63 protein-coding genes and 1 pseudogene (1 of these 64 only partly in view) are annotated in these 55,590 nt (G+C 60.1%); 46 read left to right on the top strand and 18 right to left on the bottom strand.

Translation table 11 applies throughout. The annotated features are described in order from the left end of the window. The 3 genes in view from IC609_RS14775 to IC609_RS14765 are tightly spaced (at most 5 nt apart) and all read right to left on the bottom strand, a layout consistent with a single transcriptional unit that may run on beyond the window. Positions 1-193, bottom strand: partial view of a CBASS cGAMP synthase gene (locus tag IC609_RS14775; protein WP_191820299.1) — the start only. It extends 950 nt beyond the left edge of the window; 193 of the gene's 1,143 nt are visible here — the first part of the coding sequence; its start codon is at positions 191-193; its stop codon lies beyond the left edge, outside the window. Continuing rightward, the gene (locus IC609_RS14770; RefSeq protein WP_191820298.1) at positions 187-1,188 is read right to left on the bottom strand and encodes a CBASS cGAMP-activated phospholipase; all 1,002 of its coding nucleotides are present in this window, start codon (positions 1,186-1,188) and stop codon (positions 187-189) included. Before IC609_RS14770 ends, IC609_RS14775 begins: the two co-directional genes overlap by 7 nt. Positions 1,189-1,193: 5 nt before the next feature. After that, positions 1,194-1,418 carry a DUF2188 domain-containing protein gene (locus IC609_RS14765; RefSeq protein ID WP_191820297.1) on the bottom strand — a complete coding sequence of 75 codons (225 nt, stop codon included), beginning with the start codon at positions 1,416-1,418 and terminating at the stop codon, positions 1,194-1,196. 272 nt (positions 1,419-1,690) lie between these two features. On the opposite strand from IC609_RS14765, the gene IC609_RS14760 reads away from it, so the two are divergent. The 3 genes from IC609_RS14760 to IC609_RS14750 all read left to right on the top strand — a co-directional run bounded on the left by IC609_RS14760 (position 1,691) and on the right by IC609_RS14750 (position 4,418). Then, positions 1,691-2,071, top strand: coding sequence for a helix-turn-helix domain-containing protein (locus tag IC609_RS14760; protein ID WP_191820296.1), 381 nt, complete (start codon positions 1,691-1,693; stop codon positions 2,069-2,071). Positions 2,072-2,073: 2 nt separating this feature from the next. Next, complete coding sequence (locus IC609_RS14755; protein ID WP_191820295.1) at positions 2,074-2,943, top strand: ImmA/IrrE family metallo-endopeptidase; 870 nt, start codon at positions 2,074-2,076, stop codon at positions 2,941-2,943. A 68-nt stretch (positions 2,944-3,011) separates the two neighbouring features. Further along, a complete protein-coding gene (locus tag IC609_RS14750) occupies positions 3,012-4,418 on the top strand; it encodes a cyclic GMP-AMP synthase DncV-like nucleotidyltransferase (protein WP_191820294.1) in 1,407 nt (468 codons plus the stop codon). A gap of 141 nt (positions 4,419-4,559) precedes the next feature. On the opposite strand, the gene IC609_RS14745 is transcribed toward IC609_RS14750, so the two are convergent. The 5 genes from IC609_RS14745 to IC609_RS14725 form a co-directional block, all read right to left on the bottom strand. After that, complete coding sequence (locus IC609_RS14745) at positions 4,560-5,240, bottom strand: hypothetical protein (protein ID WP_191820293.1); 681 nt, start codon at positions 5,238-5,240, stop codon at positions 4,560-4,562. Further along, entirely contained in the window at positions 5,237-5,704 is a 468-nt protein-coding gene (locus tag IC609_RS14740; RefSeq protein WP_191820292.1) for a hypothetical protein, read from the bottom strand. The genes IC609_RS14745 and IC609_RS14740 overlap by 4 nt, the downstream gene beginning before the upstream one ends. 219 nt (positions 5,705-5,923) lie before the next feature. Then, positions 5,924-6,370 (bottom strand): hypothetical protein, encoded by a 447-nt coding sequence (locus IC609_RS14735; protein WP_191820291.1) that lies wholly within the window; start codon positions 6,368-6,370, stop codon positions 5,924-5,926. Then, positions 6,367-7,728 carry a recombinase family protein gene (locus tag IC609_RS14730; protein ID WP_191820290.1) on the bottom strand — a complete coding sequence of 454 codons (1,362 nt, stop codon included), beginning with the start codon at positions 7,726-7,728 and terminating at the stop codon, positions 6,367-6,369. The genes IC609_RS14735 and IC609_RS14730 overlap by 4 nt, the downstream gene beginning before the upstream one ends. Further along, the gene (locus IC609_RS14725) at positions 7,725-8,195 is read right to left on the bottom strand and encodes a DUF2924 domain-containing protein (protein ID WP_225224229.1); all 471 of its coding nucleotides are present in this window, start codon (positions 8,193-8,195) and stop codon (positions 7,725-7,727) included. Before IC609_RS14725 ends, IC609_RS14730 begins: the two co-directional genes overlap by 4 nt. Positions 8,196-8,712: 517 nt before the next feature. On the opposite strand from IC609_RS14725, the gene IC609_RS14720 reads away from it, so the two are divergent. Both IC609_RS14720 and IC609_RS14715 read left to right on the top strand, forming a co-directional pair. Next, positions 8,713-9,954 (top strand): hypothetical protein, encoded by a 1,242-nt coding sequence (locus tag IC609_RS14720; protein ID WP_191820289.1) that lies wholly within the window; start codon positions 8,713-8,715, stop codon positions 9,952-9,954. A 7-nt stretch (positions 9,955-9,961) separates the two neighbouring features. Continuing rightward, entirely contained in the window at positions 9,962-10,918 is a 957-nt protein-coding gene (locus tag IC609_RS14715; protein WP_191820288.1) for a hypothetical protein, read from the top strand. A 60-nt stretch (positions 10,919-10,978) separates the two neighbouring features. Here the strand turns inward: IC609_RS14715 and IC609_RS16145 are convergent, their stop codons facing one another. From IC609_RS16145 to IC609_RS14695, 4 genes are all read right to left on the bottom strand, one after another. Continuing rightward, entirely contained in the window at positions 10,979-11,911 is a 933-nt protein-coding gene (locus IC609_RS16145; protein WP_225224228.1) for a hypothetical protein, read from the bottom strand. A gap of 121 nt (positions 11,912-12,032) precedes the next feature. Next, a complete protein-coding gene (locus IC609_RS14705; protein WP_191820287.1) occupies positions 12,033-12,602 on the bottom strand; it encodes a hypothetical protein in 570 nt (189 codons plus the stop codon). 103 nt (positions 12,603-12,705) lie between these two features. Next, positions 12,706-13,719 (bottom strand): nucleotidyl transferase AbiEii/AbiGii toxin family protein, encoded by a 1,014-nt coding sequence (locus tag IC609_RS14700; protein ID WP_191820286.1) that lies wholly within the window; start codon positions 13,717-13,719, stop codon positions 12,706-12,708. Then, positions 13,712-14,305, bottom strand: a complete 594-nt coding sequence (locus IC609_RS14695) for a DUF6088 family protein (protein WP_191820285.1) — start codon at positions 14,303-14,305, stop codon at positions 13,712-13,714. Before IC609_RS14695 ends, IC609_RS14700 begins: the two co-directional genes overlap by 8 nt. A 202-nt stretch (positions 14,306-14,507) precedes the next feature. Between IC609_RS14695 and IC609_RS14690 the strand changes: the two genes are divergently transcribed. From IC609_RS14690 to IC609_RS14650, 9 genes and pseudogenes are all read left to right on the top strand, one after another. Further along, on the top strand, positions 14,508-14,792 hold the full coding sequence (locus IC609_RS14690) for a helix-turn-helix transcriptional regulator (protein WP_225224227.1): 285 nt from the start codon (positions 14,508-14,510) through the stop codon (positions 14,790-14,792). Next, on the top strand, positions 14,789-15,274 hold the full coding sequence (locus tag IC609_RS14685) for a hypothetical protein (protein WP_191820284.1): 486 nt from the start codon (positions 14,789-14,791) through the stop codon (positions 15,272-15,274). Before IC609_RS14690 ends, IC609_RS14685 begins: the two co-directional genes overlap by 4 nt. Before the next feature lie 56 nt (positions 15,275-15,330). Next, positions 15,331-16,047 (top strand): hypothetical protein, encoded by a 717-nt coding sequence (locus tag IC609_RS14680; protein WP_225224226.1) that lies wholly within the window; start codon positions 15,331-15,333, stop codon positions 16,045-16,047. A gap of 24 nt (positions 16,048-16,071) precedes the next feature. Next, positions 16,072-16,482: a DUF6511 domain-containing protein gene (locus IC609_RS14675; protein WP_191820283.1), complete on the top strand. Its 411-nt coding sequence runs from the start codon at positions 16,072-16,074 to the stop codon at positions 16,480-16,482. A 113-nt stretch (positions 16,483-16,595) separates the two neighbouring features. Next, positions 16,596-16,886 carry a hypothetical protein gene (locus tag IC609_RS14670; RefSeq protein WP_191820282.1) on the top strand — a complete coding sequence of 97 codons (291 nt, stop codon included), beginning with the start codon at positions 16,596-16,598 and terminating at the stop codon, positions 16,884-16,886. Continuing rightward, positions 16,879-19,197: pseudogene (locus tag IC609_RS14665) on the top strand (phage/plasmid primase, P4 family). Before IC609_RS14670 ends, IC609_RS14665 begins: the two are co-directional and overlap by 8 nt. A 221-nt stretch (positions 19,198-19,418) precedes the next feature. Next, positions 19,419-19,649 (top strand): hypothetical protein, encoded by a 231-nt coding sequence (locus IC609_RS14660; protein WP_191820281.1) that lies wholly within the window; start codon positions 19,419-19,421, stop codon positions 19,647-19,649. Next, positions 19,642-20,037 (top strand): DUF6362 family protein, encoded by a 396-nt coding sequence (locus tag IC609_RS14655; RefSeq protein ID WP_191820280.1) that lies wholly within the window; start codon positions 19,642-19,644, stop codon positions 20,035-20,037. Before IC609_RS14660 ends, IC609_RS14655 begins: the two co-directional genes overlap by 8 nt. 446 nt (positions 20,038-20,483) lie before the next feature. Continuing rightward, positions 20,484-21,764 carry a site-specific DNA-methyltransferase gene (locus tag IC609_RS14650; RefSeq protein ID WP_191820279.1) on the top strand — a complete coding sequence of 427 codons (1,281 nt, stop codon included), beginning with the start codon at positions 20,484-20,486 and terminating at the stop codon, positions 21,762-21,764. 2 nt (positions 21,765-21,766) lie between these two features. Here IC609_RS14650 and IC609_RS14645 read toward each other — a convergent pair whose 3' ends face one another. The 5 genes from IC609_RS14645 to IC609_RS14625 all read right to left on the bottom strand — a co-directional run bounded on the left by IC609_RS14645 (position 21,767) and on the right by IC609_RS14625 (position 23,474). Next, complete coding sequence (locus IC609_RS14645) at positions 21,767-21,973, bottom strand: hypothetical protein (RefSeq protein WP_191820278.1); 207 nt, start codon at positions 21,971-21,973, stop codon at positions 21,767-21,769. A gap of 10 nt (positions 21,974-21,983) precedes the next feature. Then, positions 21,984-22,349, bottom strand: coding sequence for a hypothetical protein (locus IC609_RS14640; RefSeq protein WP_191820277.1), 366 nt, complete (start codon positions 22,347-22,349; stop codon positions 21,984-21,986). Between the two features lie 99 nt (positions 22,350-22,448). Continuing rightward, positions 22,449-22,808, bottom strand: a complete 360-nt coding sequence (locus IC609_RS14635) for a hypothetical protein (RefSeq protein WP_108311755.1) — start codon at positions 22,806-22,808, stop codon at positions 22,449-22,451. Positions 22,809-22,815: 7 nt separating this feature from the next. Then, the gene (locus IC609_RS14630; RefSeq protein WP_191820276.1) at positions 22,816-23,259 is read right to left on the bottom strand and encodes a DUF3489 domain-containing protein; all 444 of its coding nucleotides are present in this window, start codon (positions 23,257-23,259) and stop codon (positions 22,816-22,818) included. Continuing rightward, on the bottom strand, positions 23,256-23,474 hold the full coding sequence (locus tag IC609_RS14625) for a DUF6900 domain-containing protein (RefSeq protein ID WP_191820275.1): 219 nt from the start codon (positions 23,472-23,474) through the stop codon (positions 23,256-23,258). The genes IC609_RS14630 and IC609_RS14625 overlap by 4 nt, the downstream gene beginning before the upstream one ends. Before the next feature lie 163 nt (positions 23,475-23,637). Between IC609_RS14625 and IC609_RS16140 the strand changes: the two genes are divergently transcribed. The 26 genes from IC609_RS16140 (at position 23,638) to IC609_RS14495 (ending at position 45,864) form a co-directional block, all read left to right on the top strand. Then, a complete protein-coding gene (locus IC609_RS16140) occupies positions 23,638-23,961 on the top strand; it encodes an HNH endonuclease (RefSeq protein ID WP_333473715.1) in 324 nt (107 codons plus the stop codon). Between the two features lie 161 nt (positions 23,962-24,122). After that, entirely contained in the window at positions 24,123-24,584 is a 462-nt protein-coding gene (locus IC609_RS14615; RefSeq protein WP_108311751.1) for a phage terminase small subunit P27 family, read from the top strand. Between the two features lie 15 nt (positions 24,585-24,599). After that, positions 24,600-26,306 carry a terminase large subunit gene (locus IC609_RS14610; RefSeq protein WP_191820273.1) on the top strand — a complete coding sequence of 569 codons (1,707 nt, stop codon included), beginning with the start codon at positions 24,600-24,602 and terminating at the stop codon, positions 26,304-26,306. A 32-nt stretch (positions 26,307-26,338) separates the two neighbouring features. Continuing rightward, entirely contained in the window at positions 26,339-27,817 is a 1,479-nt protein-coding gene (locus IC609_RS14605; RefSeq protein WP_191820272.1) for a phage portal protein, read from the top strand. Then, entirely contained in the window at positions 27,814-28,755 is a 942-nt protein-coding gene (sppA, locus tag IC609_RS14600) for a signal peptide peptidase SppA (protein WP_191820271.1), read from the top strand. The genes IC609_RS14605 and sppA overlap by 4 nt, the downstream gene beginning before the upstream one ends. Before the next feature lie 65 nt (positions 28,756-28,820). Beyond that, complete coding sequence (locus IC609_RS14595) at positions 28,821-29,129, top strand: type II toxin-antitoxin system TacA family antitoxin (RefSeq protein ID WP_191820270.1); 309 nt, start codon at positions 28,821-28,823, stop codon at positions 29,127-29,129. Further along, entirely contained in the window at positions 29,129-29,635 is a 507-nt protein-coding gene (locus IC609_RS14590) for a GNAT family N-acetyltransferase (protein WP_225224223.1), read from the top strand. The genes IC609_RS14595 and IC609_RS14590 overlap by 1 nt, the downstream gene beginning before the upstream one ends. A gap of 141 nt (positions 29,636-29,776) precedes the next feature. Then, on the top strand, positions 29,777-31,126 hold the full coding sequence (locus IC609_RS14585) for a phage major capsid protein (RefSeq protein WP_191820268.1): 1,350 nt from the start codon (positions 29,777-29,779) through the stop codon (positions 31,124-31,126). A gap of 29 nt (positions 31,127-31,155) precedes the next feature. Continuing rightward, positions 31,156-31,602 (top strand): hypothetical protein, encoded by a 447-nt coding sequence (locus IC609_RS14580; protein ID WP_191820267.1) that lies wholly within the window; start codon positions 31,156-31,158, stop codon positions 31,600-31,602. 21 nt (positions 31,603-31,623) lie between these two features. Then, entirely contained in the window at positions 31,624-32,247 is a 624-nt protein-coding gene (locus IC609_RS14575; protein WP_191820266.1) for a head-tail connector protein, read from the top strand. Continuing rightward, positions 32,244-32,588: a phage head closure protein gene (locus IC609_RS14570; RefSeq protein ID WP_191820265.1), complete on the top strand. Its 345-nt coding sequence runs from the start codon at positions 32,244-32,246 to the stop codon at positions 32,586-32,588. The genes IC609_RS14575 and IC609_RS14570 overlap by 4 nt, the downstream gene beginning before the upstream one ends. Positions 32,589-32,612: 24 nt before the next feature. After that, the gene (locus tag IC609_RS14565) at positions 32,613-33,116 is read left to right on the top strand and encodes an HK97-gp10 family putative phage morphogenesis protein (protein WP_191820264.1); all 504 of its coding nucleotides are present in this window, start codon (positions 32,613-32,615) and stop codon (positions 33,114-33,116) included. Further along, positions 33,113-33,514, top strand: coding sequence for a tail completion protein gp17 (gp17, locus tag IC609_RS14560; protein WP_191820263.1), 402 nt, complete (start codon positions 33,113-33,115; stop codon positions 33,512-33,514). The genes IC609_RS14565 and gp17 overlap by 4 nt, the downstream gene beginning before the upstream one ends. A 65-nt stretch (positions 33,515-33,579) precedes the next feature. Further along, positions 33,580-34,794, top strand: coding sequence for a phage tail tube protein (locus tag IC609_RS14555; protein WP_191820262.1), 1,215 nt, complete (start codon positions 33,580-33,582; stop codon positions 34,792-34,794). A 41-nt stretch (positions 34,795-34,835) separates the two neighbouring features. Next, positions 34,836-35,240 (top strand): hypothetical protein, encoded by a 405-nt coding sequence (locus IC609_RS14550; protein ID WP_191820261.1) that lies wholly within the window; start codon positions 34,836-34,838, stop codon positions 35,238-35,240. Next, positions 35,237-35,566: a phage tail assembly chaperone gene (locus IC609_RS14545; RefSeq protein WP_456298536.1), complete on the top strand. Its 330-nt coding sequence runs from the start codon at positions 35,237-35,239 to the stop codon at positions 35,564-35,566. The genes IC609_RS14550 and IC609_RS14545 overlap by 4 nt, the downstream gene beginning before the upstream one ends. A gap of 12 nt (positions 35,567-35,578) precedes the next feature. Further along, the gene (locus tag IC609_RS14540) at positions 35,579-39,049 is read left to right on the top strand and encodes a hypothetical protein (protein ID WP_191820259.1); all 3,471 of its coding nucleotides are present in this window, start codon (positions 35,579-35,581) and stop codon (positions 39,047-39,049) included. Beyond that, positions 39,049-40,620 (top strand): hypothetical protein, encoded by a 1,572-nt coding sequence (locus IC609_RS14535; RefSeq protein WP_191820258.1) that lies wholly within the window; start codon positions 39,049-39,051, stop codon positions 40,618-40,620. Before IC609_RS14540 ends, IC609_RS14535 begins: the two co-directional genes overlap by 1 nt. Positions 40,621-40,623: 3 nt before the next feature. Continuing rightward, positions 40,624-41,487, top strand: coding sequence for a hypothetical protein (locus IC609_RS14530; protein ID WP_191820257.1), 864 nt, complete (start codon positions 40,624-40,626; stop codon positions 41,485-41,487). Positions 41,488-41,498: 11 nt separating this feature from the next. Continuing rightward, positions 41,499-42,242, top strand: coding sequence for a hypothetical protein (locus tag IC609_RS14525; protein ID WP_191820256.1), 744 nt, complete (start codon positions 41,499-41,501; stop codon positions 42,240-42,242). Between the two features lie 12 nt (positions 42,243-42,254). Then, complete coding sequence (locus tag IC609_RS14520) at positions 42,255-42,566, top strand: hypothetical protein (RefSeq protein WP_191820255.1); 312 nt, start codon at positions 42,255-42,257, stop codon at positions 42,564-42,566. Between the two features lie 3 nt (positions 42,567-42,569). Next, a complete protein-coding gene (locus IC609_RS14515; protein ID WP_191820254.1) occupies positions 42,570-44,189 on the top strand; it encodes a hypothetical protein in 1,620 nt (539 codons plus the stop codon). A gap of 12 nt (positions 44,190-44,201) precedes the next feature. Beyond that, positions 44,202-44,390, top strand: a complete 189-nt coding sequence (locus IC609_RS14510; protein ID WP_191820253.1) for a hypothetical protein — start codon at positions 44,202-44,204, stop codon at positions 44,388-44,390. A 135-nt stretch (positions 44,391-44,525) separates the two neighbouring features. Further along, positions 44,526-44,909 carry a hypothetical protein gene (locus IC609_RS14505; RefSeq protein WP_191820252.1) on the top strand — a complete coding sequence of 128 codons (384 nt, stop codon included), beginning with the start codon at positions 44,526-44,528 and terminating at the stop codon, positions 44,907-44,909. Further along, positions 44,906-45,370, top strand: a complete 465-nt coding sequence (locus IC609_RS14500; RefSeq protein WP_191820251.1) for a glycoside hydrolase family 73 protein — start codon at positions 44,906-44,908, stop codon at positions 45,368-45,370. The genes IC609_RS14505 and IC609_RS14500 overlap by 4 nt, the downstream gene beginning before the upstream one ends. Next, on the top strand, positions 45,367-45,864 hold the full coding sequence (locus IC609_RS14495) for a hypothetical protein (RefSeq protein WP_191820250.1): 498 nt from the start codon (positions 45,367-45,369) through the stop codon (positions 45,862-45,864). The genes IC609_RS14500 and IC609_RS14495 overlap by 4 nt, the downstream gene beginning before the upstream one ends. 135 nt (positions 45,865-45,999) lie before the next feature. Here the strand turns inward: IC609_RS14495 and IC609_RS14490 are convergent, their stop codons facing one another. Then, positions 46,000-46,317: a helix-turn-helix domain-containing protein gene (locus IC609_RS14490; protein WP_191820249.1), complete on the bottom strand. Its 318-nt coding sequence runs from the start codon at positions 46,315-46,317 to the stop codon at positions 46,000-46,002. Positions 46,318-46,550: 233 nt separating this feature from the next. On the opposite strand from IC609_RS14490, the gene IC609_RS14485 reads away from it, so the two are divergent. From IC609_RS14485 to IC609_RS14460, 6 genes are all read left to right on the top strand, one after another. Then, positions 46,551-46,934 carry a hypothetical protein gene (locus IC609_RS14485; RefSeq protein ID WP_191820248.1) on the top strand — a complete coding sequence of 128 codons (384 nt, stop codon included), beginning with the start codon at positions 46,551-46,553 and terminating at the stop codon, positions 46,932-46,934. Positions 46,935-46,977: 43 nt separating this feature from the next. Then, positions 46,978-48,201, top strand: coding sequence for a TolC family protein (locus tag IC609_RS14480; protein WP_191820247.1), 1,224 nt, complete (start codon positions 46,978-46,980; stop codon positions 48,199-48,201). 33 nt (positions 48,202-48,234) lie between these two features. After that, positions 48,235-50,403 (top strand): ATP-binding cassette domain-containing protein, encoded by a 2,169-nt coding sequence (locus IC609_RS14475; protein ID WP_191820246.1) that lies wholly within the window; start codon positions 48,235-48,237, stop codon positions 50,401-50,403. Beyond that, a complete protein-coding gene (locus tag IC609_RS14470; protein ID WP_191820245.1) occupies positions 50,400-51,566 on the top strand; it encodes an HlyD family efflux transporter periplasmic adaptor subunit in 1,167 nt (388 codons plus the stop codon). The genes IC609_RS14475 and IC609_RS14470 overlap by 4 nt, the downstream gene beginning before the upstream one ends. A 170-nt stretch (positions 51,567-51,736) precedes the next feature. Further along, a complete protein-coding gene (locus IC609_RS14465; RefSeq protein WP_191820244.1) occupies positions 51,737-52,030 on the top strand; it encodes a GIY-YIG nuclease family protein in 294 nt (97 codons plus the stop codon). 230 nt (positions 52,031-52,260) lie between these two features. Continuing rightward, the coding region (locus tag IC609_RS14460; RefSeq protein WP_225224222.1) for a beta strand repeat-containing protein at positions 52,261-55,590 on the top strand (3,330 nt) is incomplete at its 3' end.

Raw genomic sequence — 55,590 nt, 5'->3', positions numbered from 1 at the left:
AACGCGGTTGCGGAACGTCTTCCGTGTACCCGCGTTCGTGTAACACACGTGGAATGCCGGTACGCAGGCAGTTCCTGACATTACTTCGGGCGCTGGCAATCCAGGCTCGTTGCTCAGGCGTCAGATCCAGCTCGTTATGCATGCAGGATTCGCCATCGACAGTGGTAAAAAAAAGTGGGCTAAGGTTCAGCATGCGGCCTCCGGTACATTCTTGTTGGGGCCGTGATAAAAGGTGGGGGCGCCAGCCTGGTGCGCTCGAAAAGGTTGGAATTGAGGGTCGCCAAGCGCGCGCTGCGCTGCGTGGCTGCCGCGGTCCTTCAGCGTATTCGTGGCTCCGATCGAAACTCGGTCCAAGGCCTTTACATCCTTGCTTTGATCGGGCGTGGCTTTGTCGTCGATCTGGAAGTAGTTGCTCCCCAAGGATTGCCGCAGCATGTAGTCAACCGACGATTCCTGAGCGGAGATCACGAGGTCGAACAGCCCTCCGCGCCACTTGCCGAAGCCGCGGTCGAGGCTTGCGCCGCCGCGGACCGTTGCACCGATCGTCATTGTGCCGATCGACAGCACCCGGACCAGTGCATTCTGTTTCGGTGCAAGAAACGTGTTGACTTCGTGCAGCCCGAACAGTCCGGGCGCGTTGCCAACCAGCCCTCCATCCACAAATACACCACGGTCGTTGCGCGCCAACGGAAAGTAAACGGGGGCGGCGGCGGTAGCCAGCGCCACATCGACGATCTTCAGGCGGTGATCTAACTCAAAGGTCGGATGGTGGGGAGTCTTGAAGAACTGCCCACGCCCCGTCGAATAGTTGACGGTCGGCACGAGAACACGGTGCTTCAAGTTGCCGATCGTGGCGTCTTGGAAGCGCTCGGTCAGTACATCCCTCAACCCAACCGAGTCGTGCTTGGCTGTCAACCAGAAGCCCAAGAGGCGCCTCGGAAGACTACGGCAACCGAAGATGCGAGAGCCCTCTCGTTCGAACAAGGCTTTGAGTTCAATGGCGGGTATTTCAGAGGCCAGCCCCAAGGCCAGCATCCCGCCTGCAGAAGTGCCGCAGATCAGGTCGAAGTGCGAAGCAATGGAGCGGCCCAGCACGGCTTCAAGCTCAGCAAGAACTGTCGCTGTGTACAAACTGCGATAGCCGCCCCCAGACAGGGCAAGTACATGGTAGGTGGGCACGCCCGTCATGGCACTTAGCCCTTCGGTGGGAAAGAGTCGCTGCCGTGACTGTCCTTGTCACGGATGCGACCGTCCGGACGGTGGATGACCAGTTCAGACTGTTGGTTGCGCGCTATTTCCCTCGCTGCGTCAATGGCCTGTTGTTGCGTGTCGTGCACGGAGGTTGCCCGCTGATTGCCGGCGCCCTTGACGGCCCAACCGTCCTGGTGAGGAACTACGTGCTGATTTTTGCCTGTCATAGCGAATTTCCTAATGTTGAACCATCGAGACCTCGGCCAGCTGGCCGTGTTGCCAATGACTACCGGTTGAAGCAAAATTCGTTGCTCTTGCAGACAACGGGTGCGTCAAGCCAAATCAACTTGCTACATTCGTAAAATTCATTTTTGTTGTCTGGCTGGACAACAATGTATCAGACTTGGTGCTAGACTGCAAATAGTGGGCTTGGCGCCACAACGCAACTACTGCGGATCGGACGCACAGCGGTGTCCGCCGCAGCCACAAGGAATGACGGATGTCACAAACAGGCCTGGGCGTCGCCCTCAAGACGCTGCGTGAACGCAGAACCCTCTCGTTGCGCGAAATCGGTCAACTATCCTCAGTAGACCATGCGTATGTCCACCGGCTGGAGTCCGGAGAGAAAGCAAACCCCTCATCTGATTTAGTCGAGAAGCTGCTGAAGGTTCTCAAACCAGGTGAAAGAGATGCTGCGCTGGTGATGTGGCTTGTTAACCATGCGGAGGTCGATCCCCGCCTTGTTGAATTCGTTCTGAACGAACCTTCCATCAGCATTGACATTTTTTCGGCTGCAGCGGGTGTGAGGCATCGTGGAACCACAAGGCCCGATCCCGCGATACTGATTGCCCGGATACAGCGAGCATTCGAGGACGACTGAACATGGATGAAGCGGATGTCATGCGGAAAGCTCGGGCCTTTGTTGCGAAGGTTGATGTCTCCTGCATCCGAGAAGACCTGACGGCCTATGTGGTAGCGGCCAACGCTAAGGTCAAGAAAGAGGAGCTTGATGAGGGGGAGTCCGGCTACACGATAACCAAGCCGAATGGCAAGCATGTGATCATAGTGAATTCGCTGGAGACGGAAGAACGCCAACGCTTCACCATTTGTCACGAAATCGCGCATATTGTCCTAGGGCTGGAATCGAGCCACGAAGAGGTGCCTTCCTGGTCCTATGCGAAACGGCATCCAAACGAAATCGCGTGCGATACCTTCGCCGCTGAATTGCTGATGCCATATCAGCAATGGCTGTCGCTTGTACCCAAGGAGGAACCTTCTCTGGAGCTGATCCAGTGCATGGCGGCGCTTTTCAGCACATCATTTCCTGCCGCAGCGTCGCGATTCGCCTCCCTCAGCGACATCCCTTGCGCCTTTGTCACCATGGAGCGCGGTGCAGTACGCTACGCGGCACGCTCCACCAGCTTGCGGCAGGCGGGCGCTTGGATCTCTCCCAGATCTGCCATCCCCGTCGGCTCTGTGGCTCACCGTCTCCGTTCTTCAGGCAGCAGTGCTGTTGATACGGATGAGGTTGCGCAAGACATCTGGTTCGACAACTGGAAAAAGGGCCTAGACCTGCGGGAACTCTCCAGACACTACCTATGCACAGATACCACGACTTCTCTGCTGTGGTTCGACAGCGAGGATTTACCCGCGGTCGAAGTGAATCGCTTTGGTGTACGCGTCGAGGACGATGGTGGCTTGGCTGAGCTTACTGGGCAACTGCCTTGGCCTGGGCGGAGCCGGCGTCGTTAGCAAAGCATGGCCAACGGCGACGACTCTCGGGCACATCAACCACAACCCACGCTATTCAAGGACGACTGATGGGCGAAGCTTCGAAGCTGTTCAATGGAAACACCGACCAGACTCTCATCGGACGCGTCACCCCGACGACGGAGCAACGAGAATTCCTGCGGCAGCAATGGAACGACCTCGCTGACCACTTGAAGCAGGCGCTTGCCAAGCACGGCTACACCATTTCCACGTGGCTTCAGGGATCTTACAAGTACGCCACGCTCATCAAGCCGGTTCACCTCGGTGAAGAATATGACGTTGACGTCGGCTTGTACTTCGAGTGGGACGACGATCAAGACGTAGAACCAACGCCCAAGCAGCTCAGGGACTGGGTTCAAGTCGAGCTTCTTGAGTACGAGAAGGTGTGCGAAGAGTTGAAGAAGGTGGAAGTGCCGCCTAAGGAGCGCTGCTCCCGCGCCTCATACATTCGACAGTTCCACATTGACACTCCGGTTTATCACCTCAACACAGATTCTGATGTCCGGCGTTTGGCTTGTATATCGGGGAAGTGGGAGCACAGCGACCCGAAGAACCTCTACAAGTGGTTCAAAGAAGCGGTCAGCAGCGACGACCGTGACCAGCTTCGACGGCTTGTTCGGTATCTCAAGGCCTGGGCTGCCGTCTCATTTGACGAAGCCCCTGACTCCCGGCCATCTTCCATCTTACTGACAGTCGTCGCCACTGAGGCCTATCAGGAACTGTGGGCACAGCGCTTTATAGGTTTGGCTGATGACGATGCACTCGTAGCAGTAATCAAGAAGATCCACGACCGATTTTTCGATGAGCGCAAGGTCGAGAATCCGATTGACAAGAACGAAGACCTTAATCGAATGTCGTCGGAAGCATGGGATGGATTCCTGCCCCGGCTAGCCGCGCTGCAAGACATTGCCGAGCGCGCTGGCGGCGCTGAAGACGAGGCGTCGGCTGCACTTATTTGGTCGGAGGCATTCTCGTTTCTCATGCCCCTGCCTGAAACCGACCAAGTAGAGATGGTCGACGAAAACTCCGGTCGAGCAGTCATGCAGTTGCCGGAGGTTGAGGTCAAGGTGTTCACCTGGAATCCTCGTCGCCTTGTGGCAACGCATCGCAACGAGGTGCCCGGTGTGGCAAAGGACAGCGCGCTCTCATTCACTATCGTCAACCCGCACGTGGTGCCGGAGTTCGCTATGGTCGAGTGGACTGTCCGCAATGAGGGCTCAGAGGCCGACCAGCAAAGCGACTTGGGACACCGACAGGTTGGAATGCGTCTGCTTATCGCTGAGGAGCACACCGCCTACGTGGGGAGGCACTTCATGGACTGCGTCGTTCGCCTTAACGGGCAGGTTTACGCAGTTCGACGCGTGCCGGTCACCGTCCGCGACGTTCGGCATGTGGAACGTAACCCGCCGAGACCACCCTATACAAAACTTCAAAGCCTTTTTCGCCGGCGCCGGTGACACCTCGAGTTCGCACAGTTAAGGGTGTCGTTGGTACGGTGTGACCTGCCTTGCCTTACCAAAGAATTGAGCCTGCTGCACATCATCAGCCCCAATGACTCGAGTCACAACCCTGGAGGGGTGTTCAAACCAGTCTAACCGTTACACGGAAGCCGACATTGACTCGAGGCGCGCTTTGTATCTCAGGGCATCCGTAAACGAGCGAATGTCGTCGCAATCTCGTGTCAACAATGTGAGGTGTATACGTCCAGTGGACGGCGAATTTGTCCAGTAGTCACCTAAGAGTTCCTTGTCTTCGCCCCCGAGCACTAAATCCCCGTAGCCGAGGGTAGCCTTGTTCTCTGCGTTAGCCCTTCTGGTCATCTGATAAGCGTAACGCAGGCTTGCATCTCCGGTCACCGGATGCGCATGGAGCGTTTCGAGGATGGATTCACCTGGTAAAGCTGATGTGTACGACTTGATGGACAAGGTCAGGTAAGTCTGCCTGATGACGAAGGCGATAGGAATAGGAGAAAGTGGAGGATCTCCTGGGTTCTTGACATAGTCCGAGTGAAGCTCCCCCCACCATAGTCCGTGAACCATCCGACGGCCTAAGAGCTTCGAAAGCCATGGGTGTTTCCACTTAATCTTGCGCACTACCAGGATGACAAGCGTCGGTGCCGCCAAGGCGGCAGAAATCGCCTGCCCAAGCACCGAAATGGGAGAGTGTTGATACGTCGCCCACCGAGTCGCCACGACTAAGGCAGCGGCAATTGCCCCTAAGACCGCAGAGAGCTTCGCAAGCCGAGCTAGATCAGACGAAGTGATGCTCAAAGGAATCATCGCAACTGCTCTTCGAAGATCTTGATGCCGCACTCATAGACGACACCAGTCCCGTCCTTTGCCATAAGAGCCGCAGCCTCAATGCCATGGGCTCTAGATGCCAGTTGTGCCGACATGTGTCGTGCACCGGCGGTTAGCTGTAGGCCTGATTGATCAGGAGGAATTGCAGGAGCGATAAAACGGCACACATGTGTAAGTGCAAAGCCCTGAGCGGCGACGAGATGAAATCCGTCGTGAAGCAACGATGACGCACGGGACGCCTTTGCTAGGAAGGCCCCGATAGCGTTCACTCCAAAGATGGGCAGCGAGTGAATCGAGTCCTGAGGAACACTCAACGCCAGATGCGGCAGGCTTGAGAGGTCGCTATAGCAGATGAAACCTACCCCGGAGAAGTCGGCCGCGGCCTCCTCGGCGACGCGACGTAGGAGTTCGATGCAAAACGAGGAGTGTTTCAGTCCGGGCATAGTAGTTTCATGCGATTCTAGCTGCCAAGTTATTGGCGAGGTCTACCAGTTGATGCCGATAGATTGTCTCAACGCGGACTTCCTAGACCCTCCGATTTACTGAATTGCAGATGGAGGTGTACTGCTCCTTTGGAGCCGTTTCTACTGGTGCATTCGATTTGCACGTGAATTTGAAGGTGCAGGGTGTGGCCCGGATCCCCGGTCCACCAGATCACCGACTCATTGGCTGTCGGCGATGGCTTGAAACTTTCCGTGTTGCTCACTCCACAGGGCCGGAATGGTGTGTTTGGTGAACCAGTGCAGGTTCAGCCCCTTGGGCTGGGTGCCTTGAAGGATGCTGTCGATGATTTTGGGATCCAGCAGCGTCAAGCGCATGCATTCATTGACGGTGGCCTGATCCAGGCCCTCCTGCCTGGCAATTTCGACGCCACTGCGCACGATGCCCTCGTCGATGAGTCGCTGCCAGTAAAAGGCGCGTGTGAGCCCTTCAACCAGTTTGGTGTCCGGTAGTTGAGCGTGGTCTTTGATCACCTGGGCGACGTTTTCTGGGGGCTCAACAACGCTGTGCCCACCGCGTTTGACGAACTTCAGTGGTATGAAGGTGCTGAACTCCACTTGATTTGAGGTGCTGGCCACGCTGTTGCCCACCGACTGTGCGTTATTCATGCGATCTCCAATTCACGCAGGTCATATTCCAGCTTTTCATATCCGGCCAGGTTCTTTGGCGGCAGGCCGATCAGTGCGCCCCAGGCCTCAAATCGCCAGTCCAGATGCAGGCCTTCTGGGGCGACGGTGATGCGTTTGATCAGCGTGCGCACGATGTCCTGTTTGGCTTGCGTGGCCAACTGGTCCCATATGCCCGCCGTGTTTTTGAAGAACAGCACCATGGCCTCAGGTTCGGTCAACTTGGGGTTGAGGCTGCACACCTGCTCCCAGCATTTGTGGACCATCTGACCGGAACGCAGTACCTCGAGCACCTTCTCCATCACGGATTTCTCGATGCCCGCCGCAGGCAGATTGGTAAATTCCACGGTGCCAGCTCCCATTTTTTGGTTTTTGTTGACCACGTAGTAGCGGTACAGCTTGCCGCTGGTCTTGCGGGTGGCCATCGGCAGGTAGAGGTCCCCATCGGCCGTAAACATCATCCCGCGCAGCAAGAAGCCGTGCCTGCATTTCTGACCGAAGGTGTCGCGAGCCCGGTCCCGGCTGTTCTGGGCCATGATCTCTTGCACGCGGTCCCATTGCGACTGATCAATCAAGGCCTCGTGCTGGCCTGGATAAAAGTCGCCCTTGTGCCCAATATCGCCGATGTACAGTCGGTTGTGCAGGATGGTGTAGAGAGCCTGCTTGCTCAGTGGCTTGCCGTTCTTGCTCGTGACGCCTTGCTCTACGAGCTGCTTGACCATGAGGGTGGTCGAACGTGTTGCAACAAACGAGTCAAAGATTTGCCGCACCACCTCAGCCTCCTCTGGCACCACCACCAACTTTCGGTTGTCCACGCAGTAGCCCATCGGCACTTGACCGCCCATCCACATGCCTTTGCGCTTGGAGGCGGCGAATTTGTCGCGAATGCGCTCACCAGTCACCTCGCGCTCGAATTGAGCGAAAGACAGCAGGACGTTGAGCATCAGGCGTCCCATGGACGTGGCTGAATTGATCTGTTGGGTGACGGAACTGAAGCTGGCCTTGTACCGATCAAAGAGCTGAATCATCTTGGCAAAGTCAGCGAGTGACCGCGAAAGCCGGTCAATCTTGTAGACCACCACGATGTCGATCTTGCCGTCCTGGATGTCTTGCAAGAGACGCTTGAGCCCTGGGCGATCCATATTGCCGCCGGTGAAGCCCGGGTCTTCGTAGTTATCTTCGACTTGCTCCCAGCCCTCGGCGCGCTGACTGGCGATGAATGCCGCGCCAGCTTCACGCTGGGCATCGATGGAGTTGAAGGTTTGATCCAGCCGTTCGTCCGAAGAGACGCGGCAATACACCGCGCAGCGCTTGAGAGTGACTTGTTGCGTCTCGCTCATGTCTTCTTGCCTTTCAAGCCAAAGAAGGCCGGTCCGGACCATTGCGTGCCGGTGATCAACTTGGCAATGGCCGACAAACTCTTGTACCGCTGACCGTCGAATTCATAGCCACCCGTGGGGAGCACCGTGACCTTGTATTGGTGGCCATCAAATTCACGCATGAGTGTGGTGCCCGGGAGCAATGTCCGGGTGGATGGGGCAGCGGTTTCGATCTTCGAGAACCGGGCACCGTAGTCGGCCAGCATGTCGCGGGTACTGCTGGGCAGGGCGCCATAGGCCTGCTCTTGCAGCTTGTAGATCAAGCGTGACTCGATGTGTGTGCGGTTAGGCCGGGCCGGGCGGTGCATAAAGAATTGATCCCACAGAGCCCAGAGCTCGGGCATTTTCATGGTCGGGAGCGCGTGAAGCTTTTCGGAGATTTGGTTGGCGCGCAGGATGTCGCGCATCGGCGGGGCGGTGTTTTTCAAGACTGTGATTCCAGGTGTGTAGACGGGTTTGCATTGACGCTCTGGAAGGCATGGAAGTCGAGGAACTTGTCTCGATCAGTCGCATATACCCAACTGCTGTTCGCCTGTGTAAGGGCTTGGTGTTGATCTACGACCGCTTGTGCGAACAGGTGAGCGATTTGCGAGAGGGAGAGGTACCCACTTTTCTCGGCCGGATTGCCTTGGACTGGGGTTTGGAAGTGGTTCATCGAGGGGCTTTGATTGATCAAATCTGACCTCGGAAATCGTAGCCAAAACACCCAAATTCGAGTCTTTGTTTTAGAGGCCCATCAACGCGCTTGAGAGCACAAAGCCGCATGAATACTGGCTTTTTCTGAAACCTCCCAGCAACCATGCGGCCTGGAGCGACGGTTTTGACAGATTTCCGAAAAGCTGTATATTTATCCAGCAATCCGGCGAAAACCACCAAAAGCCCCAGGTCGAAGGATCAGGGGTTCAGACGCCTCATTGCCCAACGAAAAACAACAAGGAGATATTCGTGAGCCGAAACCAAACCTACGCCGACATATTGCTGAGCCTGCCTGTCGACGACACCCTCAAAACCTTCATCGAGCGCCACGCCTTGCCCATGCCCGAGGGCTGGGCATGGAGCGACACGGTCCAGACCTCAAGACGCTTGATCGGGCTGATTCAGGCGCATCCCGTGGTGGCCATGCGTGACCGCATCGTGGCGGGACTGCATGCCAGTACCCAGCTGGCCCACCCGCTGGGCAAACAGGCCATGTTCCAGGCCGCCCATGATCGACCGGCCGAATTGGTGGGCCTCATTGCCTGCAAGAGTGATCTGCACCGGGCCTTCTGGCTGTACGTCCACTACCCGGTGCTGTTCGAGGCCGCAGCGGAAATCGAATACCTGGACCACCATGGCCAGCAAGCCCAGCAGCATGACCTGGGCCTCAAGCGGACCATCAAGCGTGACGAGGTGTCGATCGCCGCATTCGGTGACGCCATCAAAGGCTTCTACCAGCGGGAGCTGGGGTGCGGGGAGGTGTGCGTGGTCAATGTGCTGGACCGGGCACGCGGCACGCAGCTGATCTCCATCCATGCCAAGGACCTGGCCACGGCCAAGCTGGAGTTCGAGGGCAGCCAGTTGCAGCGACGCGTGGGCAGTCCGAACATCCACATGGTGCTCGAGTACGCCCAGGCCACCGGTGTGGCCCGCACCATCATCCGTGGCGGAGCCAAGTACCACTCCATGCTGTGCGAGGCGTTTGCCAGGCACCTGCTGGGTGTGGATGCCGATGCGCAGCGGATCCAGGCGCCGCGACTGAACCTGTCCACACTTCGGTTGGGTCTGAACATCCCGCAGGCCATCGATGACGGATTCGTTGGCCTGCAGGTCAAGAGCGTGATCGTGGTCAGCGAATGCCGTCAACTCAAAATGGAATGCACGGCCAGTGCGGCCAGCGATCAGCGCTGCGTGACGGAGCTGTTACAGGACTATTTCGGCGCAGAAAACCCACTCGCACGCGGCTGGACCATCCAGGCAGCGGTGCTCAACTTTTATCTGGCGCCGATGCAGGGCAAGAGCCGCTGTCAGGTGGTCAGTGTGGAGATCACCAGCAAGGGGCGACTGAACCTGCACAAGTTCGATGAGAAGCTGCGTGCGCAGTTGGAGGGTTACCTGGTTCAGCTGGGCATCCTGAAGGCGCAGCAGGTGCTCAAACCCGACCGGGAGCAGGAACAGCCTGAAGTCATGGCCAGCAGCTTGTTCGAATGAGGTGTGAATGGAGTTGACACCCAATCAGCAGGCCATCAGCCTGGCCGCTTTGATGTTTCTGCGGGGCAGTGCATCCTTCGAAAGCAGCCTGCACGATGAAGAAAAAGTTGCACTGCAGCTGCTCAAGCAAGCGAAGGCGGTTGTGCCTGGTGTAGCCAACAGCCGGGATGCCGAATGCGCTTTCTGCGGCCTGTACCGTGGGCCGATTTTCAGGAGTGATGAAGGACTCATGGTGCAGTGCCCGGACTGTGGGCCGTTTGCGCTGGATCCGGCCAGTCAGCGCAGTTGGCGGCTGGACGACGAATGGTTGATCCGCAAGCTGCGCGGCGCACTGGACATTTCGCCGCACGCCACGACCACTCAGATCGTCGATGGTGTGTGGGACATTGGGCGGCACAAGAAGCGGCCGGTGGTGTTGGCACGCCGTATTGACCTGGTGGAGCGCCATGGGCTGCGGATTTTTCATGGACCTGAGACACGCAGTCAAAGTTGGGTGATCACGCCCCGGCCTTTAGTGCGCTCATCACTGGAGCCGCTGGCCGGAACGGCTACTTGGTGGCAACTGGAAGACCGGTTTGCCCTCCATGGCTTGGCATTGCGGCTGCTCGATCCAGACCAAGGTGAGAACGCGGACGTCTTGCAGGACAACATCCCAGGCGTGGCTGTCCATGGCCCATTCAGTGACGATTTCGCCTGGGTGCATCTGGAGGGATGGCCACATGGCCCCATTCATTTGACGGAGGCCCAGGCGCGTCTGTTCTCGGCACTCTGGAAGCATCGTAATCAGGCACAGTCTGCGGAGTTCCTCATGCGGGAGGCTGGGTTAGGCAGCGAGCGTCCGATAGATGTTTTCAAGCTGAAGAGATCTAATCGTGGTATCCCTCAGTATGAAGGGCCGTTATATGCTTACGAAAAACTAGTTGTTCGCCAGCGAAGGTACGGACAGTATCGCTTGGCACTATGAATGGCTGCATGCGATTGTTGACGATCGATAGACAACTAGCCTGGCACTCAGGACTAGAAATCATTTTCCTGGATTCCTTGTAGCGGAGAGAGTGGTCGATTTTCTAGTTAGATCGTAAGGTTCCTCTTCTGTAGTTTCGTCCGTGGCTTCAACTTCTGACTCTGAATAATGAAGATGCCTTGTGATTAAGGTGTCAGGGTTAAGTATCCAAAGGCTTGGATTCTCATATCCAAGAATTTTTCGGCCACATACATAAACCCCATCGCCGTTTTCTTGATGATTGATCTTCCAGTCGACTGCCAAGTATTTTGAACTGAGATGCTCGTATATCTTCAGTATTTGAGGGGCGCCACCAATGGATGCCTCTTTGTGGGTTTTCTTATTGCCATCGACCTTTCGCAACATGTCGCGAATAACTTCAAACGGTTCCCAATCTAACTTGAATTTTTCCACTTGGTGTGGCGCACGTCCACGCACTTTCAACATTGTGGATAAATCCTCACGGGCCTGTTCAACGTACTCTGTGTCACCCGCGAATATCCAAGGATTGCCCTTCCACTCCTTGGCAGGATTGGCTTCAAAGCTATTCATTCCCTTTTGGAAATGAATCCGCCAGATCATGAATTTCTTTCTGATCCATGAGTACCCACCGAAAAGAAATTCGGCAGATGGAATTCCTTCTTCTCCGCTGGCAGTGTGTACCGCTTCTCGAAGGCTCTCGAATACCTTAAGAACGTGACTCTTTAGCTCAACGATATCTTGAGCACGGCTTGAGGATCGCTCATATGTCGATATTGCTGAGATGACCTGGTGCATTAATGGATAAGCCCAGGATGTATCGCCAGCAAAGCATATAAATGCATCTGAACGCGGAAGCATGTGAACCTTCTGGCCGCAGTCCATCTTCTTTCCGCCATTTAGGCGGCTGTCAGATACCACGACAAGCTCTTTGCAGTCCTTGAGGGTTCTTACCCACGCAGCAGTAATTGTCATGTCGTTTTTTGTTGGTTGTCGTAACGAATGAAGACCTAACGCACGAGCTTGAGTCACTACCGTTTCTCGTTACTCATGAGCGCCACATTTTTTATTGGTGTTTCGGGCGCAGAAGCAATAGTCAAACTATGCCCTTTTTAACGCGCTCCCACTCGTGTTTTAGGATCGTCTGCATGTGCGCAACTACCTTGTCACGGGCAGCGTAGAAAGCCCTTTTTGCGATCTCTTTTTGCTCCAGCGTTTCGTTGAGAGGTGGGTTTGCTGATGCATCGCTAAGCGACCCTAGCAGCGATACGAGCTTGTTGTGCTCTTCCTCTTTGGGATTGAGCCGCAGCTTTATGCGAATGCCTAGCTCAGTGCCCCGGAAGTTGTACTGTGCTATGTCCTCAAAGTTCTTCGCTGCGTCCTCTGGTGAAATATCTTTATTTGGTCGATGCAATTCATTCAGCCGCGCCATGACGGTCAGAAATTCGGACATGTCTTTGCGCAGCTCATCAATCCAGATCTGTCGCTTCGCAGATACGTTGTCAGCGGCAGTTCGCTGCGCGATAGTTTTTTGAAGGTCTGTCTGTCGCTTCGCGATGAGCCACTGCAGAATGGGTCCAACAATCATTGCAACAAAAGCGACGAACGCAAGAGTCCCTTTGTTGATGACCTCTACCCACCACGCTGGGTCAATCGGTGCCGACATCTTAAATTCTCCTTAAATGCTGACCTTGTATTTTCAATCCATGAGGTTTCACGATTTCATTGCGTTCCGAACGCGTAAGCCTGTGTGTCAATCTCAGAGTGGGTTATCTGTTAATTCGATTTTGCAACTTTTTGCAAGTCGAGATGACTTCGTCGAAGCTTGGCTGATGAGTGGAAAGCAACCCGTCTTCCAGCATTGCGGCGTAGTCTCTTTCGAGTGCCTCGAGCGCCCCGCCCTCGGGAATTATCTGAATTTCGGTGCTGACGGCGGCCTTGTAGTCGATCGGATTCTTCTCGACATCTTTCTCAGCAAAAAACATGGACTTGTGTCCCGCCACTGCGCGAGCAAGTTCAAGGTCATCAATCGCTGATTGGGCATGTCCCGAATTGGCCATCGCGGCCAAGTCATACCAGTGCCGTGAATAGCGCTCACCGCGCAGACGACCTTGTCGGCAGTACACGTGAGCGGCCGTGGCCTTTTCCCAGAAAGTGCGCTCAGCGGCCATCACCAAGGGGTGAGCCGTTGGGAACACGATCCCATTAATTGCCGGTGCCATGTCACATGCGACGGCGTGTCGCTGGTGAGGTTCGCCCGTGGCTCTGCCACCAAACTCTAGCTGAATGGTGGAGGCCGCATAACCAGTGCCTACCTTGATGGGCTCGTAGGCCAAAATCAACTTTTCTTTTTCATCGCCAGCAAGTGACAAGTTGGCCTGCACCCCATCGCGCTCCAGAGCCGACAGCAGGATCGGAAGTACTTCGCCCTCAATCCACTGTGGTAAACGATCGCGAACCCGGTCCGTGATCCTTTTGGCTTGACTCGCTGAAGCCGGGATCGGATTACCGTCGCGCAGCAGGTCCGGAACCACTTCGCGGATGTCGTAGGTCAGGTCGATGTCTTCCGAGAAGCGGTCAATGATCTTGAATACCTTGGACAGCGACGTGCCACCTTTGAAGGTCAGTTTCTCCGCAAGGGCTGATTCGTAGATGGCAGACAAGGTCCATACCACCCAGATGTCTTTTTCCAGAAGATGCGGAGGGCGCCCGGTTTGAGCGGCAGCTACTTCGAGTGCTTCAGCCTGGTCCTCGCGGCTGAGAGTGAACCATGAATCAGCCAATGGCCACCTCGCTTACTGCTTTTGCCATCCAGCTTGGCAGTCCCGCTCGAGCTTGGCGCATGGCTTCCCATTCCTGACTGGGCAGTTTGCTCCTGAGGACTTGCAGAACCTTGGGCGCCTGTTCCGGGCCAAGCCAGATGAGCGCACGAATGGCTTTGCCCGCTGGGCGCTTGCCCAGCAGCATTTGCCACCTGTTGCCGTGCTTGAGCTCAACTTCCCGATTCCCCAGTTTCAATCGTCGCGAGGGGCCAGATGTCAGGTAGACCTCACGTGTGGGGACCTGTGTGGTCAGCCCTAGTGCATTGGCTTCGGCTGCTCCGCTGGCCACCACGGTCTCTCCGCTCGTGGACTCGATTGCTTCCACCACGGATTCTGTCGAGGGTGGACGCACACCAAAGCGCCCCTGAATTGGCAGAGAGTAGGCGCCTCGGCCCACCCTGAGCAGCTTTCCTTCACGTGCCAGGCGAGAGAGGGTCTGATCAATCGCCGCCCGAGAGCCCAGGTGTAGGAACTCCTTGGGCGAAAGCAACCCTCCCTCGGGGAGGGACTGCGCTTGCGAGAGGATGGATTGGGCGAGTTGGCTCATGATTAGGCTCTGTTTGTCAGAAGTTTACTAGATTTTCTGACAAAAAGGCAAGCTAGGGGAGTTGAGAGGGGAATTGGAAGGGTCAGCCGGGGATTAAAGAACTGGAGATATCGCCAAAGTTCTTTATTCAGTTCCTTAACAGTTCTTTATTGATTTCCTGAAATAGCAGCGTTGTCCCCCAACTCTTCGAAAGGAGTTACCAATGCTGCTTGCAACACCAGCACTCGAGGCGCCAGTCTTCCTGAGCGCCACTTCCCCGGAATCCACCATGCCCAAGCAGCTGGTGCTGACCGAGGCTGACCTGGCCTCCCGATGGGCCATGAGCCCTAAAACCCTGCAGCGCTGGCGTATGACTGGCACAGGGCCGACCTATCTCAAGCTGGGCAAACGGGTGAGCTACCCCCTCAACGCCGTGATTGCCTTCGAGAACTGCGTCCAGCACGTCTCGACCTCCAAGCGAATCCCCGGGAAGGCAGGTGCGGCATGAACCACCTGCAATTGCAGCAAGCTGCGCTACCAGACCTCTCCGTGAGCCAGATCAGCCGTCTGCCCAAAGACCAGCTGGCCCATTTCAGCAATGCGGTGCAGCAGCTTAATGACTGGACGGTGCAGATGCGCGGCCGGATCAACCGAGCGATGGAAATCCGCTACGCCGACCAGATCCGCCATGCCGAATGCCTTGGCCAGGAGGAGGCGGCCAGGTTCCGCATCGATGACGGTGACCTGCAGATCGATGTCTCAAACCCCAAGGAAATCGTCTGGGACCAGCAGCACCTGTCCCAGATCGCCGAACGGATGGTCGTCGCCGGTGACCGGGTGCAGGACTTCATGCAGGTCCAGTTCTCGGTGAGCGAGCAGGACTACGCCCGTTGGCACCCACTGCTGCGCGCGGCATTCCAGCCCGCCCGCAAAGAGCTGATCACCGAACCCACCTTTCAGATCCGCTGGGTCGGCGAAGTCCAGCTTTGAGCGGACTGCCACTTGGACAAACCAGAACACAACCCCACACAACAGGAAAACTTTCAATGAACCACGACAGCTACAACCAGGCCGCAACCTATGGCCAATCTTCGACCCACGGCGCCCCGGGTGCATGGTGCGACTTCAATGATGCCGATGCCCAGCAAGGCGAGTTCAATTTGATCCCCAAAGGCACCCAAGCCCTGGTGCGCATGGCCATCAAACCCGGTGGTTATGACGACGCCAGCAGGGGCTGGACGGGCGGCTATGCCACGGCATCGGATGAAACGGGAGCCGTGTTCCTGTCCTGCGAGTTCGTACTGCTCACCGGGCCATTTGCCAAACGCAAGATCTGGAGCAATGTGGGTCTGCACTCCAACAAGGGCCCGACCTGGGCACAGATGGGACGCAGCTTCATCAAGGCTGTGCTCAACAGTTCACGCAATATCCACCCTGATGACGGCTCCCTTGAGGCACAGCGTGCCCGCCAGATCCGCAGCTTCGGTGACCTCGATGGTGCCGAATTTGCAGCCCGGATTGGCATTGAAAAGGATGGCCAGGGCGAGTACCGAAACATCATCCGGCTGGTGATCGAACCCGATCACAAAGAGTACGCAGAGCTGATGCAGGCCAAGCTGCAACGCGATGGGGGCACGGGTGGGGGCTCCGGTGGAGCTCCGGCAATGGCCTCTCCAGCATCAGCAGCGCCAGCCCCTCAGTCCGGGGCCAGTTACACCCCCCGTCCGGGTAATGCGCAGTCGCGGCCTGCATGGGCGCAGTGATGGCGGCTTTGCATGAAATGCTGGGTGTGTTCCCGTCAAGCCAAAGGCTTCGGCCATGTGGATCTGCGCTTCAAGGTGGGGCACCCCAAGCGGTACCCCATCGACTGGATCTTTTGCTCACTGCGCTGTCAGGCCTGTTTCCACCGACTGTACGCGGCCGGTGTGCGGGCACTCGAGCGCGAGGGCACTTTGCCGACGGGAGCTGGCGTGATTGATCCATCGGAAGCCGAATTGGCTGCCATGCAGCAGTGCCTCAAGCCGCTGGGTGAGGCTGCCGGTGAAATCGGTATGGACCGACCACTGTCGAGCTACACCCAGCAAGAGGCCCTGCGGCTGATCAATGCCGTGGTCACGACCTATGTCGAGGCCATGGTCCTAGAACACGAGCGCAGCAAGTACCCACCTGTTCGCATGCAACTGGATCAATCGCCATAAAGACAACTTTGAGTCGATTGTCCTGAATCCACCGCAGGACGCTGCGTCCTGCGGATTCCAATTTCTACCAACCAATGCGGGTGAAACAGATCGCCTGCAGGGGAGACTATTTCATGAATGAACCTGAATCTTTGGCTTCGCCATTGAGCCTGCCAGCAGCAGGCGAGAACGACTTCAGCGATGAGCCGCTGCTCACAGCCAAACGTGCATCCAAGGCGCTGAACCTGCCGCTCTACTACTTCACCAAAACTGCAAAGCGCAAAGCCCTGGGGTTGCCGTTCTACTGCGTCAATCGATTGGTCCGCTTTAGATTGGGTGAGCTGCACCAGTGGCAGATTGCCTATGCCCACAAGCTGCTTGAAGAACAAGATGCAGCGCCCCAAGAGGGAGGTGTGCATGCTTGATTTCAACGATGCACCCACATCGAACACGCGCAAAGCAGCGGGAGATGGCACCGATGCCAATCGTGAGAAATCCGAAATCCGAACAGCCCTCAATGACCAGTTGGCCCTCCTGGCTGTGGATATCTGGCCTTCGGGCAAACGCCGCCAGAACAAATACCTGGTGGGCGATGTGATGGGTGGTCCGGGCGACAGCCTGGAGTTGCTGCTCTCTGGCCCCAAGGCTGGCCTATGGACTGACCGCGCCACGGGTGAAGGTGGAGACATCTTCGATCTGATCGCCCGCTACTACAGCCTCAATGTGCAGACGCAGTTCCCGCACGTGCTGGAGAAAGCCCGTGAATGGCTCGGCCGTGTCTCGGCCATGCCACCCAGCGCTGTGGTTGCAAGCAAAGCCAAGGCCCCAGTGGTCGATGAGCTGGGGCCGCCAACGGCCAAGTGGGACTACCAGGATGCCAGCGGCAAGCTCATCGCTGTGGTGTACCGGCACGACCCTGAGCCCGGACGCAAGGAGTTCAGGCCCTGGGATGTGCGTCGCCGCAAGATGACGCCGCCCGAGCCCCGTCCGCTGTACAACCAGCCCGGCATGCTCAAGGCCGATCAGGTGGTGCTGGTCGAAGGAGAAAAGTGCGCCTAGGCCCTGCTCGAATTCGGTGTGTGTGCCACCACGGCCATGCACGGCGCCAATGCGCCCGTTGAGAAAACCGATTGGTCGCCGCTGTCTGGAAAACATGTCCTCATCTGGCCCGATCGGGATAAGCCCGGCTGGCTTTACGCGGACCGTGCCTCGCAGGCCATTTTGCAGGCAGGGGCCAAATCGTGTGCCATCTTGCAGCCTCCCGCAGAAAAGCCCGAAGGCTGGGATGTGGCCGATGCACTGACCGATGGCTTTGACATCGCCGGGTTTCTGGCCGTGGGCGAGCGTATGCCGATCACGCGTGAATTCGGCGCGAACGACATCGCCATGCCGATCGAGGGCATCGACTATTCAACCGAGGATGGGCTGGCTCTGGCGTTCTCGCACCAGTTCGCCGAGGACTGGCGTTACTGCGCCCCGTGGTCCAAATGGCTGGTCTGGAATGGCGTGCGCTGGAACGTGGACAAGCAGCTGTACATCATGCACCTGAGCCGCACGGTGTGCCGCAGCGCTGCCATGTTTGCCGAGACACCGCGCATGAAAGCCCGCATGGCCAGTGCAGCCACCATCTCGGCCGTTGAGCGTCTTGTCCGATCAGACCCTCGGCAAAGCGCCACCGTGGATGAGTGGGATGCCAATGCCTGGCTGCTCAATACGCCCGGCGGCATTGTGGACCTGCGAACCGGTGCGCGTGGACCCCACGACCGCGATCGCCGCATGACCAAAGTGACCACGGCCACGCCGCAAGGCGAGTGCCCGGTTTGGCGCAATTTCCTGGTCAACGTCACGGGAAGCGATCAAGAACTGCAGGACTACCTGCAACGCGTGGTGGGCTATTGCCTCACGGGCGACTTGAGCACCCACGCGCTTTTCTTTCTCTATGGCACAGGGGCGAATGGCAAGTCGGTGTTTGTGAACGTGATCTCTACGGTGCTGGGCGACTACGCGGCCAATGCGCCCATGGACACCTTCATGGAGTCCCGCACCGATCGTCACCCCACCGATCTGGCCGGTTTGCGTGGTGCCCGCTTTGTATCGGCGACAGAAACCGAGCAGGGCAGGCGCTGGAACGAGTCCAAGATCAAGGCGATCACGGGTGGTGACGACATCACGGCCCGCTTGATGCACCAGGACTTCTTCACCTACAGGCCGCAGTTCAAGCTCTTGATTGCCGGTAACCACAAGCCCGCGATCCGCAACATCGATGAGGCCATGCGCCGCCGCATGCACCTGATCCCCTTCACGATCACGGTCCCTCCAGAAAAGCGTGATCCGCTCCTGACCGAGAAGCTTCTGGCCGAGCGTGACGGCATCTTGGCCTGGGCGCTGGAGGGCTGCCTGCAGTGGAAGAAGCTGGGACTCAAGCAGCCCCAAAGCGTGGCCGAGGCGACCGAGGAGTACTTCGAGGCCGAAGACGCCATGGGCAGGTGGATCGCTGAGCGCTGCAACCAAGGGCCTAGCCACAAGGCCCTCACGGCCACGCTCTTCAACGACTGGAAGCAGTGGGCCGAACTCAGTGGCGAGTACGTGGGCACGCAGCGCAGGTTCTCGGATGCTTTGTTGACCAGGCGTCTTGAGAAGTGGCGCAACTCCATGGGCGTGCGTGGCTATGTGGGCCTTGACCTCAAACAGCCCACCTCGCTGCCTTCGCGCGCCTATCCCTACAACGACGATTGAGAGACAAACCCAATGAAAAAGAATTCAAAAGCAGGGCTGATTGCCAGTTCTCTGACACAACTGACTCTATTGAACATTTGTTCTTTACGCGTATACGCGTATACGGATAAGAGTCATGGATGTTTTAGTGCGGCCACCGCGTCGGCCACATTGTCAAACCCGGCATGCGCCGGATTTGACTTCCCAGCGGCACACAGGAATATTGCGTTTAGAGGGCAGGTATGAAGATCCCTCCAGCACGTTACCGATCGCCCCTTGGGCGCATGCAAGCCACGCCCATGGATGTCGAGGCCACCAAGCGCCAGGGGTGGCGCGAGCAGCACATCTTGGTCATCTCGGATGAGGATGAGCGCCTGGACTTTCTGGAGCGCCAGCTCATTCGCAGCATTGGCGAGAGGCTCTACGGCCAAGGCCATGTCCACGGTCACTCCAAGGGAGGTGGCCATGGTTGAAGTCTGGACAGTCGAGACGGTGGCAGACCGATTTGTCGATGCGGCCCGAACCGCCAGGCGCCTGCCACGTGTGATGGTGCAAGGCTACGCCAGCACCTGGCCCATCGTGATCCTGCCAGGCGATGCCTACCCGGATCCGCACAAGGTGTACCGATTGCCGCCCCCGTCCCCTCAGGATGTGGAGCGCATGCTCGAAGTGATGCGCTGGGTGCAGATGCTCGAGCTCGATGAGCGACACCTGGTGTGGATGCGGGCCAAACGCTTTGACTGGGTGGAGATCAGCAAGCGCTTTGCCTGTGACCGCACCACGGCGTGGAGACGCTGGAAGCGGGACATGCAGGTGGTGGCCGATCTGCTCAACAGGCAGGCGCAGCCACTGAAAAAGTGAGGCCTGTCATTTGGAGAGGAAATTAGCGTGTTTTGGCGGTCATGCGCGGCGCTATTGACGTTCAAACGTGAATGCGCGGTTTTTGGGGCCAAAACACGCTGCAACATTTCGGCGATTTGCAGCTACATTTTCATCTACGGTCGACAAAGGTGTGTGAGCAGCAAACGCACCGCACCAGACCTATCGATGAACTTCGATTTCTCCGGACTCCTGGTACTCCACCAGCTTTTCCAGTGGCATGTACACGGTCGGCTTTCCCTCCCGGAAAACCTCCAGGCGTCCATGAACTTCTGATCCCACTTCGTAGGTCCCAGCAACCAGCGGCGTAAAGCCTGCTCCAGATGCTGTGGCCTCAGTCGGACTTTTGCGGGCCAGAACCCCGCGAACTACTTTGATTTGCACTGCAGAACATTCTCGTTTTGCGGTCGATTTTACCGGTCACCCCCATGAATCATCCTGCGATCCGAATGGTCCCAGTGGACGCGCTTGTCCCCTACGCACGCAATGCCCGAACCCACAGCGATGCCCAAGTGGCACAGATCGCGGCCTCGATCACCGAGTTCGGTTGGACCAACCCGATTCTCACGGATGGTGCCAAGGGCTTGATTGCTGGCCACGGTCGCTTGATGGCTGCGCGCAAGCTCGGTCTCAAGGAGGTGCCAGTCATTGAGCTGGGGCATCTGACGCCCGAGCAGAAGAAGGCCTACATCCTGGCCGACAACCGGTTAGCCGAGAACGCTGGCTGGGATGACGAGCTCTTGAAACTCGAGTTGGCCGAACTCAAAGCGGCCGACTTCGATCTGGACCTGATGGGTTTCACCGACAAGGAGCTCGAAGAGCTGCTCAACGGCGACGAGTCAGGCGGTGGTTTGACTGAGGATGACGCAATCCCAGAAGCACCAGTAGATCCTGTTTCCAGACCTGGGGACTTGTGGATTCTCGGCAACCACCGCCTCCTTTGTGGCGACTCAACGATCCTGTCGGATGTAGAGCGCCTTATGGGCGGACAACTTGCAGACATGACCTTCACCGACCCACCCTACAACGTGGACTACGGCAACAGCGCCAAGGACAAGATGCGGGGTAAAGACCGGCGCATCATGAACGACGACTTGGGCGATGGGTTCTTCCAGTTCCTCTACGACTCCTGTCTGAACCTGCTCCTGGTTACCAAGGGTGCCTGCTACGTGTGCATGAGCTCGTCGGAGCTGCACACCCTGCAAAAGGCCTGGATCAAGGCTGGTGGGAAATGGTCCACGTTCATCATCTGGGCCAAAAACACTTTCACGCTTGGGCGCGCGGATTACCAGCGCCAGTACGAGCCCATCCTGTATGGCTGGAAACAGGGCACGGACCACTTCTGGTGCGGCGACCGAGACCAGTCAGATATCTGGAACTACAACAAGCCCCGGGTCAATGACCTCCACCCGACCATGAAGCCGGTTGAGTTGGTCGAGCGGGCCATCAAGAATTCCTCGAAGAGCCGGGACATCGTTCTGGACCTGTTTGGAGGTTCGGGCACCACCCTGATCGCCAGCGAAAAGACGGGGCGTCAGGCTCGCCTCATTGAGCTGGACCCCAAGTTCGTGGATGTGATCATCAAACGCTGGGAGGAGTACACCGGGCAGCATGCCGTGCGTGAAGACGATGGCGTGAAGTTCGCTGACTTGGCTGCGGAGGTGGCGCAAGCCACCACACAGGTCGATCCTGTGAAGCAACCGGCCTGATCTCAGTTGCCCGAGAAATTCGGGTACAGGTCGCCACTCGTGATGTCGGCGTTGTAGGTGAGCTTGTCAAACTCGCCGCGCTCGTCAGCCAGGTACACGCCTCCGACAGATTGGATGGCTACGCCGTACTTGCGGGTGAGGACGGTCAGTTCGGCGATGAAGCGGTCGTAGTTGTTTTCGGTCTGCTGTGTGGTGTGGATGACTGCCATGGGGCTCTCCTTAAGCTGTCTGGGCGTCTTCGATGATCTGTGCTTGGATGACAAAGCCGGTCAGGTAAGGTAAGCCCCTTGGGATGCCGGTTTCTCTCGAGGTGATGCGGCCGATCTTCCAGTCCATCCACTTGGCGATGGCTTGGGCAATGGCGGCGTCCATGGTGAGGTGGCTGGCCAGGCCGTCCTGCACCGCATCTGCAAAGTGTCTGCCTTGTTTGCTGTCCAGGAAGATTTGGACCGATTCAAGGGGTTCGCCTGTGACGTCAGCGATCTGGGTTATGGCGATGGGCCAAGCCACGCAGGCGTGACCGCCCATCGTTCCCCAAAATCCCCAAGCTTCATTTTGCGTTGTCGGTGTTGTGTTGCTGTTCATTGTGGTGTCCTTGTTGCGATGTCTCCATGAACGCTCTACTTGGGGATGAAGTAAAGCGATTCATCTAATCTTTCTGATCAGTTGCTTATTTGTGACTGATCAGCCCAGACGCGCGAGGTAGCGAACGCTGTCTCCTCCGGATGGATCGATGAACAGGTAGGGTCGACCGGGTGCACGCACCATCACGCACAACCGCCCATCCCAGTAATCTCCTCCCTTGCCTTTGAGCCAGTCGCGAGACTTGCCCAGATTCAATTTGAAGCCATCAAATTCTTCGGGGTCCATCTCCCGGATCTCGGTCACGTAGACCGCCTCTACGCCGCAAGCGGCAATGTCGGAGATGTCTGTAGGCTTGCGGCCAAAGGGCAGCGGGATGCTGAGCTTTTGAACCTGCAATTCGCGGCCATCGAAGTTGATGGTCGTGGGCTTGGATTCGATGGTGATAGTGATGGGGTTCATGAGGTCCTCAAAAGGTTGTGGTGGAGATGCGGTAAACGCGGTCTGTGCCTGCCTGCTTTTCTGAGGTGATCTTCAGACCCAGCTTTTTCTTCAAGGCGCCTGCCATCGCTCCGCGCACGGTGTGCACCTGCCAGCCTGTGGCTTCGGTCATCTGGGGTAGCGTGGCGCCTTCGGGGCGCCTGAGCAGTTCGATCAGCACAGCCTGCTTGGTGCCTTCGCGTGTTGAGCGTGGTGGCTGAGTGGTGATGCCGATCTCTTGCAACCCTGTGGCTGTGGCCACATAAACCTCGGGCTCTCCCGCGCTGGCCGCAATCAGCTGTGCGTTGCGCATGGCCGTGAGCACCTTGATGCGTGCACCACCCTTGAGGGTGTCGGGGAAATTGGTCAGTTTCTTTTGTGGATGCTGTGCAGCGGCTTCGAGCAGCGAGCGTTGGGTGTCCGTGAGTTTCATTGTTTGCCTTTCGATGCTGTTGATTTGTTTTGTGCTGCTGCAGTGGCGGCAGCGTGGCCTGCGGCGTAAGCAGCCTCCAGTGCGCTCTTGACGGCCCAGACCGAGACGTCGTGGAAGTCCAGGCGATCACGGTGCTGTGTCTCCAGCGTTTCGATAAAGAAATGCTTCAGAGCGATCTGCTCAAAAAGCTTGTTGAGGTTCTTGTCTTGCTTCATCGGGTTGTTCCTTTCGTTGATCCAATGTGATGGATTGACGCTCTGAATCAAGATGAAGCCAAGTCAATTTTTCGAGCTGTCGCTTATTCCTTGAAAGCCGATTGAGATGCCGCGAAGTGCGCCTACTCCATGCAGATATCCGGGTTGCGCGCAGGTGCTGAACGTGCCCGGCTACTGCACCCATCACCAGCCCCAAGTGCACCGTGAGTACGGGCGTGCGCGGCGTGGGTTCGACACCGAGCTGGGCTTCTATCAATCGGCCAGGTGGCGCAACACACGTGCAGCGGTGTTACGGGATAACCCGCTTTGCTGCAGGTGCCAGGCCAAGGGCTTGCTGCAGCCAGCCAAGGTGGTCGATCACATTGTTCCGGTCAAGCAAGGCGGTGAGCGCTTTGAGCGAGCGAACCTGCAAAGCCTGTGCGTGCCCTGTCACAACGCCAAGACCGCCTCAGAGACGGCATCCCTGCGCAACCAGGCCCCGTCCTGAGGGGGTAGGGGGTCTGAATCTCTACAGACTGGCGCCCATGATGCGTGGGCTTGCGCAAATTTTTCTGCGTGCAAATTGAACAAGGGGGGTATCCCCTTTTCCAAAGACTCTGCGCAGCAAAGGCCGTGCATCAAATGAACATCAAACCAAGCGGGTGATTTATGGGCGGACGCAAGCCACTGCCGACTCAAGTCAAGCAGATCAAGGGGACCTTGCAGCCATGCCGGACCAACTACCATGAGCCCATACCAGAGGGCTTGCTGGTCGAGCCTCCGGACTACATGCCTGAGGGTGCCAAGGCTGCCTGGCGCTACGCGCTTGAATGTGCGCCGCCCACCCTGATTCGCAAGCTGGACATGTCCGTGCTGGAAATCTGGGCTTGTGCGGCAGACCTGTACCGACAGGCCCAGGCGGGTATCGGCAAAACGGGACTCTTGGTGAAGGCGCCCCATAGCGGTGTGCCCATGCAGTCGCCGTACCTGGCCATTGCCAACAAGCAGGCACAGATCATGACCAAGGCTGCGATCGAGATGGGGTTCACGCCTGCATCGCGTTCGCGCATCTCCATTCCAAACGAGCGACCGGGCGAAGAGCTCGATCTTTGGGAGGACATTGTGGGGTAAGACCGAGAGCAAACGATGAGTGGATATGCCGCGAGCGCCAAACAATATGCACAGCGCGTCGTATCGGGAGAGATCCTGACCTGCGAGTGGGTTCAAAAGGCCTGCAAACGCCAGCTCGATGACCTGATCCGCTTCAAACGAAAGAGCAGCATCTACCAGTTCAACCCGGAGCTGCTTGACCGGTACGGCAGGCCTTACAGACCAGCCGACAACTTGTGCGCTTTCATTGAGCGCCTGCCTCACGTCAAAGGGCCTCTGGCCAGCCGGATGATTGTTCTGGAGCCATGGCAGGTTTTCATCCTGTCCACGGTATTCGGATGGGTCAAATCGGACGGCAAGCGCCGTTTCAGGCGGTCGTACATCGAGGTGCCAAGGGGCAATGCCAAGTCCACGCTGTCATCGGCGGTGGGTCTGTACATGCTGGCGGCCGACCGCGAGGGCGGCGCCGAGGTGTACTCGCTGGCCACAACCCGCGATCAGGCCCGCATCGTCTTTGGCGATGCCCAGACCATGGCGCGCCTGAGCCCGGGATTTCGGAACCGGTTTGCGGTGAACGTCGGGGCGCACAACATGCATGTGCTGCAGACGGGCTCCAAGTTCGAGGCGCTCTCAGCTGAAGGCTCGACGCTGGACGGCCTGAATATCCACTTCGGTTGTATTGACGAGCTGCACGCCCACAAGACACGAACGGTCTATGACGTGGTGGAGACCGGTACCGGCAAGCGGGACAACTCGCTGCTGTGGGTGATCACCACGGCTGGCAGCAACCGCTCGGGGATTTGTTACGAGGTCAGGAGCTTTGTCACCAAGCTCCTGAACCGGGTGTTCGAGGACGACTCTCAGTTCGGGATCATTTACGGCCTCGATGAAGGCGACGACTGGACTGCCAAGGACTCCCTCATCAAGGCCAACCCCAACTGGGGCATCTCGGTGCGTGAGGAGATCCTGGTGCCCCTGCAGGCCAAGGCCATGCAGTTGCCCAGCGCGGTCAACAACTTCAAGACCAAGCATCTCAACGAATGGGTGAGCGCGGACAAGGCTTGGATGGACATGCGGGCCTGGGACGCGGGCACCAACCCGGATCTGGAGCTGGACCAGTTCCTGGGCCAGCCCTGCTGGGTGGGCCTGGACTTGGCCAGCAAGACGGACATTGCAGCGCTCGTCATGGTGTTTCAGCATCCCGACATAGCCGACGCATATGTTGTGTTTGGCAAGTACTACCTGCCCGAGGATACGGTCCAGGCTGCGGGCAACAGTCAGTACGAGGGCTGGGCCCATACCGGACGCCTGTCGGTGACGCCGGGCAACGTGATCGACTTTAGCTGGATCGAGGCTGATCTGCTGGACATCGCATCCCGGTTCTCGGTGGAGGCCGTGGCTTTCGATCCGTTTCAGGCCACGCAGCTGTCCACCCGGATGCTCTCCGAGGGCCTGCCCATGATCGAGGTTCGTCCCACGGTGCTCAATTTCAGCGAACCGATGAAGACGCTTGAAGCCTTGGTCCTGCAAAAGAAGCTCGTCCATGACGGCGACCCGGTATTGGCTTGGATGGCCAGCAACGTGGTGGCCCACACGGACGTCAAAGACAACATTTACCCGCGCAAGGAGCGAGCAGAAAACAAGATCGACGGCATCGTGGCACTGATCATGGCCCTCTCACGGGCGATCAAACCGGGGGACTCGGTGGTGCTGGGATCCGACTACGAGCTGATGCTGCTCTAACAAGACGGCAGGCGCGTTTTCTGACACTACCGATGGGAATCTTCAACCTCTTTGACCGATTCAAAGCTTCCACAAGTGATCGCTCCCCATGGGGCGATTTCTTTTTTGAGCCTGTGTCGGTGCGCAGTGTCTCGGGCATGCGCGTCTCGGCCGATTCGGCCATGCGCCTGGCAGCGGTCTATGCCTGCGTGCGCATCCTGTCTGAGACCATGGCCTCGCTGCCACTGGTGGTCTACCGTGCTCGAGAAGATGGTGGCAAGGACCGGGTGACGGACCACTGGCTCTACCGGGTGCTGGGCAAGAAGCCCAATCGGTACCAGAACCCGTTCGAGTGGCGCGAAATGCTGCAGGGGCACCTGGCCCTGCGTGGCAACGCCTTTTGCCAGATCCTGGCCAACGGCCGAGGTGAAATCACCGAGCTGATTCCCATCCATCCGGACCGGGTACGCATGGAGTTGCGCGCTGAAGGGGACTATCGATACCGGATTCAGAACCAAACGGGTCACGAGCTGGTCTTACCCCGGGGCGAGGTCTGGCATCTGCGGGGCTTGTCCTCGGACGGTCTGCTGGGGCTGAGTCCCATCGAGCTTTCCCGCGAGAGTCTGGGCATGGCATTGGCCGCGCAGGACTATGGAGCCCGGTTCTTCAACAACGATGCCAAACCCACGGGCGGCTGGATCGAGTTCCCGGGCAACTTCAAGGATGCTGAGGCCAAGCGGGTGTTCCGGGAGTCCTACCAGGCCGCCCAATCCGGAGCGAACCGGGGCAAGGTGCTGGTGCTGGAAAACGGCATGAAGTTCCACGAGGTGGGTGTCACGAACAAGGACGCTCAGTTTCTGGAGCTGCGCAAGTTCCAAATCACGGACATCGCCCGCCTCTTTCGGGTGCCGCCGCACATGATCGCGGACCTCGACCGTGCAACGTTCTCGAACATCGAGCAGCAGAGCCTGGAGTTCGTCATGCACACCATGACGCCCTGGGCCGAGCGCTGGGAGGCTTCGATCGAAGCGGACCTGATGCTGGACGGCGATGAGCTGGAAATCGAATTCGACTTCGCCAACCTGATGCGCGGGGATGCTGCCAGCCGATCCGCCTACTACCAAAGCGGGATTCAAAACGGCTGGCTCACTCGCAACGAGGCCCGCATCGCCGAGAACCTCAACCCGATCAAGGGGCTCGATCAACCGCTCAGGCCGCTGAATATGGTCGAAGAAGAGGACGCCGAGGAGCAAGAGCCAGAAGACGAGGACTCTGACGCAACAGACGCAGACACCCCGGCAGAGCCGGATCAAGAGATGAGCCAGCGATTTCGCAAGCTCATTGAAGCGAATGCCCAGCGCATGGCCCGGCGCATCAGCAAGAAGGGCCGCTTTGACGCTCAGGAAATCGCCCTGATCGCCCAAGCCTTGGGTATGCAAGAGCCCGAGGTGCGTGCCTGGGCCATCGCACAACCTTCTACCGATGAAACAGTGCTGCTCAAGGCGCTGATCCAACTTGGAAACTCCAAATGAACAAACACCTTCTTGTCTCTGAATTCCTGACCACGCCTTGGGCGCTCATGCCCGAGCGTTTGCAGGCCATGACTGCCGTGCTCACCCGCTGGTCCTCGGATGAGCCCCCGAGCGAAGAGACCCTGCTTCAGATCAATGCGGACCGGGTTTTGCGTGACACGCGCAAACAGTTCGCCTCAGATCGTGCTGCTTCCAATGCCGGAGCTGGCATTGCGGTTCTGCCCCTTTATGGAGTGGTCACCCAGCGCGGCAACATGGTCGATGACATTTCGGGGCCGGGCAGCACCAGCACCCAGAAATTCACGAGCGCATTGCGCCAGGTTCTGGCGGACGACAGCGTGGGCCAGATCCTGATTGACATCGACAGCCCGGGCGGCAGCGTCTACGGCGTGGCCGAGCTGGCCACCGAGATAGTCAAAGTCCGGGCGCAAAAGCCCGTGGTGGCCGTGGCCAACAGCCTGGCCGCCTCGGCCGCATATTGGATCGGTTGCTCGGCCGGTGAGTTCTACGTCACCCCGGGTGGCGAGGTCGGCTCCATTGGCGTTTGGCAGGCCCATTTCGACTATTCAAAGGCGCTGGAAGAGGAGGGCGTCAAACCCACCCTGATCTCGGCAGGCAAGTTCAAGGTCGAGGGCAACCCGTATGTGCCGCTGGATCCCGAAGCGCAGGCCTTCATGCAGTCCCGCGTTGACGACTACTACAACGCCTTCATCAAAGCCGTGGCCAAGGGTCGAGGCGTCTCGGTTGCCGATGTGCGTGACGGCATGGGCGAGGGCCGGGTGCTGGGTGCCGATGCGGCGCTTGCCGCCAAGATGGTGGACGGCGTTGCCACTTTCGACGATGTGCTGGCCAGGATGCAAAAGGCCGCCGTCTCTCAAAAACCACCGGGTGCTTCCCGGCTTGGTCAGGCGCGCAATGCACTGGCCTTGCTTGGGTGATTGGTCTGGCTTGCATTGATCCGGCAAATTGCCGTACAATTTGTATCAACCTCAGGAGAACCGTCATGACTGCAAGAGCCGCTGTCGCTGCCCCTCGCTCACTGAAGCCTCAGTCGGCAAGGCTTGAGGCTCGTATCAGTCACGACTTGCACGTCGTCGTCAAACGTGCGGCAGAAATTCAAGGCAGAACCATGACCGATTTTGTGGTCCATGCCTTGCAGTCGGCAGCTTCTCAAGCCATTGAGCAGGCAGATCATGTGCGCATGACCATGGCAGATCAAGAGGCTTTTGCCAAAGCCCTGATCTCTCCTGCCAAGCCCAATGCCGCACTCAAGCGCGCATTCGCCAAGGCCAACAAGCTGCTGGTGGCTTGATGGCGGGCCCGTTTTCAGTTGTCCCGCTCGATCTCGACACAGACCGCTCAGGATTCGAGTGTGGCGTTGAGCCGCTGGACAGGTACTTCAAAACCCAGGTCAGTCAGGACATCAAGCGCCGTGTGACGGCGTGTTTCACGGCACTGGATGCCAGTGGCCGGGTGGCGGGTTATTACACGCTGGCCTCGGCCAGCATTTTGTTGACGGACCTCTCTGAAAGCTTGGCTAAGAAACTGCCTCGCTACCCCAATGTGCCTGCTGTTCGCATGGGGCGTCTGGCTGTGGATCAGGATTTCAAAGGCAAAGGTTTGGGTGCGGCCTTGCTCGCCGATGCCTTGCGCCGGGCAGTCATGGCAGAGATTGCTGCCTACGCATTTGTGGTTGATGCCAAGGATGAAAGCGCTGCCGAGTTCTATGCGCACCACGGGTTCCGTGCCACTGCGGACAACCCACTGTTTTTGTACCTGCCACTGGCAACTGTCAAAGACCTGGTCAAGCCATCGTGACCATGTCAGCACAACCCTGATATTTCCAATTTGCAGGCCTCCGTAGAGGCCTGTTTCACGTCTGCGACCCGTTGGTCGCGCCTCAAACCACCGCCCTGTGCTTGCTGCCTAGGCGGTTTTTTCATTTCTGGAGCAACACCAATGAGTAAACAATTGCGCGAGCTTCAAGCTCGCAAAGCCACCTTGGTCAAGGACGCCCGTGCCCTGACCGATATCGCCGCCGCTGAGGAGCGCGACATGACCGATGAAGAGCTGGCCGCCTTCAACGCGCTCAAGGCCAAGATCGAGGCGGCATCGGCTGCCATTGACCGCGAGGCTGCCCTGATCGCTGAAGAAGCGCACATGGTCAATGTGGCCAACGTAGCCCACTCGGCGCATTCGACCATTTCCCATGGCCAAAAGGCCACGGTGATTTCTGTCACCGACAACCTCGAAGCTGACCCCAAGCATGGCTTCAAGAGCGTGGGTGACTTCCTCAAGACCGTGCGTCAGGCGCAAAACCCCGGTGCTGCGATCGATGACCGCTTGCTGATTGGCTCCGGTCGAAGTGCCGTGGCTCCTGCCTCGTTTGGCAGTGAAGGCTCGGCGCAGGATGGCGGCTTTCTTGTGCCCCCGCAGTTCGCTCAGGAAATCTTCCAGCTCTCGTTGGGTGAGGATTCCCTGCTGCCGATGACCGACAACGTCGAGATCACGGGCAACACCATGGCATTCCCCAAGGACGAGACCACGCCTTGGGGCACCAACGGCATTCGTGCTTACTGGCAAGGTGAAGCCGCATCGGCCGTGGGTACCAAGCCTGTCCTGGGTCTGTCGACTCTGCGCCTCAAAAAGCTCATGGCCCTGGTGCCGGTGACCGATGAGCTGCTGGACGACACCAATGCGCTGTCCACCTACCTGCCTGACAAGATCGCCACTTCCATTCGCTGGAAAACCAACGAGTCGATCCTGTTCGGCTCTGGCACGGGCCTGCCAGTGGGCTGCATGACGAACGCCACCACGGTGACGGTGGCCAAAGAATCGGGCCAGACCACGCAGACCCTTTTGGCGCAGAACTTGGCCAAGATGATCTCGCGCCTGCCGCCGGGCTCGTTTGGCAAGGCCGTCTGGATCGTCAACAACGACGTGCTGCCAGCGCTCTTCACTCTGACGCTGGGCAACTACCCGATCTACCTGCCCACGGGCATGAACCCGGGTGGCATTCAGGTCTCGCCCTACGGCATGCTGCTGGGTCGCCCAGTCTTCGTCTCGCAACACGCCAACACCTTCTCTTCTGCGGGTGATGTGCTGCTGGCCGATCTGTCGTACTACCAGACCATCACCAAGGCCGGTGGCATGCAAACGGCCACTTCCATGCACCTGTACTTCGATGCGGACCTCACGGCTTTCCGCACCACGTTCCGCATGGATGGCCAATCCAAGATCGCCGCGCCGATCTCCCCCGCCAAGGGCAGCACGACCATGTCGCCCTTTGTCCAACTGGGCGCACGTTGATCGTCCCCGCACTCTGAAGGAGAACTCTGATGTTTCCCAATGCAAAAGGCAGTGAACTGTTCTCGGTTCTGGCCACCATCGATCCCGCAAGCCAGGCTGTGGGCACTGTCACCACCGGCTGGATCTCGGCGGGCAACCACCACAACCTGCTGGCGCTGGTCCAAAGCGGGGCCCTTGGCACGGGTGCCACGCTGGACGCCAAGATCCAGCAGGCCACCGACGCCAGTGGCACAGGAGCCAAGGATGTGACGGGCAAAGCCATCACCCAGATCGTCAAGGCCACGGGTGACAACAAGCAGGCCCTGATCAACCTGCGCCCCGAAGATCTGGATGTCACCAACGGCTTCGCCTATGTGCGTCTGTCGCTCACGGTAGCCGTGGCCGCCAGCGTCACTTCGGCGCAATTGCTGGGTTTCAACCCCCGCTTCGCGCCGGGGGATGCCAGCAACCAGGCCGCGGTCGCGCAGGTGGTCTGAGCCTGAGGGTGGAGCCATCACATGCCCATGCAGTTGATCACTCCGCCCGCAGGGGAGCCCATCTCGCTTGCCGAGGCCAAGCTCCACTTGCGGGTGGATTTTGATGACGACGACAGCCTGATACAGGTACTGATCTCGGCGGCTCGCCAGGCGGCTGAGACCCTGACCAACCGGCAACTCGTCACCGCGCGCTGGCGGATGGTGCTCGACAGCTTTCCCGGGCCCAGCCTGATGGGTGTGCCCGCAGGGCAGACCTTCACGCTGCCTGGGCATGCCGTTTTGCTGCCCAAGTCGCCTGTAGCCACGGTGGTGGAGATCCAGTATCTGGACATGGCAGGCCTCTTGCAGACCATGCCAGCAGCCAACTACACCGTCGACAACGCCTGCGAGCCCGCGCGCATCACCCCGGTGTTTGGGCAGATCTGGCCGATATCTCTGCCCCAAATTGGGGCAGTCAGCGTGATCTTTGATGCCGGATATGGGAGTGCAGATGCAGTGCCCGAGGGCATCAAGAGCTGGATCAAGCTGCGCGTAGGAAGTCTGTATGCACATCGGGAAGAGGTGGCCGCGCTCTCACGGGGGCGCATCGAGTCTTTGCCCTTTATCGACGGACTTCTTGACCCATACAAGGTGGTTTTGGTATGACGGTGATCCATGCGGGTCAATTGACCAAAAAAATCAAATTCCAACGCCCCAGTACCTTGCAGGACAGCTACGGGGGGCCTGCGCGAACCTGGCTGGACGTGGCCACAGTCTGGGCTGCAATCCAACCCGTGGATGGGCGAGAGCAGAAACGAGCGCACCGCATCGCAAGCGAGGTGTCCCATCAGATCACCGTGCGCTACCAAGCCAACCTCACCGATACCCGGGTGGTTTCATCCTATCGGGCGCTGTACAAGGCGCGCATCTTCAACATTCATGCCGTCCTCAATGACGATGAAAGCAATGTCCTGCTCACCTTGCTGGCATCGGAAGGTCTCGAATGAAGTGCAGTTGAAGGAGTGACCGACATGCTGGAGACACAGATCGACGGCTTGGCCGATTTGCAGAAATTGCTTGATCAGCTTCCCGTAAATATCGAGAAAAAGATCCTGCGCGGAGCTCTGCGTGCTGGCCAGAAGGTCGTGCTTGAGCAGGCAAAGAGCCACATTCACAACGTGAGCGGTGCACTGGCGGGCAGCTTGCGCATCAGTACGAAAGCAGGCAAAAACGGCAAGATCAGCGCCCGCGTGGTGGCGGGCAACAAGACCGCTTATTACGCTCACATGGTCGAGTTTGGCACTGCCAAGCACCTGATCAAACCGAAGAACCGCAAGAGCTTGTTCATCGCGGGGATCATGCGCGAGCTGGTGCACCACCCCGGCTCCCGAAAGAAACCGTTCATGCGACCCGCTGTGGATGCTGCGGCTCAGGAAAGCAGTCAGGCCATGGAAGCCTTCAAGGATTACATGCGCTCACGCCTGAACAAGGAGCTGGACAAGTTGCCCGATGAAGCGGATGGAGTAACCAAATGAGGGCAGAAAAAGTCGTCTATGCCATGCTCACCGGCAGTGAGGTGCTCACAGCGCTGGTGGGTTCGAAGATTTACCCAGGCCTGATCCCGCAAAACACCCCCATGCCCGCTGTTTCATACGAGCTGATCAGCAGCGTGGACATCGCACCCATCAACGCCCAGGCCGGTGGCGTGATCCTGCGCAGCCGCGTGCAGGTCTCGGTGCTGGCGCGCACCTATGCCGAAGTCAAAGTAATTCAGGAAGCCATTCGGGAAGCTCTGCTTTTTAAGAGTGGGCTGATCGCGGGCGTCCAGGTGATTGCCATCACCCGCGAACTCGTCGGTCCCGATGAAAGAGACGATGAAGCCGGCCTGTACATGCAGGGGGTGGATTACATGCTGATTCACGACGAAACCTGAATACTGGCATCTGATCAGTTCAAACCCAGCCCGCCTTGAGCGGGCTATTTTTTTTGGAGAAACACATGCCTCAAGCATCAGGTATTTTCAAGCAGGTGGCCATCAAGCGAGAGCTGAGTTATGGCGCCGCCCCAAGCGCATCGGGCGCTCAACTTCTGCGCCGGGCTCAATCGACGATTGACCTGACGAAAGAGACCTACCAGTCGGGCGAGATTCGCCCAGACATGCAGGTGGCCGATTTCCGTCATGGCGTGCGCCGCATCCAGGGCTCATTGCAAGGCGAGCTGTCGCCCAAAACGTACAGCGACATCTTCGCGGCTGTCCTCAAGCGCGAATTCACTGCTGGCGCCAGCGCCACCGGCCTGGCCATCACCATTGCCACCGGTACTGGCAACAGCTACACAGTGACACGCGGCTCGGGCTCCTACCTGACCGATGGCTTCAAGGTGGGAGACGTGGTGCGCCTCACGGCTGGCACTTTCAACGCGGCCAACCTGAACAAGAACCTGCTGATCACTGGCCTGACCGGCACTGTGGCCACCGTAATGACATTGAACGGCTCCACGCTCACGGCTGAAGGCCCGATCGCATCGGCCACCATCGGCGTGCAAGGCAAGAAGACCTACATCCCGACCAGCGGCCACACGGATGTCAGCTTCTCCATGGAGCACTGGTTCAACGACATCAGCCAGTCCGAGGTGTACACCGGCATCAAATTTGACAAGGTGGCCCTCGATCTGCCGCCCACCGGCATGGCCAAGGTGTCCTTTGACACCATGGGCCAGAACGTCACCACAGCGAACACCCGCTACTTCACCAGCCCCACGGCCGTCACAAGCAATGGCATCGTGGCCGCAGTCAATGGCGTGCTGCTGGTCAACGGTGCGGTGCAAACCGTGGTGACGGGTCTGTCGATCAACATCGATCCAGCCTTCTCGGGCGACCCGGTGGTGGGCGCCAACACCGTGCCCAACCTGTTTGCAGGCCCTGTGACCGTCACTGGCCAGTTCACGGCCTATTTCACCGATGCCACGCTGCGCGACCTGTTCGTGAACGAGACAGAGACCAGCCTGGTCGTGTCCCTCACCACCGACAACACCGCCAGCGCCGACGTGCTGACGCTGACCATCCCCCGCATCAAGCTGGGCGGACAGCAAAAGAGCGACGGGACTGGCGGCATCGTGCAGACCTTCCCCTACCAGGCCCTGCTCAACACCGCTGGCGGCTCCGGCACCAGCAGCGAGCAGACCACCCTGGTGATGCAAGACACCGCCATCTGACCCCACCCGAGCCCCAACACCTCCCACCCAAGGAAATCCCAATGAGCAACCTTCGCAACATCAAGAGCGTCATGAGCGCCCAGGTCGAGATCAAGGACGAAAACGGCGCCCCCACCGGCGTCTTCTTCGAGATCGCAGGCCCCACGCACCCCAAACGCAAGGCCATCTTGCTGGCCAACCAGCGTCGCCTGCAGCACCAGCTCCAAAAAACCGGCAAGGTCATGCTGGACGACCCGGCCGAGCAGGAGCTGCAGGCCCGCGACAACCTGGTGGCCTTCACCCTGGGTTGGACGGGTTTTACCGATGACAAGGGCCAGGAAGTGCCCTTCAGCGCCGAGGCCGCGCGCGATTTGTACGAGGCCGACGAATATTCCTGGCTGGTCGATCAGCTCAACACCGCGCTCAATGAGAAAGAGCGTTTTATGCGGCGCTTCGCGAGCAACTGATCGCGCACGCGCAAGCGCAATTTGACCTGTCCAGGCGCCTGCCGGACGGGCTGACCCAGCGTGATCACCTGCAGGCCTATGCCCAGTCCTGCGGCGAAACACCGCCTGAGTTGATCCTGCCGCCAATCCCAGCGGGCCTGGAGCTCCTCTGGGACATCTTTTTGCAGCTGCACCACATGCGCCGCTCGGGCATGGGCCCCAGTGCCATCGGTGCGCCCGACCTGCTGGCCTACCAGCAGCTCAATGGCATTGAGCTCAACCCCTGGGAACTGGATTGCATCCATGCGCTCGATCAGGTGGCCCTGAAGGCCGCAAGTCAGAAGTAAAGCGGCACACACATGAGCACGATTGCAACTCTCACGATTGAAATGGCGGCAAACATCGCTCGCCTTCAGACTGACATGGACCAGGCCAAGCGCGTGGTCAATGACAGCATGAAGTCGATCGAGCAGGCCGTCGGCCTGGCCAAGACCGCCTTCGTGGCCTTCGCTGGCATTTCTTCAGTGGATGCCTTTGTCGGCATGGTGCGCGGCTCGATCGAGGCAGCGGCCAAGCTGCACGACCTGGCGGCGCAGACGGGTGCCACGGTGGAAGCCCTGAGCGCCATGAGCGCAGTTGGCAAGACCTCCGACACCAGCATGGAGACGATCAGCGCGGCCATGAACAAGTTGGCCAAGAACATGGCAGGGGCCACCGAGGACACCAAGGGCGCAGGCAAGGCCCTTGAAGCCATTGGCATTGACTTCGCCACCTTCAAGGCCTTGAGCCCGGACGAGCAAATGCAAGCCGTGGCCAAGGCCATGGACAACTTTGCCGACGGCTCCGGCAAGTCGGCAGTGGCCATGGCGCTTTACGGCAAAGAAGGCGCCAAGCTGATCCCGTTCCTGAAAGATCTGGCCGAGGTGGGCGAGCTGCACGCCAAGGTGACAGCCGAGCAGGCGGCCATGGCCGACAACTTCAGCGACAACCTGGTCAAACTCAAAGCCAGTGGCGAGGGCTGGAAAAAAGAGCTGGCCATGGGCATGCTGCCCGCCCTGAACGAGGCGGGTCAGGCCGTTCTGGATGTGATGAACGGCACCGGCGGCCTGCGCGAAGCGGTTCGCGAGCTGTCCAGGGACGGCACGATCGCCGAATGGACGCGTGCAGGCATCACCGCTTTGACGTACCTGATCGACGTGGTCGAGGCCCTTTGGCGCGTGATCCAGCGTTTGTACCTGGAGACCAAAGCCGACTTCGAACAAATGGGCGCCTTGTTCACCGGCGTGGGCAAGGCGTTCAGTTTGGCCGCAAACGGCGACTTCAAGGGCGCCATGGAGGCCATGGCGGCGGGCATGGAAAAAGCCAAAGAAGTGGCCGTCAAAGCCCATGACGACATTGAGTCGGCCTGGCAAAAGCAGCTTCTGGGCGAAAGCATTCGCACACGGATGGCGGAGCTTCAAGGTCTGGGCACGGCTTCGGAGGTGGCCAAGCCGAAGTTGGACTTCACGAACGTGATGAACAACAACAAGGAGGCTGCTGACAAGCAGGCCAAAGCCTACGCCGACTTGGTGGCCAGCATCAACGAAAAGATCGCCGCAGCCAAGCTGGAAACGGAGGTGGGTGGGAAGCTCACCGAGGCGCAGAAGCTGCAGCTCGAAATCAGCAAGCAGGTCGAAAAGGGCACCATCACCCTCAAGGACGCCACCAGCGATAACACCAAGGCGCTGCTGGCGCAGCTGACCGCTGCCGAGCAGGCCAAGGCCGTGCAGGAAGACCTGCACAAGGCCAGCGAGGAAGCCTGGAAGGAGTACCTGAAAAACACCGATGCGCTGCAAAAGAATGTGCAGGCGATTGAAGACAAGGTGCGCAAGCAGCTCGAAGAAAACGACGCCATTGGGAAGACGAAAGCCGAGCTGCTGCAGCTGGAGATCGCACGCCTGAAGGACGAAGCCGCCACGCTGGGCCAGATCGTGCAGCAGGAGGAATACCTGGGCCTGTGTACCCGCGAAACCGTGGCGCACCAGGATACTCTGGCAGCCCTGAACAAGCTGATCGAAGCCAAGGAGCAGGGCGTCCACCTGCAGGCGGCCAAAGAAGCCGCCGATGCCTGGGAGAAGACCGCCAAGATCATTGAGACCAGCCTGACGGACGCGCTGATGCGTGGCTTTGAGGCGGGCAAAAGCTTCGGGCAGAATCTGCGTGACACCCTCTCCAACCTCTTCAATACGCTGATCCTGCGCCCGATAATCCAGCCGATCGCGCAGGGCGCATCGAGCGCCGTTCTCGGCGCCGTGAGCATGGGTGCCAGTGGCGCGGCTTCGGCGGCCACCCCTGGCTCACTGGCCAGTCTGGTCGGTGGCGCAACCGGCTTTCTGGGTGGCGGCCTGAAGGCTGGGTTTTCTGGCATCTTCGGCGAGGCGGGTGTGGCCGGGACGATGGATGCGGGGATGATCGCCCTGCAGTCCGGCAACCTTTCCGGCGGCCTGGGCACCCTTGCAGGCGGTGCGGCTGGCATTTTGGGCACGGCTGCCGCTGGTATCGGTCTGGGCTCCCTGATCGCAGGCGACAAGAGCGTGGGTGGCCTGAGCGGCACCGCATCCAGCGCGATCGGCACCGCCATCGGTGCGGCCATCGCTGGCCCTCTTGGCGCAGTGCTGGGTGGCGCTCTGGGCGGCGTGTTCAACGCGGCTTTTGGCATGGGCGACAAAGAAACGACCAGCAAGGGCGTGAGCGGCACCATCGGCGGCGGCGCCGTCACCGGCCAGCTGTACGCCAACTGGAAGCAGGACGGCGGCTGGTTTCGCAGCGACAAGAGTGGCACCGACTACGCGGCCATGACTGCGGACCTGCAGGCCGCCATGGACAGCGGGGCGCTGGCCATTCTGGAATCGACCAAGGCCTACGCCGACGCCCTGGGCATGCCTGCCCAGCAGCTGGCCACGATCACCTCCAGCTTCACGACACAGCTCACCGGTGATGCCGAGAAGGACAAGCAGGCCATCCTGGACGCGCTGGGCCAGTACCAGGTGGCGCTGACCGCTCGTTTCCAGGATGCCCTGTTGCCCTTTCAAAAGGCTGGGGAGACGCTGATCCAGACGATGCAGCGCCTGACACTGATTCAAACGGTCAGCGAATCGCTCAACAGCCTGGGTGAGGGGTTTGGCAACTTTGCCCACGCCAGCGTCGATGCCCGCGAGTCGATCATCGGCCTGACCGGCGGCATTGATGCGCTGGTCCAGAAAGCCAACGGCTTCGTCAGCAATTACTACAGCCAAAACGAGCAGGGTGGCATCACCGCCAAGGCGGTCGAACAGGGCTTGGTGGCCGCCGGGTTCACGGCCGAGCAGATCAACGCACTGTCCAGCCGGGCCGACTATCGCGCGCTTTTGGAAGGCCTGGATGTCAACACAGCCACCGGCCAGCAGCAATTTGCTGCCTTGCTCAATTTGCAGGACAAGTTCGCTAGCGTCTCGGCGCTGATGGGCGACCAGAAACTGACGCTGGACGAACTGGCCAAGCAGGCTCCGACCGTGGCCGCGCTGGACAAGCTCTTCACGCCCACCCAGGACACGGCGCAAGCCACGCAAAACGTGGCCGACGGCGTGGCCACCAGCAACACATTGCTGGGAGCCATCTCGGGCAAGCTCGACGCGATCAGCGCTGCCTCAGACGCTGCAGTGGCTGCAGCCAACTCGGCCGCAGCAGCGGCTGCGAATGCGGCCGGTGCAGCATCGAGCGCCGCAAGCGCTGCCAGCTCCGCTGCCAGTTCTGCCTCGCTCGCAGCGGCTGCGCCGACATACAGCTACGACATTGGTGGAGGAGGGGGTTGATGGCTCAGATCGTCATTGCCGACGTGGACGTGTACGACCCAGGCATCGGTGGCACCAGGACACTGCGTTTCGCCACGCAGAGCTACACCACCGGTCCCACTGATACCCCGGCCAACACGTTCTACGACGGCCGCATCCAGCAACCGGCCAACATCAGCCGCACCTGCTTCAGCGACGCCAAGACCACCGGCCGCACCCAGATCGGCTACGGCGACATGGTGCTGGTCAACAACGATGGTGCACTGGACAGCCTGCTGGCCTACAGCTTCGCTGGCCGTGCCATCACCATCAAGCTCGGCGTGGTGGCCCCCAACAGCAACCGCGTGCCCACCTGGGTGACCGTGATCAAGGGCACGATGGAGCAGGCCGAGCTGTCCTGGCAAAAGGTGACCATCCGCGTGCGCGATCGCCAGCAGGACGTGGCCAAGCCGCTGCAGCAGGTGCGCTACGCGGGCAGCAACACGCTGCTAGGTGGCGTGTTGAATGGCCTGGAAGGCGTGGCCAATGACCTCAAGGGCAAGCCCAAGCCGCAGGTCTTTGGCCGGGTGTTCAATGTGGCCCCGCCACAAGTCAACACCGACCGGCGCATCTACCAGGTGCATGCGGGCAGTGCTTTGTCAGCGCTGCTGGCGGCCTACGACCGGGGCGCACCGCTCACGGCGGGGGCAGTCTACAGCTCCCAGGCCGACATGGAGGCCAATGCGCCCACAGCGGGCCAGTACCGGGTCTGGAACGACGCCACGGCGGGCTGCTCTGTGCGCCTGGGCAGCGCCCCCACAGGCACGGTCACGGTGGACGCTGTGCAAGGCGCTGCCGTGACCAACCGCACGGTGGGTCAGCTGTACAGCCAGATCTTGCAGGCCGCAGGCATCAGCCCCAGCGACATCAACAGCGCCGACATCACGGCCCTGGATGCCGCTGCGCCTTACGAGGCGGGCGTGTACGCCCCCTACGACCAGGACATCACAGCGCTGGAGCTGCTGGACACCTTGTGCGCCAGCGTGGGGGCCTGGTACGGGTGCGACGCCTCCGGGGTGTTTCGCATCGGGCAGATCGCGGTGCCCAGCGGCGCGGCCGTGGGCACCATCACCGCGACCGACATCCTCAAGATCGAGCGGGTCTCCAGCCGCGACCCGGGTGTGGGCATCCCCGCCTGGAAGATGAAGATCGGCTACCAGCGCATCTACAGCGTGCAAAACGACCTGACAGCAGCCGTGATCGATGCCCGCAAGGCCTACCTGGCCGAAGAGTACAGGCGTGTGGAATCCAGCGATGCATCGGTCAAGACGGCCAACCTGACCAGCCCCGAGCTGGAGTTTCTGACGGTGCTGGCCTCGGCCAGCGATGCAGCGGCCGAAGCTGACCGCAGGCTGGCCATCTACAAGGTGCGCCGGGACATGTACCAGCTCACGATCCGCGTGGATGCGCCGCTGGCTGCTGCGCTGGACATCGGCAAGATCGTCACGCTGCAGGTGGCCCGCTTTGGCATGAGCGCCGGTAAGAACTTTCTGGTCATTGGCATCCGCACCAACATGCGCGGCTACCAGTTTGACTTGACCTTGTGGGGTTGAAGCGTGGCAAACATATTCTTGGCCTGGCAAAACAGGACAGACGAAGGCACCCTCTCGGGCGGCTCCTGGCTGCCCGCGCTGCCCTTGGCAAACCTGCAAAACCGGCAGGTGCAAAAGGTCTCGCGCAGCAGTGGCGTGACCGCCGCCGCGACCCAATTCGCCATCGACCTGGGCCAAGCCCGCTCGATCGGCGTGGTGGCCCTGGTGGTGCACAACATCAGCGTGAGCGGTACCGTGCGCATCACGGCCAGCGACACGGCCGCGTTCACCACGCTGTACTACGACAGCGGCGCTGTGGCTGCATGGCCTGCGGGCGTGATCCCGACCGACCTGCTGGAGTGGGAAGACGACAACTTCTGGCTGGGCACGCTCTCGCAGCAGGCCCGTGCCGGTTACCAGTCGCCCTTCATCTTGCGGCTGCCCAGTGTGCAGAACATGCGCTACTGGCGGGTTGAGATCGTGGACACCGGCAACAGCGACGGCTACATCCAGATCGGTCGCCTGTTCATGGCACGCGGCTGGACGCCCAACGTGAACTACGCCTACGGCTCGGGACTGGGCTTCCAAGACCCGACGCCGGTGGATACCTCGCTGTCCGGTGCGGAGTACTTCGATGTGCGCTCCAAGTATCGGGTCATGACCTTCACGCTGCCCTACATCACCGCAACCGAGGCCTACAGCTACGCGCTCGAGCTGCAGCGCCTGGCGGGGGTGAGCGGCGAGATCCTCGTTATGCCCGATGGGGGCACCTCGCTCACCACACAGCCCCAGCGCTCGTTCGTGGGGCGGCTGCGGCAGATCGGGGCCATCAAACAACCCAATCCATCGACCTATGCGGTTGATTTTGAAGTGAAGGAACTGCTGTAATGGGGTCGGTCATGTTTCCGATAGGGCTCGGTGGTGACGGATCGACCGTCACCGACGACGCCAACGCCAGCACGGGGCTGGCCAATGGCGGGCACCGTTTGCGATTTGTGCAGTCGCTGTCACAGTTTGTCTCGGTCGCGAACTACACGGTCAGTTATGCCGCCCAGCGCGTCGTTGACGCGGCCGCTCAAGTCAGCTTGGCCACGGTCCAGGCAAACGCGGCAGCAGCCAGCGCGGCAACGGCGCTCAACGCGCCCGGCACCCAGGCCACCAGTACGAGCACCTTGACCGTGGGTACGGGCAGCCAGACGCTCACCTTGGCGCAGACCGGCAAGACATTCACTGTCGGGCAGTTCGTGCAGGTGGTGAACAGCGGTTCGGCCTGGATGACGGGCGTGATCACCGCGTTCAACCCCGGCACCGGGGTGATGACCTTCATACCTGCCTACATCGGCGGCAGCGGCAGCTACTCGGCCTGGACGGTGTCGCCTGCAGCCCCCCCGGAAATTCCCTCCGTGGCGGGCAACGCAGGTAAAGCGCTGTTTACGGACGGCATCAGCTTGAACTGGGCGCAGGTCTATCCCACTCAGGCCGGTAACGCAGGCAAGGCCCTCATTACTGACGGCTCGACGGTCAATTGGGCGCTGGTGTACCCCTCTCAATTGGACAACCGTGGCAAGTCCCTGGTGACGGACGGCGCAACCGCTTCGTGGGTGGGTACCAGCTGCCGCCAATATTTTCTGAGTCAATCTTAAGGAGGCCCCGGCATGGCATCGGGAACACTTGGCCAGGCCGATCTGGCGGCCACCACGAACACGGCGGTCTATACCGTCCCGGCTGGCAAGGTCGCCAGTTTCAACGTGAATGTCCTCAACAGGACGACATCGAACGTGACCGTTCGCATGGCCATCAGTGCCACCAGCTCGCCCACCAACAGCGAATTCCTGGAATACGAGGCCACTGTTCCAGCCAACGGCGTCATGGAGCGCACGGGCTTGGTCGCCAGTGCGGGAAAGAACCTGGTCATTTACGCCAGCTCGACTGGCGTGAGCGTGAATGTTTTTGGATTTGAGGAGTAAAGCATGGGTCGACAAATCTACGGCAGCCCACCGGTCGTGACGGTTCAGGGCACACTGACCACCTTGCAATCGCAGGCTGGGCGCCAGCCTTCGCAGCCGTCTATCACGAGTCCGTCCAGCGGCGCGACGCTGAGCAATTTCACGCCGACACTGAGCAGCTCGGCGTTCTTCGTCTACAACACCGACACACATGCCGGATCGCAATGGCAGTTTGCCAACGATTCAGCTTTCGTAAACGTGGTCTATGACCTGGCCACGACTGCGTCGAAGACCTCGCTCGCCGTTTCCTCCGGTGCCATCGCACAGGTCAGCGGCCCCCTGTTCGCGCGCGTGCGGTACATCAGCTCTGCCTCGGAAGTGTCGCCGTGGTCGAACGCCATCACCATGATCAGGACGGCAAGCGTGTCGGTCACGCCCCAATTCTTGAGCACGACGAATTACCGTTTTGCATTCACCTACGCTGGAACGGGAATCGCAGATTCTGTGTCGGTGAAGATTTCGGCCAGCGCCGACATGTCCAACCCGATCGCAAACACTTCGGTCACTCTATCGGGCAATGCCGGAAATCTGGATTCGGTCACCTGCGCTTCGATGCCCGGTTTTGCGACCGGTACACCGTACTACGTGCAGGTCACCTCCGTAGGGGCTGGAGCGATCGTCAGCACAGCTACCTCTCAGCTTGCCCTCCCGACGTCATCCCTGGCCCTGAACACCAGCACGGCTCTCTACAACCCCGGTAACGCAAGCATCACTGTTATCAACGGGGTCAGCGGAGCAAATTCGGCAAGCATCGCAACCCAATACTCGACGTCGGTCAACTTCACGACGGTCGCCTATGAAAGCACCTCCGGATCGATCGCCGCGACCAACCTGCCAGGCTTGGCGACACGCGCAAGCCTGTACTACTGCCGCTTTGTGGTGGTGGCTGGCACTGACCGGCCGGTGGTGGGCTCACCATTTGCGCTTACTGCAGTACAAGTGCTCTCAGGCTCCGGTTCGGGCTCGATCAGCAGTGCATATTCCGGCTCCGTTCTCGTTTCAGGCATTGGAGGCGGCGGCTCGGGTGCCGGTGCTCCGGGTAGCGCATGTGGTGGTGGGGGATCGGGCTACATCGTCAGCCAGGCCTATAGCGTTACTGCCGGGCAGTCGTTTTCTTACGCTGTGGGAGCAGGTGGTACTGGTAACAGCTGGGCAGACGGCAACCCTGGTGCGGCAACGACCTTCACGCTGGGCGGCACCACGTTGACCTGTGCAGGCGGCAACGGCGGTAAGTCGCAAAGTGGGTACTCAAACGGTGGCACCGGCGGTCGAAACGGTGGTGATGGTGTGTACTCTGGCACGGGCAACTATGGCGGAGGTGGCTCGCCGTACAACAGCGGCGGAGCTCCCGGCAAGGCAGGCTCCGATGCGGCTCCGGGGTATGGCGGCTACGGTGGTTATGGATACGGAGCTGGCGGCGGCGGGGCAGTGCGCTCGGCTGACTACGGCGGAACCGGTCCTGCGGGCGGAGGCGCTGGCGGCTGGCCGTCGGGACCACAAGCAGGGCAGGGCCAATTTGCCAACGTGGTGGCGGGTGGTTACGGGAATGCTGGCTACTTGCAGATTCAATACACCAACTGGTGATCGGAGGAATGCATGAATGACGCAATGCTCAAAAAGGTCTGCCTCCTGACTGAAAACAAGTCAAAAATTGAAGGCCTCAAGTCGGTCTATACCAGGGACGAGATTGCTGCCGCGCAGGCTGGCACCACCAACGCCTACAGCGTGGCTCTGGCTGTCTTGCTCACCGAGCGCGAGCAGATATATGCCATGCCTGACGCCTGAATATCTCTTGCCCCACCTCGGGACAGATCGACCTGAACTATCCCCAATCCTGTTCAGCGAAGTCTGAACTGATCCGGAACTTTTTGATCAACGCCGCCATGGTTCGCCCTGGCGGCTTTTCTTTTGGAGAAACGAATGCCAGAACCGACAAGCAGTGGGATGGCCGGAGCAGCGGTGGCCTACAAGGCGCTGGGTGGGACAGCAGCCGCTGCCGCCAGTGGCGCCACTCTGGCTGCGGTGGTGGTCATGCTCATGACACCGCCACGCAATAAACGGGAATGGGCCGTAGGCCTGATTAGCACCGTGGTGTCCAGCATTGGCGGCGGCGCCATCACCGTCGAGCATTTCGGGCTGCACCACTGGGCCTTCTCCACCATGGGGCTGTGTGCACTTGGTGGGTTGATTTTTGCCTGTGGCCTGCCGGGATGGGCGATGGTGCGCTGGACCTTTGCCTTCATCGACAAGCGCCGAGACGACTCGATCGACGAGGTGGCCAAGGACGTGAAGGAGCTGCTGTGAATCCCAGTGAATTCATCATGCGGCTCACCATGGCCGCCGTCGCGTCAGCCAAAGCCACAGGTGTTCCCGCCTGCATCACGATCGCGCAGGCCGCCCTTGAGTCCGCTTGGGGGGAATCTTGCCTGGCCAAGACGGGCAACAACCTCTTCGGGATCAAAGCTGACAGCCTCTGGCGCGGCCAGACCTTGACCCTGAACACCAAGGAGTTCATCAAGGGGCAGTGGGTGGTGGTGCCAGCCCTTTGGCGCAAGTATCCAAGCTGGCAAGCCAGCATCGACGACCACGCCGCGTTCCTCAAGCGCAACCCCCGCTACAAGGCCTGCTTTGCTTGCACTACTGCCCAGGCTTTTGCCAAAGCACTGGCTCAGGCAGGCTATGCCACGGACCCGGCTTATCCGGACAAGGTCATTGGACTGATCAAGCAGCACAACCTGCTGGCCTTAGACGTAGGTGCTCCATGAACTGGCTCAACCGATTCTTGCTGGCCAACTGGTCGCACATCCTGGATGCGCTCCTTCTGCTGATTGCTCTGCTGTGCGGGATGCAGATGGGCGAATCCCGTGTCCAGAAGGCCTGGGACGCCGAAAAGCAAAAGATCGCGCTGGCCCAGGCAAGGCAAGAGCAGCACGTCGCCGATGTGCGGCTGACCCAATCTCAAATCACCCAGGAAATCTCGAATGAATACGCCAAAAGGTCCAAGCTGTTGGCTGATCGCCAGCCTGACAGTCGCACTGGCGGGGTGTGCAACTTCCCCGCAACCAGTGGCAGCGATCTGCCCTCTATTCCCAAAGCTCCCGCCGGAGCTGCTTCAGCCCGCTCCGACTCTTTATCTGCTCCCTCAGGAGATGCGTGGGAGGTGAGCTGTGAGCAGTTGAGCAAGGATGCTGAGCAGACCACGCTCATGCTTCTTGAAATTCAAAGATGGCTTCATGCCATACAGGAAACCAACAAGTGAGGGCCTCTCAATTAGTACATTCCAATCGATGTATTTCAAACGGTGCAGTTTCCTGTCTGGACCTCACTGGAAAACGACTTTCGCTTGCAGCAACACATAGCCTGCCCAAATTTCAGCAGCATTCAGAGACGAACCTTATCTTGGGTCTGTCACACCGAACTTCTCTTCAAGCCAGTTTTCCAGGCAGACCATGTCCCGCTCGTTGAGGGTTTTGAGTTTGAGCAAAACGCGCGCTATCCGGTCGTCATCGCAATACAGAAAGGCCAATGGCACAGAAAGCTGCTGGGCAATCAGCTGTGCGGTCTGAATCGGTGGTTGGTGAGTGCCGGTCTCATAGCGACTCATCCGCGCACTGGCGGTGTGCTCATCCAGGCCAATCAGCACTCCCAGTCGATCCTGTGGAATTCCTGCAGCTTTTCGGGCTTCTCTTAGCCGCTTTCCGAATACGGCCATTTGATGGTGCTGAACTTGTCTATTTACCACTTACCGACTGTCAAGGATTTATACTTCCTTGTCTCTACGTATAACGTAGATTTATGTATTTACCTGACATTGATGGGTATTCCAAAAAATCGGAAAAATAATGATAAAAAAGTAAAATTTACGAAATCAAATGTAGGAAATTAATTCCTTTGAAATTTCATGATTGATATGCAGTTGTAATTAGTTTTATTAATCTTTGGTGAGTGGGTAATACTGAAAAAAACTTATTCACGGCCTTAGCTGACTTGTATCAGTGGGAATGGGCTGAGTTGCCAGCTGCTCGCAGCCTGGTGGGTCGGCATGTCTACTTTTGCATTGCAAAAGAAGTGTTAAGCAATGAAGAAATCAGGGCTGGTCAACCTCTCAAACATGTGTTTTTTCACCCTGTCTTAACCGACCGTGCCATCCGCATGAAGCTGCGTGAATTTGAGATGGATGGCCTTATCCAGATGTTGCCCAGTGACAGCGACAAGCGCTTTCGCCGACTCGTGCCGACGCCGCTTTTGTTGGAGGTCATCGAAAGACACGCCCGCACCTTGCGCCAAACCATCGAAAAAACCGTTTACTGCATTGACAAAGACAATTAACCCAATCCTGCGGACAGTCAGTCTGGCTGTGCTGACCGCAGTGGTGCAGCTTGCCCCTGTGCTGGCAGACCAGCCAACCCCGCACCGCAGCATGCTGCCCGACATGCTCGAGCAACACCCCGCCGTGCGCGCGGCCGATCAGCAAAGGCAAGCCGCTGCACAGGAGGTCGATGGTGCCCGCTGGCAATACTTTCCCACCCCTTCGGTCGGTGCTGAAAGCAGCAACCAGACCAACCCATTGCTCGACTCCAAAACTCGTTTTGCGCGCTTGCAGCAACCCCTGTGGACCGGTGGACGCCTGACCGCGCAAACCGACCGCGCCCGTGCCCAGCTCGAACTGGCCGAGGCCGGCTGGCGCGAGCAAAGGCAAAGCCTGGCCACACGCTGGGTTGAGCTGTGGGCCGAAGCCGTGGCGGCCGCCACGCGTGTAGAGGCTTATGTCGAATCCGAGGCGCTGCACCAGCGTTACGTCAGGCGCGTGCAGGCGAGGGCGAGCGAAGGTCAAATCGCCCGCAGCGAAATCCAGTTGTCCGTCTCGCGCCTGGCCAATGTGCAGGCCGAGCTTGAATTGGCTCGTACCCAGCAACAGCAGGCCCTCAACAAACTGCGCCAGATGTGGGGCAGACCCTGGTCCGTGGCCGGGCCGCTGGCGTTTTCCGCAACGTACAGCGCAGCTACAGCGCCCGATGCCGAACCGCCCGAAGACCACCCTGTTCTGCAAAAAGGCCGCGCCCAGATTCAGCTGGCCCAAGCCGAAGCAGATCTGGCCAAAGCGCGCCTTTCACCTGAAATCTACGTACGCGGCGAAATTGTGCACGGTGACATCACCGGCGAAACCCGCAAAGCCTACATCGGCCTGAGCACCAGCTACGGTGGCGGGCTTTCCAGCCTGAGCGCCATCGGCTCTGCCCAAAGCCGCGTCGAAGCCCAGCGCCAGGACCTCGAAGTGCGCCGCAGGGATCTCAGCGACCAGCTCACCGCCGACCAGCTCCAGCGGACCAGTCAGCAGCAGCGGGCCCTGCAGCTGCAGCAAGCCCTCGAAGCGGCCCAGGCCTACCTGCAGTCTTCCGAAACCCAGTTCGACAACGGCCGCCGCAGCTGGCAAGAACTCATGAACAGCGCCCGCGAAAAAGCCCAGCTCCGTGCCCAACTGGCCGACGCCTCCGCGCAGGCCTGGCTCGCTGCCGAGCGCCTGCGCCTGAACACCCAGGGCCTCGACAGCTACCTCTCCTCCAGTGCCCCCCTTGCAGCGCCCGTCTCCCGCTGAGCGGCCAGCGCCACGGCAATCCACCCTCACCTCATGACACCCACACCGCCCACACCCCCAGCCGGTCAGACCCTGATCGCCTGCCTCATGCGCCTGTCGCAACTGCGCCGCGAACCCGTCGACGCGCTGCAGCTGCAGTCGCTTCTGCGCGAAGCCCAGCTCCCACCCGATCCCAACCCGCAACAGCTGCAAGCCACCCTCGGCCAGCTCGCCCGCGCCCAGCGCTGGGCGCGTCCCCAAAGCAGCCGCCGCCCGGACGCCTCGCGCCTGCCCGCCCTCGTGCTCGAACCCGGCCTGGCGCCCGCCCTCATCGTGGCTGGCCGCAGCGACAACAGCTGGACCGTGCAACGCTGGAACCTCGAACAACGCCAGTTCAGCGAAGAAGCCGTCAGCGACTTTGCCGACGGCAGCCTGTTTGTGCGCCTGCGCATGGCCGCCCGCTTCTCGCCCGCCGCCAGCCCCAGCTTCCAGCTCGTCTGGTCTGAAATCTGGCAACACCCCCGCGCCCTGCTTGACGTAGCCGCCGCCACCGTCACCGTCACCGTGCTCGCGCTGGCCACCTCGTTTTATTCCATGCAGGTCTACGACCGCGTGGTCCCCACCCAGGCCAGCGCCACACTGCTCGTGCTCACGCTCGGCGTCATCGCCTCCATCCTCCTCGAAGTGCTGGGCAAATGGCTGCGTTCGCGCCAGGTCCACCACCTCACCGACCTCATTGACCAAAGCCTCGCCCGCACCGTCTTTGGCCGCTTTTTAAACCTGCGCCTGGACCAGCTCCCCCCCAGCGTCGGGGCCACTGCCTCGCGCCTGCGCGGCTACGAAAGCATTCGCGGCTTTTTGGTCAGCCTGGTCACCCAGGCCATGGTCGACATCCCGCTGGCCCTGCTCACCCTGCTGGTGCTCTTCTTCATTGGCGGCAAACTCGCCCTCATCCCGGCTAGCTTTCTGGTGGCTGGGCTGGTGGCCGGCACCGTTTTCCAGGGCCGCATCGAACACCTGGCCCGCCAAGCCACCCCCGCGCAACACCTCAAATCCGGCCTGCTGGTCGAAAGCATCGAAGGCGCCGAAACCATCAAGTCAGGGCAGGGCGGCTGGCGCATGCTCTCGCGCTGGCTCGACATCACCGACGAAGCCCGCCAATACGAACACCACATGCGCGAACTGACTGAAAACGCGCAATTCATGGTCGCCACCCTGCAGCAACTGGCCTACATCAGCCTTGTGGCACTGGGCGCACTGGCCATCGGCGTGGACGACTTCAGCATGGGCGCCCTCATTGCCTGCTCCATCCTCAGCGGTCGCATCCTCCAGCCCATTGCCATGATCCCCAGCCTGCTCATGCAATGGGCCCACACCAAAGTCGCCGTCAGCGACCTCGACCGCCTCTGGCAACTGCCCGCTGACCACCCCGAAGGCACCCAACCCCTCATTGCCCCCCTGCAAGGCCAATACAGCCTCAGCGACATCGACATGCACTACGGCGGCACCCTGGCCCTGCGCCTGCCCAAACTGCACATCCGCGCTGGCGAACGCATCGCCATCCTGGGCGGCATCGGCAGCGGCAAAACCAGCCTGCTGCGCCTGCTCTCGGGCATGTACAAACCCCAGGCCGGCCGCGTCCTGCTCGACGGCATGGAACTCGAACTCATTGCCAAGGACTGCCTGTCCGAACACATCGGCTTTGTGGCCCAAGACGGCCGCCTCTTCGCCGGCACTCTCCGTGAAAACCTCATCCTCGGCTTGAACGACCCTGGCGACGAAGCGCTCCTCTTTGCTGCCCGCCGCACAGGCCTCTTTGACGCCGCGATTGCCCCCCATCCCAAAGGCCTGGAGCGCGACATCCACGAAGGCGGGCAAGGCCTCTCGGGCGGCCAACGCCAGCTCGTCCACTTCACCCGCGCCCTGCTGCGCCAGCCCCGCATCTGGCTGCTCGACGAACCCACCGCCTCCATGGACCCACCGCTGGAGCAGCGCGTGCTCCAGACCCTGGCCGAAGAACTGCAAAAGCGGCTCGACAGCACCCTCATCCTCGTGACCCACAAACCCCAGCTGCTTGGCCTCGTGCAGCGCGTCATGGTGCTGGCCAACCAGCAAATCGTACTCGACGGCCCGCGTGACCAAGTGCTCCAGCAACTGCGCCAGCCCGCCCCCCCGAGCGCCCCAGCCCCAAGCCAGGCCCCCACCGCCAAGGACAACCCATGACCACCCACCGCACCCAACGCGCCGGCGCCGGCCTCCTGCTGCTGGTCACCCTGCTGGCCTTCGTCACCTGGGCCGCCCTGTTTGACATCGACCAAATCGTCCGCGCCAGCGGCCAGGTCATCCCGCAAGAGCGCACTCAGCTCATCCAGGTCGCTGACGGCGGCGTGCTGCAAGAGCTGCGCGTTTCCGAAGGCGAACAAGTCCACAAAGGCCAAACACTCGCCGTGCTCGAAGGCGAACGCGCCAGCGCCGGCGTAGACGAAGTGCGCAACCGCATCGCCGGCCTCGACATCGCCCGCCTGCGTGCCCAGGCCGAAGCCAGTGGCCCCACCGACCTCAGCATCCAAGCCTTCCCGGTCGGCGCCTACCAGCGCAGCCACCTCGACCTCGTGCAAGCCCAGCAAGCCCTCTACAGGCAAAACATCCAGACCTTGCACGAAGAACTGCGGGCCCAAAGCCAGCAAATCCAGCTCGCCGAAGAGGAGCGACAACTCACCGAACGCCTTCACCAATCAGGTGACATCAGCCTTGTCGAACTCATGCGCACCCAACGCGCCGTGCTCGAACTGCAGCAACGCCGCCAGGCCACCCAAGACAAATTCCGCTCCGAAGCCCGCAAAGAACTCGCCCGCATCGAAGACGAAATCACCAGCCAACGCAGCAAACTGCAAGAACGCCAAAGCGTGTTTGACCACACCGTGCTGCAAGCCCCCACCGACGGCATCGTCAAATACCTGCGCATCAACACCCTCGGTGGCGTGCTGCGCCCCGGGGACGAGCTCATGCAAATCTCGCCCACCGAAGGCCAATACCTCGTCGAAGCCAAAGTCAACCCCGCCGACATTGGCCAACTGGCACTCGGCCAAAAAGCCACCCTGCGGTTCGACGCCTTTGACTACAGCCTCTACGGCACCGTGCCTGCCCGGCTGGACTACCTCAGCTCCGACACCCTCTCCGAACCCGGCCCCGACGGCCGCAGCAGCCAAACCTACTACCGCGCCCGCTTGACCATGACCGTCCTGCCCGGCCACAAAATCCGCCCCCAAGACATCAAACCCGGCATGACCGTCACCGTCGACATCCAGACCGGCCAACGCAGCATCCTGCACTACATCGCCAAACCCATCACCCGCGCCTTCAGCGGCGCCCTGGGCCAGAAATAACCCAAACCCCCATGGGTCCCCGCATTCGCGAGGACGACGGGGAGGGGCGAGGACGAAGGGGAGGGGACGAGGACGACGGAAAAGCCCTCCCGTCATTCCCGCCCCCTTCCCCGTCATTCCCGCGAAAGCGGGAATCCATGCCTTCCATCGCCTGACCAGTTGACTTTGCTATGTCTCAACAGCCCGCCGTCTACATCCTGGCCAGTCGTCGCCACGGCACCTTGTACATCGGCGTGACGAGTCAGCTGGTGCAACGCACCTGGCGGCACAAAAACGATGTGGTGGCGGGCTTCACGCAACGCTACGGTGTGCATCTGCTGGTGCACTACGAACTGCATGCCGACATGCTGACGGCGATTGCGCGTGAAAAGCAGCTCAAAAAATGGAACCGCGCTTGGAAGATCCAGCTCATCGAGTCACACAACCCCGATTGGCGGGATCTGTGGGACGAAGTGACACGCTGACCCAATCGTGTGGGTCCCCGCATTCGCGAGGACGACGGAAAAGCCCTCTCCGTCATTCCCGCGAAAGCGGGAATCCATTCTCCCCACCCTCCCAAAAAACCATCTCGGATCAGATATCCGGAAATCGCTTCCCGTACAAACCTAGCCGATGCCAAAAATGAATACCAGCGTCAACTAACTTCATCTACTCATGCCCACAAAGGCTAAAAGCATTCATTCAGGAGTCACCCATGGCATCGCATTCACAAACTATTCATATCAACACCCGCGCAGTTGCAGCGACCCCGGCGGCACAAAAAATCAAGGCCCAGCCCGGCCAGGCCCTGCAGTTGGTGATTGACGGAGTGGCCTACGTGGGCCAACCGCAGATCAAGGGCAAAGCCGTGCAACTGGTGCGCAAAGGCCGCCAGCTCGAAGTCCAGCTGCAAGACCAGGCGGTGGCCGTGGTCGAAGACTTTTACGCCAGCGAAGGCGCAGCCCCTGGCCAAGCCCTGGCCCTGAGCGCGCAAGACACCCTGGCCCTGCTGCAAGAAGGCAGCGCCGTGCAAGTGGCGGCAGCCCCCGCAGCCGAGCCTGCAGTCGCCCTGCCCCAGTGGGGCACCCTGGTGGCGCAGGCCAATCCATCGACAACGGGCAATGCCCCGGCCGCTGCAGCCGCGGCCAGCGCCGCGCCCGAAGCCACCGGCATGGGCATGGGCATGGGCACCGCGCTGCTTGGCGCCCTGGGCCTGGCGGCCCTGGCCAGCGGTGGCGGTGGCAGCAAAGACACCACGGCCCCCACCGCCACCGTGACCGACAACACCGCCGGCACCGCCACTGGTGCCGTCACCTACACCATCGCCTTCAGCGAAGCCGTCAAAGGCTTTGACGCCAGCAAAGTCAGCACCAACGCCGGCACCCTCAGCGGCTTTGTGGCCAGTGCCGACGGCAAAACCTTCACCATCGTGCTCACCCCCCCGGCCAATGCCACTGGCAGCGCCCAGCTGAGCATCAGCACCAGCGGCGTGACCGACGCCGCAGGCAACACCGCCGTGGCCCCCACCGTGGCGGCCCAGGCCTACGACACCGTGCCGCCCGACACCATGGCCCCCACCGCCACCGTGACCGACAACACCGCCGGCACCGCCACTGGTGCCGTCACCTACACCATCGCCTTCAGCGAAGCCGTCAAAGGCTTTGACGCCAGCAAAGTCAGCACCAACGCCGGCACCCTGGGTGACTTTGTGGCCAGCGCCGACGGCAAAACCTTCACCATCGTGCTCACCCCCCCGGCCAATGCCACGGGCACAGCCCAACTCAGCATCAGCACCACAGGCGTGACCGACGCCGCAGGCAACACCGCCGTGGCCCCCACCGTGGCCGCCCAGGTCTACGACACCGTGCCGCCCGACACCACGGCCCCCACCGTCACCGTCACCGACAACGTGGCCGGCACCGCCAACGGCCCGGTCACCTACACCATCGCCTTCAGCGAAGCCGTCAAAGGCTTTGACGCCAGCAAACTCAGCCTGAACGGCGGCAGCCTGGGTGCGTTGACCCAAGTCAGCGACAGCGAGTACTCCGTGGTGGCCACCCCTGCCGCCAACGCCACAGGCACCTTGCAACTGACCGTCAGCACCAGCGGCGTCACCGACGCCGCAGGCAACGTGGCCGTGGCCCCCACCGTGGCGGCCCAGGCCTACGACACCGTGCCGCCCGACACCACCGCCCCCACCGCCGCCGTGACCGACAACACCGCCGGCACCGCCACCGGTGCCGTCACCTACACCATCGCCTTCAACGAGGCCGTCAAAGGCTTTGACGCCAGCAAAGTCAGCACCAACGCAGGCACCCTCAGCGGCTTTGTGGCCAGCGCCGACGGCAAAACCTTCACCATCGTGCTCACGCCCCCGGCCAACGCCACGGGCACAGCCCAACTCAGCATCAGCACCACAGGCGTGACCGACGCCGCAGGCAACACCGCCGTGGCCCCCACCGTGGCGGCCCAGGCCTACGACACTGTTCCGCCCGACACCACGGCCCCCACCGTCACGGTGACTGACAACGCGGCCGGCACCGCCAACGGTGCCGTCACCTACACCATCGCCTTCAGCGAAGCCGTCAAAGGCTTTGACGCTAGCAAAATCACTGCCAGTGCAGGTACCCTGAGCGACTTTGTGGCCAGCGCCGACGGCAAAACCTACACCATCGTGCTCACCCCCCCGGCCAACGCCACGGGCACAGCCCAACTCAGCGTCAGCACCACAGGCGTGACCGACGCTGCAGGCAACGCCGCCGTGGCCCCCACTGTGGCCGCCCAGGCCTACGACACCGTGCCGCCCGACACCACGGCCCCCACCGTCACCGTGACCGACAACACCGCCGGCACCGCCAACGGCCCGGTCACCTTCACCGTCAAATTCAGCGAGGCTGTGACGGGCTTTGACGCCAGCAAACTCAGCCTGAGCGGCGGCAGCCTGGGCGCGCTGACCAAAGTCAGCGACAGCGAATACACCGTGGTGGCCACCCCTGCCGCCAACGCCACAGGCACCCTGCAACTGAGCGTCAGCACCGCAGGCGTTGCCGACGCCGCAGGCAACACCGCCGTGGCCCCTGCTGTGGCCAGCCAAGCCTATGCCCAAAACGTGCTGCAAGGCAACATCGTGGCAGGCCCGGTGGTGGGCACCCACAGCCTGAGCGTCAAGGTCTTCAACGCCGCAGGCCAAGCCATTGCCAGCGCCAGCGTTGACCCCAGCGGCAACTACAAGGTGGGCCTGGGCAACCACACCGGCCCCGTCTCGGTGCTGGTCATCGACAGCGACAACGCCAAGCCCGACTACGTGGACGAAGTCAAGAAGCAGGCAGTTGACCTCACGGCCAACCTGCTGGCTGCAGGCAACGTGGTCAACAGCGCCGATGTCCAGACCATCAACATCAACCCAGTCACCACCGTGGCCGCCAACAAGGCCGGGGTGCAAGCCACCACCGACGGTCAGGCCGTGCAAGCCACCACCCTGAGCGGCGCCGAACTGGCTGCCAAAATCAGCCAGAGCAACATCGCTGTGGCCAAGGCCCTGAACATTGGCACCACCGAAAGCAGCCTGCTCAGCACCAGCGTGGTGGCCACGGTCACCACTGCGGGCCAGGACAACCTGAGCAACGCCAACACCTACGGCAAAGTGCTTGCTACCCTGTCCGCGCTGGACCAAATCAAAGGCAGCACCGAAGCCGCCATCCTCGCGCTGGTGCAAAGCATCAGCGACCAAGGCACGCTCAGCACCACCATTCAAGCCCAGCTGGTACAGGCTGCCACTGTTGCCAATGTGCCGGCCACCACCGTGGTGCCCGGTTACCAACCTCCCGAGCCCGATGCTCCTGCAGACCCCGTGCTTTCGATGAGTTTCGCAGGCAAAACGGCTGCAGAAACAGCAGCCTTGCTGACCGGGCTGTCCGCCAACCAAAAAAGCCTGCTCTCAGTTGCACAAGGTGCGCAAATCGGCGTGGACCAACTCGACAGCCTGACCACGTTTGCGGGCCTGTCGGCCAACTTTGTGGATGGGCTGCAAGCCAACGTGCTGGCC

The sequence above is a fragment of the Limnohabitans radicicola genome (assembly GCF_014837235.1).
In the GTDB taxonomy this organism is placed as follows: domain Bacteria; phylum Pseudomonadota; class Gammaproteobacteria; order Burkholderiales; family Burkholderiaceae_C; genus Limnohabitans_A; species Limnohabitans_A radicicola.
The sequence above is the reverse complement of the archived record's forward strand: the minus strand, read 5'-3'. Positions and strand labels throughout refer to the sequence as shown.

Excerpts from the sequence above, each read along its gene's own strand:
- IC609_RS14770 (WP_191820298.1), bottom strand. The coding sequence starts at position 1,188 with ATGACGGGCGTGCCCACCTACCATGTACTTGCCCTGTCTGGGGGCGGC.
- IC609_RS14765 (WP_191820297.1), bottom strand. The coding sequence starts at position 1,418 with ATGACAGGCAAAAATCAGCACGTAGTTCCTCACCAGGACGGTTGGGCC.
- IC609_RS14760 (WP_191820296.1), top strand. The coding sequence starts at position 1,691 with ATGTCACAAACAGGCCTGGGCGTCGCCCTCAAGACGCTGCGTGAACGC.
- IC609_RS14755 (WP_191820295.1), top strand. The coding sequence starts at position 2,074 with ATGGATGAAGCGGATGTCATGCGGAAAGCTCGGGCCTTTGTTGCGAAG.
- IC609_RS14750 (WP_191820294.1), top strand. The coding sequence starts at position 3,012 with ATGGGCGAAGCTTCGAAGCTGTTCAATGGAAACACCGACCAGACTCTC.
- IC609_RS14745 (WP_191820293.1), bottom strand. The coding sequence starts at position 5,240 with ATGATTCCTTTGAGCATCACTTCGTCTGATCTAGCTCGGCTTGCGAAG.
- IC609_RS14740 (WP_191820292.1), bottom strand. The coding sequence starts at position 5,704 with ATGCCCGGACTGAAACACTCCTCGTTTTGCATCGAACTCCTACGTCGC.
- IC609_RS14735 (WP_191820291.1), bottom strand. The coding sequence starts at position 6,370 with ATGAATAACGCACAGTCGGTGGGCAACAGCGTGGCCAGCACCTCAAAT.
- IC609_RS14730 (WP_191820290.1), bottom strand. The coding sequence starts at position 7,728 with ATGAGCGAGACGCAACAAGTCACTCTCAAGCGCTGCGCGGTGTATTGC.
- IC609_RS14715 (WP_191820288.1), top strand. The coding sequence starts at position 9,962 with ATGGAGTTGACACCCAATCAGCAGGCCATCAGCCTGGCCGCTTTGATG.
- IC609_RS16145 (WP_225224228.1), bottom strand. The coding sequence starts at position 11,911 with ATGACAATTACTGCTGCGTGGGTAAGAACCCTCAAGGACTGCAAAGAG.
- IC609_RS14705 (WP_191820287.1), bottom strand. The coding sequence starts at position 12,602 with ATGTCGGCACCGATTGACCCAGCGTGGTGGGTAGAGGTCATCAACAAA.
- IC609_RS14695 (WP_191820285.1), bottom strand. The coding sequence starts at position 14,305 with ATGAGCCAACTCGCCCAATCCATCCTCTCGCAAGCGCAGTCCCTCCCC.
- IC609_RS14690 (WP_225224227.1), top strand. The coding sequence starts at position 14,508 with ATGCTGCTTGCAACACCAGCACTCGAGGCGCCAGTCTTCCTGAGCGCC.
- IC609_RS14685 (WP_191820284.1), top strand. The coding sequence starts at position 14,789 with ATGAACCACCTGCAATTGCAGCAAGCTGCGCTACCAGACCTCTCCGTG.
- IC609_RS14680 (WP_225224226.1), top strand. The coding sequence starts at position 15,331 with ATGAACCACGACAGCTACAACCAGGCCGCAACCTATGGCCAATCTTCG.
- IC609_RS14670 (WP_191820282.1), top strand. The coding sequence starts at position 16,596 with ATGAATGAACCTGAATCTTTGGCTTCGCCATTGAGCCTGCCAGCAGCA.
- IC609_RS14660 (WP_191820281.1), top strand. The coding sequence starts at position 19,419 with ATGAAGATCCCTCCAGCACGTTACCGATCGCCCCTTGGGCGCATGCAA.
- IC609_RS14655 (WP_191820280.1), top strand. The coding sequence starts at position 19,642 with ATGGTTGAAGTCTGGACAGTCGAGACGGTGGCAGACCGATTTGTCGAT.
- IC609_RS14650 (WP_191820279.1), top strand. The coding sequence starts at position 20,484 with ATGAATCATCCTGCGATCCGAATGGTCCCAGTGGACGCGCTTGTCCCC.
- IC609_RS14645 (WP_191820278.1), bottom strand. The coding sequence starts at position 21,973 with ATGGCAGTCATCCACACCACACAGCAGACCGAAAACAACTACGACCGC.
- IC609_RS14640 (WP_191820277.1), bottom strand. The coding sequence starts at position 22,349 with ATGAACAGCAACACAACACCGACAACGCAAAATGAAGCTTGGGGATTT.
- IC609_RS14635 (WP_108311755.1), bottom strand. The coding sequence starts at position 22,808 with ATGAACCCCATCACTATCACCATCGAATCCAAGCCCACGACCATCAAC.
- IC609_RS14630 (WP_191820276.1), bottom strand. The coding sequence starts at position 23,259 with ATGAAACTCACGGACACCCAACGCTCGCTGCTCGAAGCCGCTGCACAG.
- IC609_RS14625 (WP_191820275.1), bottom strand. The coding sequence starts at position 23,474 with ATGAAGCAAGACAAGAACCTCAACAAGCTTTTTGAGCAGATCGCTCTG.
- IC609_RS14615 (WP_108311751.1), top strand. The coding sequence starts at position 24,123 with ATGGGCGGACGCAAGCCACTGCCGACTCAAGTCAAGCAGATCAAGGGG.
- IC609_RS14610 (WP_191820273.1), top strand. The coding sequence starts at position 24,600 with ATGAGTGGATATGCCGCGAGCGCCAAACAATATGCACAGCGCGTCGTA.
- IC609_RS14605 (WP_191820272.1), top strand. The coding sequence starts at position 26,339 with ATGGGAATCTTCAACCTCTTTGACCGATTCAAAGCTTCCACAAGTGAT.
- sppA (WP_191820271.1), top strand. The coding sequence starts at position 27,814 with ATGAACAAACACCTTCTTGTCTCTGAATTCCTGACCACGCCTTGGGCG.
- IC609_RS14595 (WP_191820270.1), top strand. The coding sequence starts at position 28,821 with ATGACTGCAAGAGCCGCTGTCGCTGCCCCTCGCTCACTGAAGCCTCAG.
- IC609_RS14590 (WP_225224223.1), top strand. The coding sequence starts at position 29,129 with ATGGCGGGCCCGTTTTCAGTTGTCCCGCTCGATCTCGACACAGACCGC.
- IC609_RS14585 (WP_191820268.1), top strand. The coding sequence starts at position 29,777 with ATGAGTAAACAATTGCGCGAGCTTCAAGCTCGCAAAGCCACCTTGGTC.
- IC609_RS14580 (WP_191820267.1), top strand. The coding sequence starts at position 31,156 with ATGTTTCCCAATGCAAAAGGCAGTGAACTGTTCTCGGTTCTGGCCACC.
- IC609_RS14575 (WP_191820266.1), top strand. The coding sequence starts at position 31,624 with ATGCCCATGCAGTTGATCACTCCGCCCGCAGGGGAGCCCATCTCGCTT.
- IC609_RS14570 (WP_191820265.1), top strand. The coding sequence starts at position 32,244 with ATGACGGTGATCCATGCGGGTCAATTGACCAAAAAAATCAAATTCCAA.
- IC609_RS14565 (WP_191820264.1), top strand. The coding sequence starts at position 32,613 with ATGCTGGAGACACAGATCGACGGCTTGGCCGATTTGCAGAAATTGCTT.
- gp17 (WP_191820263.1), top strand. The coding sequence starts at position 33,113 with ATGAGGGCAGAAAAAGTCGTCTATGCCATGCTCACCGGCAGTGAGGTG.
- IC609_RS14555 (WP_191820262.1), top strand. The coding sequence starts at position 33,580 with ATGCCTCAAGCATCAGGTATTTTCAAGCAGGTGGCCATCAAGCGAGAG.
- IC609_RS14550 (WP_191820261.1), top strand. The coding sequence starts at position 34,836 with ATGAGCAACCTTCGCAACATCAAGAGCGTCATGAGCGCCCAGGTCGAG.
- IC609_RS14540 (WP_191820259.1), top strand. The coding sequence starts at position 35,579 with ATGAGCACGATTGCAACTCTCACGATTGAAATGGCGGCAAACATCGCT.
- IC609_RS14535 (WP_191820258.1), top strand. The coding sequence starts at position 39,049 with ATGGCTCAGATCGTCATTGCCGACGTGGACGTGTACGACCCAGGCATC.
- IC609_RS14525 (WP_191820256.1), top strand. The coding sequence starts at position 41,499 with ATGTTTCCGATAGGGCTCGGTGGTGACGGATCGACCGTCACCGACGAC.
- IC609_RS14520 (WP_191820255.1), top strand. The coding sequence starts at position 42,255 with ATGGCATCGGGAACACTTGGCCAGGCCGATCTGGCGGCCACCACGAAC.
- IC609_RS14515 (WP_191820254.1), top strand. The coding sequence starts at position 42,570 with ATGGGTCGACAAATCTACGGCAGCCCACCGGTCGTGACGGTTCAGGGC.
- IC609_RS14510 (WP_191820253.1), top strand. The coding sequence starts at position 44,202 with ATGAATGACGCAATGCTCAAAAAGGTCTGCCTCCTGACTGAAAACAAG.
- IC609_RS14505 (WP_191820252.1), top strand. The coding sequence starts at position 44,526 with ATGCCAGAACCGACAAGCAGTGGGATGGCCGGAGCAGCGGTGGCCTAC.
- IC609_RS14495 (WP_191820250.1), top strand. The coding sequence starts at position 45,367 with ATGAACTGGCTCAACCGATTCTTGCTGGCCAACTGGTCGCACATCCTG.
- IC609_RS14490 (WP_191820249.1), bottom strand. The coding sequence starts at position 46,317 with ATGGCCGTATTCGGAAAGCGGCTAAGAGAAGCCCGAAAAGCTGCAGGA.
- IC609_RS14475 (WP_191820246.1), top strand. The coding sequence starts at position 48,235 with ATGACACCCACACCGCCCACACCCCCAGCCGGTCAGACCCTGATCGCC.
- IC609_RS14470 (WP_191820245.1), top strand. The coding sequence starts at position 50,400 with ATGACCACCCACCGCACCCAACGCGCCGGCGCCGGCCTCCTGCTGCTG.
- IC609_RS14465 (WP_191820244.1), top strand. The coding sequence starts at position 51,737 with ATGTCTCAACAGCCCGCCGTCTACATCCTGGCCAGTCGTCGCCACGGC.